Below are 57,671 nucleotides of genomic sequence, written 5' to 3' on the forward strand. Positions count from 1 at the left end.
ACCACGTAATTTGAGTGCAGTTTCTTTGAGTATGGAAATAAAAAGGGCGCTTAATGCGCCCTTAAAAATGTCTTAGAAACTAGTTCTTGTAGATACACAGCATGTTGAGATAGCTATCGACTAACTTATACACTGCTTCCTGTTCGCCCAAGCGATTTACTTGTAGGAAGATAGAGTAGAAGATGCCGTGGAACAGGCTCGCCATATTGTCTACATCGTGTTTCTCACACAATTCACCACGCTCCATCGCTTTGATGAACATGTTTTTGATCAGTAACTGGTTGGTGCGGTTGGTCGAAACAAACAACGGCCAAACTTCATCACGAGTCGAAGCACTCCATTCAAACCATACTTTTAGCCAATGGCAGTCAGTCATGGCGAGTTTCACCATTTCTTTGCACAGTGTTTGTAGGTTGCTTTTAGCTTCTAAATCTAGATCGATGTGATCAGTGAGGAAGTTGGAATACTGACGAACCACAAAGTTCAGTACGTCGTCGACCAGATCTTCACGAGTTGGGAAGTAGTTAAATACTGTCGCTACTGAAACTTGCGCAATTTCAGCGATGTCGGCATGACCGCCGCGGCCAATGCCGCGAGTTGCAAACACTTCTAATGCGATTTCCATCAGTTGTAGTTTACGTTTTTGTGGAGATAGCCGAGTCCGAGGGCGTTTTTCGATTGATGCGTCCATAGGTAAATATCCTTGCCAATTTGAGTTGTTTGAGCATTTTGCTCTAATGATTATTTTGTTATTTGCTCTTTAAAGCCCTATGAGTGTAATGGTGCATATGAGTGAGGTCAATCTTTGTTGGGTGAAAATTGTGCAATTATGTTAATTATTTGTCGTTTCAAATCTTTTTATTGAGTGAGCTCATAACAGAGCTTGGTTGCGCAGGGAAACGATTAACAGGGTCTGAGTGAGGTGGTACTATACGCGCCACCAAAGTCAGCGATGCTGAAATCGCCCAACACAACGAGAATGGTATGAAACACACAGTTGAAGTCATGATTTCTGAGCAGGAAGTCGCCAAGCGAATTCGCGAATTAGGTCAACAGATCACCGAACATTATCAAGGTAGTGATGATTTAGTTCTGGTTGGATTGTTGCGTGGCTCTTTCGTTTTTATGGCTGATCTCGCTCGTCAAATCCATCTGACTCATCAAGTCGATTTTATGACTGCTTCTAGTTATGGAAACAGTATGGAAAGCTCACGCGATGTGCGCATCCTGAAAGATCTGGACGATGACATCAAAGGTAAAGATGTGTTGCTGGTTGAAGACATTATTGATACGGGCAACACCCTCAATAAAGTAAAAGAGATTTTGGCCCTGCGCGAACCTAAATCAATTCGTATCTGTACTTTGCTTGATAAGCCGACTCGCCGTGAAGTTGAAGTTGAGGTGAATTGGGTTGGTTTTGAAATTCCTGATGAGTTTGTGGTTGGTGTGGGTATCGACTACGCGCAGAAATATCGCCACTTACCTTATATTGGTAAAGTCGTGCCTCTTGGTGAGTAAGTTCTAGAGTTACGGCTGACATCCGAATCATCTATTAAAACGCCCACTGAATTAGTGGGCGTTATTATTTGGCGGCTTAGATGTGGCAAGAAATTATCGACACAGTAAGCGATGTTCTGGATTGAGAATCATCTCTAACGCTTTGTGGTAGTTATCTTCAACGGCACTTCGTGAAGCGCAGCGTACACCGAGGTATTCCAATCGGCCATCACCAATACCATACACGAAACCGTGTACTTCAACGGACTGTCCACGCTCCCATGCGTTTTGTAGTACCGTCGAATTCGCTAAGTTGTACACTTGCTCGGCAACGTTGATTTCGGCCAGTTTGTCGGAGCGATCTTCAGCAGGCATTTGCTCCAAGTAGTCGCGATGCTTGAGATAGTAATCACGAATATGCAGCAACCAGTTATTGATCAAGCCTAACTGTGGATTATCGATCGCTGCGGTAACGCCACCACATCCATAATGACCACAGACAATAATGTGTTTGACTTGCAGCACATCAACCGCGTACTGAACAACTGATAAACAGTTGAGGTCGGTATGGATCACCTGATTGGCCACATTCCGGTGAACAAACAGTTCGCCGGAATAGAGGCCAGTTAGTCGCTCCGCAGGGACTCGACTGTCAGCACATCCAATCCATAAAAAATCCGGATTTTGCCCTTTAGCTAGTTTGGCAAAGTACTCCGGACTCTCTGCTTTGATCGACTCAGACCATTTTGAGTTGTTCTCAAAAAGTTGTTTAATTTCTGGCATCTTACTTCCCTTAATTAATTGCCAACAATATACACAATGTTACAAATTCAAGCTCATCTAATTTACTTTCTGATCAACTCATCTGACGTGTTTTTACAACATTCATCATAAACTATGGAGCATTTGATGACACCTTGAGGAACTGTGCGTGTTTCAGGCTCGATTTGCGGATCTTAATTTACGTGGTGACCTGTTTGGTGGGGTAACCACAGCGATTATCTCACTGCCATTGGCGTTGGCATTTGGTGTGGCTTCTGGTGCGGGAGCCGAAGCTGGCTTATGGGGCGCGATACTTGTTGGTTTATTTGCGGCCTTGTTTGGTGGCTCTTCAACGCTGATTTCAGAGCCTACTGGACCAATGACAGTGATTATGACGGCGATACTGACCACTATGGTGTCACGTTATCCTGAATCTGGTGCGGCCATTGCGTTTACAGTTGTCATGATGGCGGGGGCGTTTCAGATTCTGCTCGGTACGCTCAAACTCGGAAAATACATCACGCTCATGCCTTACAGTGTGGTATCAGGCTTTATGTCTGGTATTGGGGTGATACTGATTATTCTGCAACTTTCTCCACTGCTTGGTCATCCCTCTCCCGGTGGTGGTGTGCTGGGTACTTTATCAGCACTGCCGGAGTTGCTCGCCAACCTAAAATTCAGTGAGCTGTTCTTGGGGCTACTGACACTGGCAATTTTGTTTTTTTTACCACAAAAATATCGCAAGCAAGTGCCAGCACAGTTGGTGGCATTGGTGGCGGTAACGCTGTTTTCAGTCATTTTCTTTGATACTGACGATATTCGTCGTATTGGTGAGATTCCTGCTGGCCTGCCAAGTATAGTGGTTCCCACGTTTAACAGTGAAATTTTCGTCACTATGGTGATTGATGCCTTGGTGCTGGGTACTTTGGGCTGTATTGATACGCTGTTAACCGCGGTAATCGGCGATTCGTTAACTCGTAAAGAGCATGATTCCGATCGCGAACTGCAAGGGCAGGGAATTGCCAACATGCTGGCTGGGCTTTTTGGCGCTTTACCCGGTGCAGGGGCAACTATGGGCACAGTGACTAACATTCAGGTTGGTGCGCGCTCACCACTCTCTGGAGTGACACGAGCCTTAGTATTAGCACTGGTGGTTTTGGTTGCTGGCGGTTTAACCGAGCCTATCCCAATGGCGGTGTTGGCTGGCATCGCAGTGTATGTCGGGGTGAACATTCTCGACTGGGCGTTTATCCAACGTGCTCACAAAATCAGCATACAAGGCATGGCCATCATGTACGGTGTGATGCTGTTGACCGTGTTTGTTGATTTGATTGTGGCTGTGGGGCTGGGAGTATTTATCTCCAATATTTTGGTGATTGAACGTTTAAGCCGAGAGCAAGCTCGTCAAGTGAAGGCGATCAGTGATGCGGATGACGATGATGTGCCGTTGAATGAAAGTGAGCGCAAGCTGCTTGATAAAGCTAATGGTAAGGTGCTGTTTTTCTACCTGTCGGGACCGATGATTTTCAGTGTTTCGAAAGCCATTACGCGTCAACACAGCAGTGTAGATAAGTATCAGGCGATGATCCTCGATTTAACCGATGTACCTATGATTGATGTGACAGTAGGCTTAGCGTTAGAAAACGCCATTCGTGATGCACAGGAAGCGAATTGTGAAGTCTATTTACTCTGCCCTAATGAGAAAACGCGCTCTGAATTAGAAAAGTTTCATGTCATTGATTTGGTTCCGGATCAGAACATGTTCACTTTCCGCTATGAAGCGCTGAATGCGGCGGTAAAACAGGTCACGGCTAGTGAGTGAAAAATAGAAATTGCCTATAAATCGCCAAGTAAAGTGCCGCAGTGATGCGGCATTTTTATGTGTAAAAATCATGAAATGGAAAACTATATTAGCTATTTCTGTATTAATGATTGCCCTTAGCTAATAAGGGGTTGAAAAAGCGCCATAAAAGCGCAACATCGTGGTTGTTATTGATAACAAGGTTTCTGCCATGTACGCACTGGAAATAGAACAACTTAAAAAAACTTACGCAGGTGGCTTTGAAGCGCTCAAAGGTATTAGTCTGCAAGTCAAAAAAGGCGATTTTTACGCTTTGCTGGGGCCAAACGGGGCAGGTAAATCGACCACGATTGGTATCATTTCATCACTGGTCAACAAAACATCCGGCAAGGTGACCGTGTTTGGTTACGATCTCGATTCACAGCTTGAACTCGCCAAACAGCAGCTCGGCTTAGTGCCGCAAGAGTTTAACTTTAACCCGTTTGAAACGGTCGAGCAGATCGTACTTCAGCAAGCGGGTTACTACGGTGTGCCTAAAGTGTTAGCCAAAGAGCGTGCGAAAAAATACCTGACTCAACTCGATTTGTGGGAAAAACGCAGCGAACGAGCAAGAAACCTCTCCGGTGGTATGAAACGCCGTTTGATGATTGCGCGCGCTTTAATGCATGAACCGCAATTGCTAATCCTTGATGAACCGACGGCGGGAGTTGATATTGAATTGCGCCGTTCGATGTGGGAGTTCCTCAAGCAGATTAACGCACAAGGGGTGACGATTATTCTCACCACCCACTATCTCGAAGAAGCGGAAATGCTCTGTCGCCACATTGGCATCATTCAACGCGGCGAGCTGATAGAAAACACCACCATGAAATCTCTGCTTGGTAAGCTGCATGTTGAAACCTTCGTTTTGGATGTCGATGGCACCGAAACTATTGCTCCACTGCAAGATGTGGTGAAACAGCAGATGGTGGAAGGTTCGCTGGAGATCGAATTAGAAAAAAGCCAAGGGATCAACCATGTGTTTACTCAACTCACCGAGCAAGGGGTGAAGGTGCTTTCTATGCGCAATAAAGTAAATCGTTTGGAAGAGCTGTTTGTCAGCATAGTGAATAGTGGTAAGCGAGGTTAATCAGCATGTATCAAATTTATTGGACGGCATTTTGCAGTCTGCTGGGTAAAGAAATTAATCGTTTTACCCGTATTTGGGTGCAAACTTTGGTTCCACCAGCCATCACTATGACGCTTTACTTCATCATTTTTGGTAACTTGATCGGCTCTCGAATCGGTGAAATGAACGGTTTCAGTTACATGGAATACATAGTGCCCGGCCTCATCATGATGTCGGTAATCACCAACTCCTATTCCAATGTGGCTTCGTCTTTCTTTAGCTCTAAATTTCAAAAGAACATTGAAGAACTGTTGGTCGCTCCAGTGCCAAACTATGTGATCATTGCTGGCTACGTAATGGGTGGTGTGGCGCGTGGCTTACTAGTTGGGGCTATGGTAACGGCGGTTTCGCTGCTGTTTGTCGATCTCAATGTTGATCATTGGGGCATCATTATCGCGACCGTATTTTTAACTTCCGTGGTCTTTTCACTCGGCGGCTTGATTAACGCGGTGTTTGCCAAAACTTTCGATGACATCTCGATTGTCCCGACCTTTGTCCTCACGCCGCTGACTTACCTCGGTGGAGTATTCTATTCGATAAGTTTGCTGCCTGAATTTTGGCAGGGTGTCTCGAAGATCAATCCCATCGTCTACATGGTCAATGCCTTCCGCTACGGTTTTCTAGGTGTGTCGGATGTGGATATCACGACTTCGTTTACAGTGTTAATGGCCTTTGTGGTGGCGCTGTACTGTGTGGCGCATTATTTGGTGACCAAAGGCAAAGGGCTACGCAGCTAGTTGAGTCAATAGATATAAAAAAGGTCAACCGAGGTTGACCTTTTTTGATCCAGAAGAGAGAGAAATTATTCTTCTTCGTTGCCAGATTTGCTTTCTGATTGTAAGTCGAGGACTTGGTTATCAATCAAGCGTACCTTACCTAAGAAGGCTGACATCAGAATTACCGCTTGCTTACTTTCACTGCTGATTGGCAATAGAGTACGTGCATCACGGATAAAGATTTCATCTGGTTCCAGATCGGCTGCGCGCAGCTGATCCACGGCATCTTCAATGATCGATGGATAATCATCACGACCACCACGGATCGCACTGTTAATCCAGCGCATGGTGCGAGCCAATACTGGTGCGCGTTGGCGCTCATCGAGCGTCAGTAAATTATTACGTGAACTCATTGCAAGACCATCCAATTCACGAACGGTAGCAACGCCGACAATTTCGATATCCATGCACAGATCTTCCACCATTTGACGGATCACCGCCAATTGTTGGAAATCTTTTTCGCCAAAGCAGGCCACATCTGGCTGCACAATGTTAAACAGCTTAGTGACGATCGTTGCTACACCACGGAAATGACCTGGGCGAGAAGCGCCTTCCAGCATGAAGGAAAGTCCCGGTACTTCAACAAAGGTTTGTTTATCCAAACCTTGTGGGTACATGGTTTCCGGGGTCGGCGTTAATACGAGATCAACCCCTTCACCATTGAGTTTACTCAAATCGTCTTCTAGGGTGCGTGGGTAGTTTTTCAAATCTTCCGCGCGGTCAAATTGCATCGGGTTGACGAAAATACTCACGACTACCACATCGGCAAGTTCACGAGCTTTACGAACCAGAGTTAAATGGCCTTCATGTAAATTACCCATGGTCGGCACAAAAGCGACTCGGCGGCCCTCACGCTTGATCTGTTTGATTTGCTCGCGAAGAACGGCAATGTCAGCAAAAACTTGCATGAATGACTCCTTAGGCAATGGTATGAGCGAGATCTGGGAAAGCGCCACTCTCGACATCTTCGATATACTTGGCAACGGCTTGGCGAATGTCGCCCGTCTCAGCCAAGAAATTTTTCGAGAATTTTGGCATGTAGTTCGCCGAAATTCCAAACATATCGTGCATTACGAGGATTTGACCATCTGTGCCGTTGCCAGCACCAATACCAATCACAGGGACATCAAGAAGTTGAGTGATGCGGTTTGCCAATTCGGCAGGAACGCATTCCAGCAGGACAATTTGTGCTCCCGCTTCTTGCAGAGCTAACGCATCACGTACCATGCGATCCGCTTTATCTTGCTCGCGGCCTTGTACTTTGTAGCCACCAAAAATATTGACCGACTGCGGCGTTAAACCGAGGTGAGCACACACTGGCACTGCACGTTCAGTCAACATTTTTACGGTGTCGACTAACCAATCGCCACCTTCAATTTTCACCATGTTCGCACCGGCGCGAACCAGTTTGGCAGCGTTTTCACACGCTTGTTCTGGCGTGGCGTAGCTCATGAAAGGCATATCCGCCATGAGCAAACAATTTGGGCTGCCTTTACGTACACAACGGGTGTGGTAGGCAATCTCATCCACCGTCACGGGTAAGGTGTCGGCTTCTCCTTGTAACACCATGCCAAGTGAATCACCGACCAACAGGACCGGCATTTCTTGGCTCTCAAATAACTGAGCAAAACTCGCATCATAAGCGGTTGATGTAGCAAATTTGCGACCTTCCTGCTTCCATTTCATCAGGTCGTTTATGGTAATTTTTTTCATTGTTAGTCCTTACTCGACGTTGGCGAATGCCAAATGCTGAGCCATTGAGCGGTACTTGTTGCAATAGCGCTTGGATTTCAGTCCCGTCAGGGAGAGTTAAATTTGGTGCGATTTCCGCGAGCGGATACAGTACGAATTCACGTACTTTCATTCCATAGTGAGGAATGGTGAGACGCTCGGTCTCTATCACCTCATTGCCGTAAAGCACAATATCGAGATCGAGTGTTCTCGGTCCCCATCGTTCGTCTTTACGGACACGCCCCTGTTCCAGTTCAATGCGTTGTGTGCAATCGAGCAGTTCCAGTGGCGTTAATTCGGTTTCAATGGCCGCTACCGCATTAATGTAATCCGGCTGATTTTGCGGTCCCATTGGTGTGCTGCTATAGAGCGATGAAGCCGCGATAAGGCGCGACTTCGGTAATTGAGTAAGCTGTTGTATGGCTTGTTGGGCTTGAGCGACAGGGTCGCCCAAGTTACTGCCAATCGCAATGTAGGCAAGCATCATTCGCTCGATTTACTCTTATGCTTATTACGTGATGGTTTACGACGGCGTGAGCTAGGTTTACCCGTGCCAGTAGCGTTCCCCATGTCACCGACCATCGCCTGACGCATATTGCGCCCCGCGTTTTGGAAAGTGGCCCACCATTCAGCTAATTGCTTGGTTTCTCCACCTTCAATTTCGCCACGCATTTCGAGGAAATCAAAGCCTGCGCGGAACTTGCTCAGTTCCAACAAACGGAAGGCACGTTTGCCACTGCGACGTGGTAAGCGTTGTTGTAACTGCCAAATATCACGAATGGTCGTGGTGTGACGACGCGGGATCGCAATGCGTTTGACTACTTCATCTAAGATGCGGTTACTGGCTTCCGTCATGGCATCAAATTCGTGGAGGCTGAGTGACTCCATCAGTTGGTCGGCCAGACTGATCATCGGATACCACAGCATGGCTGCAAACATAAAGGCCGGGTTGATACGTAAATCTTCTTCGACACGAATATCGGTTGCATCCAGCACTAAATCCAACATCTGCTCGGTTTGTGAGCTGTGATCAGCGGTGAAATGTTCTGCAATGGTTGGGAAAAGCTGCTGGAACAGATTGTATTGACGCATCAAGTGGTAGGTTTCTAAACCATGACCCGCTTGCAGCATTTTGAGCGACTCTTCATAAAGACGAGCAGCGGGAATATCACGCAGCAGCGGCGCAAGGTGCTCAATCGGCTCGGCCGTGTCTTCCTCAATATCAAAATCGAGTTTGACCGCAAAACGCACCGCACGCAGCATACGCACCGGATCCTCGCGATAACGTGTTTCCGGATCGCCAATCAGACGCACTAGGCGATCTTCAAGATCTTCCATGCCACCGGCATAGTCGTGAATGCTGTAGTCCGCAATGTTGTAATACATCGCATTGATGGTGAAGTCGCGGCGCTCGGCATCTTCATCAATCGTGCCGTATACGTTGTCGCGTAGCAGCATGCCAGCTTCCGATTGCGCAGCAATATTTTGGCTTTGGCTCGTCTCTTGATGATGGCCACGGAAAGTGGCGACTTCGACGATGTCGCGTCCAAACATAATGTGTGCTAGACGAAAACGGCGACCAATCAGACGACAGTTACGAAACAGTTGGCGCAGCTGCTCTGGTGTAGCGTTGGTGGCCACATCAAAGTCTTTTGGCTTGCCGCCAAGGAGTAAGTCACGCACACCACCACCGACGAGGAAGGCTTCAAACCCTGCGCCATGCAAGCGATAGAGCACTTTCAGTGCATTTTCGCTGATCTGCTGACGCGAGATAGGGTGTTCCTGACGCGGAATAATAGTCAAAGCTAAGTCTGGATATGTGCGAGTGTTGCTCGGTTCAAAATCGTTATTATTCATGTGCTTCTGACAATGATTGCTGTTGCCGCTGTAAGCGCTACGCTGCTTAATTTGACGCTCAAACGGACGGAATTTGGCGCTAATAATAGCTTAAGCAGGACCATTTGAGAATCTTGGTGTGATCTCGATCGCTTCCGGTAGTTGGCTCACCTGCCAATTTTGGCATCCCCAAGCCAGCATTTGCTCGGTATCCGCATCGGAAAAATCCGCGGGTAATGCAAAGCCTAAAAACTGCATGGCATGCAAAATCGTCTGTCTAGGATCTGATGGCTCAATCGCCGGAGCGTGATTCTGTTTCGAGAGTTTATTCCCGTTACCATCCATCGCCAAAGGCAAATGTAAGTAGCTGACCGGCTTTTGTTTTAAAGTGTGATACAGGCTGATTTGCCGTCCGGTGGGTTCAATCAGATCCGCACCGCGCACCACTTGGGTAACACCTTGGTCAATATCATCAAGCACCACCGCGAGGTTATAAGCAAACAACCCATCACGACGTTTGATGATGAAATCCTCTTCTGCTAATGCCTTTGGTATGGTGATTGAGCCGTGTTTCAAATCAATGAAATTTTGTACCGGGTTATCCATACGCAGCCGAATCGAGCAGTCTTGATGCTGAGCTGGCGGATGGCTTTTGCAGTGGCCGTTATAAAACCCACCCATGGCTTTGATTTCTTTTCGGGTGCACTGGCAGTAGTAGGCTTGTCCTGTGGCGAGCCATTCATTGATTTGGTCTTGGTACAAGGCGTGACGTTGGCTTTGGTAAACCACTGAGTCATCCCAGTGTAGGTCATACGTTTCTAGTGTACGTAGAATGTGTGCTGCGGCTCCCGGCATTTCGCGGGGCGGGTCAAGATCTTCAATGCGTACCAACCACTTTCCTTGATTGGCTTTGGCTTGGAAATAGCTCCCCAAGGCAGCAATCAACGAACCAAAATGTAAGGGGCCGGAAGGAGAAGGGGCGAAACGACCAATATAATTCATAGGGCGATTTACCTTTCAAATGCAAAGAAACAAGAAAAGGGAGCCTGTGCTCCCTTTTCCTTGCTATTTCATCTTAGCCAAGCATTTGCTTTTCTTTGATTTCAGCGAGTGTTTTGCAATCGATACACAGATCAGCAGTTGGGCGCGCTTCTAGACGGCGAATTCCGATTTCCACACCACATGATTCACAGAAACCGAAATCCTCTTCTTTAATCTTGTCGAGAGTCTTTTCGATTTTCTTGATCAGTCGGCGCTCACGGTCACGGTTACGCAGTTCTAAGCTGAACTCTTCTTCTTGAGAAGCACGGTCAACAGGGTCTGGGAAGTTGGCTGCTTCATCCTGCATGTGGTGAACGGTACGGTCCACTTCTTCTCTCAGTTGGTTGCGCCACGCTTCCAAAATTTTTGTAAAATGTGTGATTTGCGCAGGTGACATATACTCTTCACCCGGCTTTTCCTGATATGGCTCAACACCAGCAATGGCTAGGATGCCTAGCGTTTTCTTTTTAGACTCTGTCATACAGATCTCCTACTAACCCTAGTCAACTGCGAGAGCAGTTAAATTTAAGGCGGGTATCTATAGCAAAAAGAAGTGGGGGAGGCAAACAATCCAACGTAAAGTTATCGTCAATGTGAAGACACCATCAATTTTTTGGCACTTGATGGGCAAATTTGACCTCAGATACTATTTGAATTTCGTGCTCGGAAAGTGATGCCTTGTAGCACAACACTTCCACCCCTGCTTCCTGTGCCGCTTTTAGCAACTGTGAATAGTTCGCGTCTATATGGAGAGCGGGAGAGACTTTTTCAATCCCCGAATGCAAAACAGCAAACAAAAGTACCGACCTGCTTCCATCTTTGGCCATTTCTGCCAGCTCACGCAGATGTTTTTGCCCGCGTGTTGTGACTGCATCAGGGAAGTAACCTTGTCCTTTATCGCCTTGAATCTCATCCAAAAGAGTGACGCTTTTCACTTCTATAAAGCAGTTTGGTTGAGAATCTGACTTTAGCAAGATGTCGATACGGCTATTTTCATGGCCGTACTTCACTTCTGTGCTGAGCTCATCATAACCCTGCAACTGGGGAATACGCCCTGCCAAGATGGCTTCCACGACTAACGTGTTGGCACGTGCGGTGTTCACGCAAATCCAGTGACCCTCTTTTGTCTCCGTTAGCTCCCAACTGTGGGCGTATTTACGTTTGGGATTATCAGATGTAGAGAACCAAACGGTACTGCCCGGTTCGGCACATCCGGTCATTGCTCCGGTATTTGCACAGTGCATGGTGATCACCGAACCATCATCTAGTGCCACGTCGGCCAAAAAGCGTTTGTAACGTTTGAGCAGGGTTCCTTTTTGCAGTGACGGGGAAAAGTGCATGTCTCTATTCTTCTCTTTTTTTATGTACAATGGCGCGGCCATTTAATCATACAGGAACCGCCCTTGTCACAACTGCCCATTATTGAGGTGATGCCTAAGCTGTTGGCTGGTATTGCTCAATCTCCGCAACTTATCCTTAAAGCCGCGCCGGGTGCTGGTAAGTCTACCTACTTTCCGTTGCAGTTGCTGCAAGCGGGATTGTTCAACGGCAAAATCATCATGCTGGAGCCAAGGCGTTTGGCTGCGCGCAACATTGCCCGTTATTTGGCGCAGCAATTAGGTGAAGAGGTGGGGCAGCGAGTGGGTTATCGGGTGCGTGGTGAAAACCGAGTTAGCCGTGCAACGCAGTTGGAGATTGTCACCGAAGGCATTATGACCCGCATGCTACAAAACGACCCTGAACTGAACGGGGTCGATGTGCTGATTTTCGATGAGTTTCATGAGCGCAGCATTCACGCGGATACGGCTTTGGCATTAGCGCTCGAAGTGCAATCCGCACTGCGTGAAGATTTAAAAATCGTGGTGATGTCGGCAACGCTAGAGCAACAAGCTCTGCAAAACCTATTGCCACAGGCTGATTATGTCGAATCACAAGGGCGCGGTTTTCCGATTGATATCCGCTATCAACCTCTACGCGTCGATGAGCCTTTGGTTCCGGCGATGCAACGACAAATTCGCCATCTGTTGCAACATGAAACTGGCTCACTGCTGGCGTTTTTGCCGGGTGCGGCGAGCATTAACCAGTTAACTGAACAACTGAGCGATTTGGCCAACGAGATTGAAATCTGCCCACTGTATGGACAGATGGAGTTCGCCGCGCAGCAGCGTGCGATTGCACCAACTGCGCCGGGGCGGCGCAAAGTGGTATTGGCGACTAATATTGCCGAAACCTCGCTCACTATCGAAGGCATTCGAATAGTGCTTGATAGTGGACTCGAACGTAGTGCGCGTTTTGATCTTAAAACGGGCATTACTCGTCTTGAACAAGTGCGCATTGCGCAGTCTTCTGCCGAGCAACGGGCAGGGCGTGCAGGGCGTTTAGAACCAGGTATTTGCGTGCGTTTGTACAGCGAAGTGCAGCTCAAACAGCAACCTTGGGTGCCAGAGCCTGAAATTTTACACAGCGATTTAGCGCCGCTGGCGTTAGAGCTTGCGCAATGGGGCGCGCAACCCGCGGACTTAGCGTGGTTGAATTTGCCGCCGAGCAGCGCTTTTGCGCAGGCACAGCAACTGTTGCAACGTCTTGGCCTTTTGGATGAACGCGCGCAATTGACTGCGTCGGGCAAAGAAGCACACCGACTCGGTGTTGAGCCGCGTATTGCCGCTATGCTGCTCAATGCGGATCATTTGGGTGAATCCGCACTTCAAAGCGCATTGGCTTTGGCGGTGTTATTGGAAGAGCCTGAACGACAGGTTGTTGATGTGCAGCACAGCTTGCACCGCTGGCAGCAAGGCCGCCATCCGAAACAAAAACTGCTGATACAGCGCGCACAGGTTTTGGCGCATAAGTTGGATACCGCATTTTCATTATCCGCGGTCGATTCGGTATGGCTTCCGTTAGTGGCGTGTTTGGCATTTCCAGATCGAATTGCTCAGCAGCGCGGCCAACAAATGGGGCAGTTTTTGCTGGCCAATGGTCATGGTGCTTGGCTAGCAGTGGAAGAGCGTTTGTCAGCGGCGGAATATCTGGTCGCCTTGGATTTGATGCGTGGCCAAGCCCAAGCTAGTCAAGTTTTCAGTGCGCTTGAGCTAGACATCAACGCGCTTGAACGCTTATTGCCGCAACTCATCAGCCGCGTTGAGCAAGTGGATTGGGATGAAAAAGCAGGCAGATTGAGTGCTGAAGCGCAGTGGCGCATTGATCAATTGGTGGTGCGTCGTGAAAGATTGCCTGAGCCAGATAAACAAAAAATGACACAAGCTTTGCTGAGCTATGTACGGCGCAAAGGCTTAACAGTGTTACAGTGGCGCGAAGAAGCGATCGAATGGCTAGCCCGTGCGCGTTGTGCAGCCGAATGGCTACCGGAAGAAGCGTGGCCAGCGTTGGATGATGACGCACTGCTGAAGCACTTAGAACTGTGGTTAGAGCCTTATTTAGCGGGCGTGACCTCAGTAAAAGGTTTGCAGAATGTCTCCGTATTGGAAGCACTCAAGCATTATCTTGGGTGGTCGCTCAGTCAGCAGCTTGACGAGTGGCTGCCGACGCATCATTTGTTGCCAACGGGGAATCACAAAAAAATCCGTTATCAGTCGGGGATGGAGCCAACGTTGTCAGTGCGCATGCAGGAAGTGTTTGGTGAGCAAACCTCTCCTAGAGTCGCCAAAGGTACTCGTGCAGTGGTGATGGAATTGCTTTCTCCAGCACAACGCCCTTTGCAAGTGACACGCGATCTCGCCAGTTTCTGGGCGGGCGCTTATAAAGAAGTTCAAAAAGAGATGAAAGGCCGCTACCCAAAACATGTGTGGCCGGATGATCCTGCCAACCATGTGGCAACCAGTAAAACCAAACGACAATTTAACGCATGACAAGAAAAAGCAGCAGTAATAAGCCGCGCAGTCGCAAAGCGCGCAGTGGTAACGCCATTTCCTCCTCAAAGCCGCGAATTTGGCTAAAAAGGATTTGGAGTTTGGCTTGGAAAGTGGCGCTCGCAGTCACAGCCGTGCTGGTATTTATCGGCATTTATCTTGATTCAATGATTAAGCAGCGCTTTGAAGGGCAACTGTTTGATTTGCCGACCGTGGTGTATGCACGAATTTTGACGCTTGAGCCGGGCAGTGGTTTGAGCTTGCAAGAACTGCGTAATGAGCTGGATGTTCTTAACTACCGTAAAGTAGCGCAGCCACGTTTTCCCGGTGAATACTCTTCTTCTTCAACGCGTATTGAGCTGATCCGTCGTCCTTTTGAATTTGCGGATGGCCCTGAGCCGGATCGTCGCGTCATGCTCACTTTTGATAGCAATGGTTTGAGTAAAATTGAATCGTTAGAGCAAAAACGCGAACTGGGTTATCTGCGTTTAGAGCCTAAGCTAATGGGGATGCTGGAAAAAGATTCGCCAGAACAGCGACTTTTCTTACGCCGTGAGCAGTTCCCTGAAGTGCTGGTGGATGCTTTGCTCGTGACTGAAGATCGCGATTTCTATCAACACGATGGTGTTTCTCCAACGGCGATTGGCCGTGCCATGGTGGTGAACCTCAAAGCGGGTCGCACGGTACAAGGTGGCAGTACACTCACTCAGCAGCTTGCCAAAAATATTTTCCTCTCGAGTGACCGTACTTTGTGGCGTAAGTTGCGTGAAGCGTATATGGCGTTGATCATTGATTATCGCTACAGCAAAGATCGTATTCTTGAAGCCTATCTCAATGAAGTCTATTTAGGGCAAAGTGGGGCAGATGCCGTACATGGCTTTGGCTTGGCATCGCGACTTTATTTTGGCCAGCCCTTGCAAGAGTTGCGCATTGATCAATTAGCGTTGTTGGTGGGCATGGTCAAAGGGCCTTCTTATTACAATCCAATGCGCTTTGCGGAACGGGCGCGTGAACGCCGCGATTTAGTGCTCAAGCTGATGATGGAACACGATATTCTGACTGCAAAAGAGTATCAACAAGCGGTCACTCGTCCACTGGATGTACAGAAAACGGCGCAAATCTCAGGCCGCCAGCCAGCATATTTCCAACAAGTGTCGATCGAGCTTAAAGAGAAGTTGGGCGACAAATTTAAAGCCGATTCTGGTCTGCGTGTGTTTACCTCGCTGGATCCTGTATCACAGGCCAAGTTAGAAAAAGCGATTCATGATCAGATCCCACAACTGGCCAAAACTGCAGGTAAGGATCTGGAAGCTGCGGCGATCGCTGTTGATCGGCATAGTGGTGAAATTCGCGCTATGGTGGGTGGTAAACGCACGGGTTACGACGGCTTTAACCGAGTATTGAATGCGAGTCGGCAGATCGGTTCTCTGGTGAAGCCTGCGGTGTACCTCACTGCGTTAACGCATCCTGACCAGTACAATTTAGCCACTACGCTGGAAGATAAACCGATCACCTTAAAAGGCAGTGAAGGTTCAGCATGGACACCGAGAAACTACGATCGTAAATACCGTGGTGAAGTGCCGCTCTATCTGGCTCTAGCACAATCACTCAATGTGCCTACGGTGAGATTGGGTATGCAATTAGGGATTGATCAAGTTTCGGCGACGCTAGGTAAACTAGGGGTTAACCGTGATGAGGTTCGCCCTGTGCCATCCATGTTGCTTGGTTCGTTTTCACTCACGCCTTATCAAGTGGCACAGATGTATCAAACGCTGACTAACTCCGGTAAAAAAGCACCTCTTTCGGCGTTGCGTTCCGTGCTCGATATTGAAGGTAATGTGCTGTATGAATCACTGCCGAAAGTTTCGCAAGCCGTGGATCAACAGGCTGCTTGGTTGACGACTTATGCGATGAAACAAGGCGTACAAGAAGGAACGGGACGTTATCTCAATGCACAATTCAGTAGCGCGGCATTGGCGGGTAAAACCGGAACCACCAATGATAACCGTGATAGTTGGTTTGTTGGGATAGACGGCCGGGAAGTAACGACCATTTGGCTTGGCCGTGATGACAACCAACCGACCAAGCTCACAGGAGCAAGTGGTGCGTTGCGCGTATATGCACAGTATTTGAAATACCGTATCCCAGAGCGATTACAGTTGCCGTGGCCGGAAGGGATCACTACCTTCGGGTTTGCCAAACAGACCCAAGGCGGCTTAAAGCTCGATTGTGACAACACCTTTAAACTGCCAATCTGGGATACCCAGCAGCAGTTAAAACAGCAGTGTGAAAACCGCCCAACGGAGTGGCTTAAAAAACTCTTTCAATGGTAGGCCTTTTCAGCTTGCAGCTTGGTGAAAAACCGCTCCAAACAAATTTATCATTTGCTGGTGAGTTGGCGAAAACTTCAAGTTGTTCGGCTTAATATAGGTGTTTATAGTGGTTTGATTCTTAAGGATTTCGAGGATAACTAACGTGATGAAGTGGGCAGTATCATTCAGCGTAATGGTAGGGGTGTTGTTTACCCCATTGGCGTTGGCACTAGAAGCTAATGCTCAGGCCGTTAAGCGACCTAAAATCGCGTTAGTCCTTGCTGGAGGCGGAGCCAAAGGCGCAGCGCATATGGGGGTGCTGCGGGCTATGGAAGAAATGCATGTCCCAGTGGATATCATCACCGGAACCAGCATGGGCGCTTATGTGGGCGGTTTGTACGCGAGCGGGATGAGCGCGGAAGAAATCGAAGCGCTGATCTATAGCGTGGATTGGAACCGTGGGTATCGTGATCGCGTTGATCGCAGCCAACGTCGCGTGCGTGATAAAGAGTATGAAGATCGCTACCAAATTACCACTGACCTTGGTTTGCATTGGGGAGAAGTTCGCGCACCCAAAGGCGTAGTGCAAGGGCAAAACATGCTGCGCATGTTGCGTGAAACCACAGGAAACCTTCCGGCTTTTGACTCCTTTGACCAACTGGTGATTCCATACCGTGCGGTGGCGACAGACATCATTCATCTGCAAGAAGTCGTGTTAGATAAAGGCTTTCTAGTTGATGCCATGATGGCCAGTATGTCAGTTCCTGGTGCATTACCTCCTTATGAGATTGACGGTTTGTGGCTGGTGGATGGTGGTGTTACCAACAATATGCCTGTGGATGTTGCACGTGCGATGGGCGCGGATATCATCATCGCAGTCGACATCAGTACCGACTACAAAACCCAAGAAGATTTTACTAACTTGCTCACGGTTGCCGATCAGCTCTCCAACTATTTGGTGCGCCGCAGTACGGAAACGCAAAGTGATAACTTAACCGAACGTGATCTACTTCTGCGTCCACAAGTGGGTAAAATGGAGACCACGGAATTTAACAAAATGCCCGATGCCTTTGCGATGGGCTATCAAGTCGCGATGGACAATCAGGCATTTTTTAAGAAAATCGCACTGAGTTCAGCCCAGTACCAAAACTACATTGATGAGAAAGAAGAACGACGTAAAACATTGCGCTATGGCGATGATGTTAATGTTGACGAGATCGTGCTTCGTAATCACACCCACTACAGCGATCGACTGTTAATGAATCAACTCAATCTAGATTCAGGCCAAAAACTCAAATCTGAAGAGATCGAAGAAAGTGTTGAGAATTTATATGCATTAGATCGTTTTGAATTGGTTCGTTATCAATATGAGCAACAAGAGAATACCAATCAGTTGGTACTTGATGTTCGTGAGAAATCATGGGGACCCAACTACGTTAACTTTCGTTTCTTTCTTGAAGATGATTTCACAACCGATAGTCAGTATGCCTTAGGGGTTTCAACTAACTTTACCGACATTAACGCCCACGGTGCTGAGTTAGCGCTCAATATGGAAATGGGTACGGATAAACTAATAGAAGCAGAGCTGTATTCTCCTTTTCTCTCGGGACAGAAAACATTTACTACTGCATCGATTCTTTACAGCAACGAAACTCGCAATGCTCCTTTGAGCGGATTTGATGATACTTCGTTGAGCGCAGCTGAAAATTACTTGCCAATAACTTATTCGGAATGGATTGCTGAAGTGGCATTGGGGTATCAGGTCGAGTTATGGCGAGAAGTAAAACTCGGTGCTCGTTACAGCAATGGTAATGGAGAAGCCTCTTCCTTACCTGTGTTTGGCGATTTTTCTTTTGAACGTCGCGGAGTGTTTGTCGATTACCGCCATGACACTTTGGATGATTTTAGCCTGCCACAGCAGGGGGTTTATTTCGATCTGGAATATCTGCTTTCCAAAGATAGTTTTGATGGCAGTAATCCTGTATCGGATGAAACCAACAGCTCAGATACGGTGTCTGAATTTTCTGGAAAATTAATCGCAGCACACACCATTTCGCGCCATACTTTAGTCGCAAATCTTGATATGGGTGTTGTAAAAAGTAAGCACTCATCAACCCCAATTGATCCGAAAAGTATCGGTGGTTTTCTCAATTTATCGGGAATTCCCCGCAATAGTCTGATTGGTCAGAACAAGGTCTACGGTAATCTCGTTTATCGCTACCGTTGGTTTGACAATGACTTTGGGATGTTCACTTCTCCCGTTTATCTAGGGGCATCCATTGAGTATGGTGGTGTGTGGTCCGATCCAGATATCCGCTTACAAGACGCACCGCTCTATGGTGCAGGCTCAATCTTTGCTGGGGTGAATTCTCCAATTGGGCCAATCATGTTTGGTTATGGGCGTACCGAACAAAATTACGATTCTATCTACTTCATTATTGGTACCACATTTAAATAGCCACACTTTGAGATGAGTGGAGGGCTGATTGCTTTTCACTCAGTGAGAAAGCTAAAACTTTAGTCTCAAGTTGCTATGTTGGTCAAAATGATGAGATTTTAATTTATCGTTAAACTTGCTATTCTGACGCCCACAGTTTGGCCTCTATGGCGCTGTTTCTCAGTCAATTTGAGTGAAAACAAGGGCTAGGGAGAGCCAAGTTTCCAAGGATGTTCGCTCGTATTTTTATAATCAACTGAGTGAACCGCAATGAGAGGAAAAAGTCGTGCTTGAAGCCTACCGTAAACACGTCGCAGAGCGTGCCGCTGAAGGAGTTGTACCTAAACCCCTAGATGCAGAGCAAGTCGCAGGACTTGTAGAACTTCTGAAAAATCCCCCACAAGGTGAAGAAGCTTTTATTCTTGACCTACTTGAAAATCGAATTCCTCCAGGTGTCGATGAAGCGGCTTATGTGAAAGCGGGTTTCTTGACTGCCGTAACCAAAGGACAAGTTGCTTCTCCTTTGGTGAGTCGTGAGAAAGCGGCTGAGCTGCTGGGTACGATGCAAGGCGGTTACAACATCGAACCTTTGATTGATTTGCTTGACGATAGCGCGTTGGCACCAATCGCTGCGAAAGCGCTGTCTCATACGCTATTGATGTTTGATAACTTCTACGATGTAGAAGAGAAAGCCAAAGCGGGTAACTCATTCGCCAAGCAAGTGCTGCAATCTTGGGCTGATGCAGAATGGTTCTTGTCTAAGCCAGCACTGGCTGAGAAAGTAACCTTAACTGTGTTTAAAGTGACAGGTGAGACTAACACGGACGATCTTTCTCCTGCTCCTGATGCATGGTCACGTCCTGATATTCCTGTGCATGCGTTAGCCATGCTCAAAAACGCTCGTGATGGCATTGAACCGGATGTACCGGGCAAAGTTGGCCCGATCAAACAGATCGAAGCACTCAAAACCAAAGGTCACCAACTGGTTTATGTGGGTGACGTTGTGGGTACTGGTTCATCACGTAAATCGGCAACTAACTCAGTGCTGTGGTTTATGGGTGATGACATTCCTAACGTGCCAAATAAACGCACAGGTGGTTATGTTCTGGGCGGTAAAATTGCCCCGATCTTCTTCAATACGATGGAAGATGCTGGTGCGCTGCCAATCGAAGTGGATGTTTCCAAGCTCAATATGGGCGATGTGATCGACGTTTACCCATTTGAAGGCAAAGTGTGTAACCACGAGACTGGTGAAGTACTTGCGACTTTCAAACTGAAAACTGATGTGCTGTACGATGAAGTACGTGCAGGTGGCCGTATTCCACTGATCGTTGGACGCGGTTTAACCGATAAAGCGCGTCACGCGTTAGGTTTGGAAGCCTCAAAAGAATTCCGTCGCCCAGTTGCAGTTGCGGATAACGGTAAAGGCTACACGCTTGCGCAAAAGATGGTGGGTAAAGCGTGTGGCGTGCAAGGCATTCGTCCGGGCACTTACTGTGAACCTAAAATGACCACTGTGGGTTCGCAAGATACCACTGGCCCAATGACGCGTGATGAACTGAAAGATTTGGCGTGTCTTGGCTTCTCTGCTGACTTAGTGATGCAGTCTTTCTGTCACACATCTGCTTATCCAAAACCGGTTGACGTACAAACTCACCACACCCTGCCTGATTTCATCATGAACCGCGGTGGTGTATCGCTGCGTCCGGGTGATGGTGTTATCCACTCATGGCTAAACCGCATGCTGCTCCCTGATACTGTTGGTACTGGTGGTGACTCGCATACTCGTTTCCCATTGGGTATTTCTTTCCCTGCGGGTTCTGGTCTGGTGGCGTTTGCGGCAGCGACTGGCGTGATGCCACTGGATATGCCGGAATCTATTCTGGTTCGCTTCAAAGGCAAAATGCAGCCGGGAATCACTCTGCGTGATCTGGTGCATGCCATCCCTTACTACGGCATCAAACAAGGTCTGCTCACGGTAGAAAAAGCCGGCAAGATCAACGAGTTCTCTGGTCGTATTCTGGAGATAGAAGGGGTTGAACACCTGACGGTTGAGCAAGCATTCGAACTTTCAGATGCTTCTGCAGAACGTTCTGCGGCAGGTTGTACCGTGAAGCTTTCACAAGCGTCGATTGAAGAGTATCTCAACTCGAACATCGTGATGCTGAAGTGGATGATTGCTGAAGGTTATGGCGATCGCCGTACTATTGAGCGTCGTATCAAGGCGATGGAAGCTTGGCTGGCAACGCCAGCATTGATGGAAGCGGACAAAGATGCGGAATACGCGCATGTGATTGAAATTGATCTTGCAGACATCAAAGAGCCTATATTGTGTGCACCAAACGATCCGGATGATGCACGTCTGCTCTCTGAGTGCGCGGGTGAAACGATCAATGAAGTCTTCATTGGATCTTGTATGACCAACATTGGTCACTTCCGTGCAGCCGGTAAACTGCTTGATAAATTCAACGGCCAGTTGAACACGCGCCTGTGGGTGGCTCCGCCAACCAAGATGGATCGTGACCAACTAACTGAAGAAGGCTACTACGGTATTTTTGGTCGCGCAGGGGTGCGTATTGAAACTCCGGGATGTTCACTGTGTATGGGTAACCAAGCGCGCGTAGCTGACAAAGCGACGGTGATGTCAACTTCAACGCGTAACTTCCCGAACCGTTTGGGTACTGGTGCTAACGTTTACCTTTCTTCTGCTGAATTAGCGGCAGTTGGGGCGATTCTGGGCCGCATCCCAAGCGTGGCTGAGTATATGGAATATGCGAAGCAGATTGATGCTGCGGCAGCAGATACTTACCGCTACCTCAACTTCCATCGTATGGGTCAATACACCAGCAAAGCAGATTCAGTGATCTTCCAAGAACCTGCATAAGCAAAGTCATTTGTTTATCTAATAAAGCCGCGCTTGTCGCGGCTTTATTTTTTATGCTCACTTTTAGTGCGTCGCCGCTATTTTTTATCAAATAGTGGTAGGTAATTCTATTTCATGGGGAAATGAAAGGGGATATCACTTGTCTAAGTATCGCGAAGCAGTTTGAGATATACTCGCCATATTGATCATCTATGGAGATATAACCATGGAGTTTGAATTTATTAAAAATACCCTGTTGGGTGAACATTCGGTCAAATGCAGCATGGAGCATCAGATCGTCGGACGCTGGCTACAAGAAGAGATTGGCCAAGATCAGGCTAAAATCAATCAAGTTTTAGCGCTTATCGAGCAAGCGGTAAAATCGCCAGCACAAGAGTTTCTATGGACTGGTCGTGAAATCTCTCTCATGGTGCAAGGTGATGAAGTCCAAGTGCAAGATAATGCGCTGGCGTATGACGCCGAACATGAGTTAGAGAGTGATTTCTTTCTGTATGACAGTGAAAGTGTTGCTGCCTGTGGGCGAGAAGATTTCATTGCTTTGCTGACTCAGTGGCAAAACTTTGTACAAGGGAAATAATCAGTGCAATAGGCATTGTTGTTAAAATTTGTGCGTTATTGTTGGGAAAAGGCTGCACCGAAGAGGTGCGGCCTTTTGTTTTTTATTAAACCAGACACTGCTTTTTCATTTTAAATCATAGCGTTAATAAGTTGGCACATACCTTGGATAGTGAAGAGTAAATGGACGACTGCTTCAGAGAGGAAGAGATGAAACTGATTAACGCAATAATTAAACCATTCAAGTTGGATGATGTTCGTGAAGCGCTTGCGGATGTAGGTATCGAGGGAATGACGGTTTCTGAGGTGAAGGGCTTCGGGCGTCAGAAAGGACACACTGAGCTATACCGCGGCGCGGAATACCAAGTCGACTTTCTACCCAAAGTAAAAATTGAAATCGCTACGCAAAGCGACAATGTGGATCGTGTGGTGGAAGCGATCATCAAGGCCGCACACACCGGAAAAATTGGTGACGGCAAAATCTTTGTCTATGACCTTAGCCAAGCGGTGCGTATCCGTACTGGCGAAATGGATTCAGAAGCCCTTTAAATTTAAGGATGGGAGAGTTGATTATGGAACTATCAGTCACTGTTACCGAGCTGCGTTACGCACTCGACACCTTTTTCTTCCTGATTTCAGGAGCTCTAGTCATGTGGATGGCAGCAGGGTTTGCCATGCTGGAAGCGGGTTTGGTTCGCTCAAAGAACACCACAGAAATTTTGACGAAAAACTTTGTTCTGTACGCGATTGCTTGTACCACTTATTTAATCGTTGGCTACAACATCATGTATGTCGATAACACTGAAGGTGGCTGGTTGCCTTCACTTGGTGCGCTGATTGGCTCACAAGCGGATGGTGCCGATCACTCTCTGGAATCAGATTTCTTCTTCCAAGTTGTGTTTGTTGCAACGGCGATGTCGGTAGTTTCTGGTGCGGTGGCTGAGCGCATGAAACTCTGGGCCTTCTTGATTTTCTCTGCCATCTTGACCGCTTTCATCTACCCAATGGAAGGCTATTGGACTTGGGGTGGTGGTTTCCTTTCTGCGGCAGGCTTTAGCGATTTTGCTGGCTCAGGCATCGTACACTTAGCAGGAGCTTCTGCAGCGTTAGCGGGCGTGCTGCTGTTGGGGGCTCGCAAAGGTAAATACGGCAAAAACGGCGAAATTTACCCAATCCCAGGTTCAAACATGCCATTAGCAACCTTAGGTACTTTTATCTTGTGGTTCGGCTGGTTTGGTTTTAACGGCGGATCACAACTGATGGTATCGGATTTTGAAAATGCCACTTCAGTGGGCAAGATTTTCCTCAATACCAATGCAGCTGCGGCTGCGGGGGCTATCGCTGCGCTACTAGTGTGTAAAACCACTTGGGGTAAAGCGGATCTCACCATGGTACTCAATGGTGCATTAGCCGGTTTGGTGGCGATTACCGCGGATCCTCTATCGCCTTCACCACTTTACGCGGTGGCGATTGGTGTGGTTGCGGGGGCACTGGTAGTGTTTAGCATCATCGCTCTCGATAAACTGAGAATTGATGATCCTGTAGGGGCAATCTCAGTACATGGTGTGTGTGGTTTCTTCGGTCTGATGGTTGTGCCACTCAGCAATGCCGACGCAACCTTTGGTGCGCAATTGCTGGGAGCTGCGGTGATCTTTGCATGGGTGTTTGGTGCAAGCCTGCTGGTTTGGGGTGTACTCCAAGCGACTATGGGGATTCGTGTCTCTGAAGAAGAAGAGATGGAAGGGATGGACATGCACGATTGTGGTGTCGGTGCTTACCCTGAATTCGTTACCGTTAAGTAACATTTAGCTACGGATTTTTATTGTGGACCTGCCCCATGGGCAGGTTTTTTTATCTCTTCTGATTGTTTTCTTAATAATCATTCTTATAATGTAGTGAAACTGATAAACGTTATCATTAGTAGTTATAAAGGATTTTAGGATGAAAAAGCTGCTCACGCTGTCTGCGATTGCTTGTGGTGTACTCGCTCCTTCTGCAATGGCCGCTGAAGAAGTGAATGTCTACTCTTACCGCCAACCATTTTTGATTGAACCTATGTTCCAAGAGTTCACCAAAGAAACTGGCATCAAAGTTAACGTGAAATTTGCTAAAGAAGGGATTGCAGAGAAACTCGCGCAAGAGGGCGAATACAGCCCAGCCGATGTGATCTTAACTGCTGAATTCAGCCGTTTGTTTGAACTGACCGAAAAAGGCCTGACTCAGCCACTGGATAGCAAAGTGATTGAAGAGAACATTCCTGCTCAATACCGTGACAGTGGTGATGAGTGGTTTGCACTGACGCAACGTACTCGTAGTGTGTATTCTTCACGCGACCGCGTAGGTAAGCTGGGTGATGATTTCGATTATATGGATCTCGCTAAGCCAGAGTTCAAAGGCAAAATTTGTACTCGTAGCGGTAAGCACCCGTACAACATCGCGCTTGTGGCTTCTATCATCGCTAACCACGGTGAAGCCGAAGCAAAAACTTGGCTGGAAGGCGTAAAAGCGAATCTGGCTCGTAAACCACAAGGCAATGACCGTGACCAAGTTCGCGCGATCAAAGAAGGCCTGTGTGATGTGTCGCTAGGTAACAGCTACTACCTAGGTGCAATGGTGAATGACGAGAAACAAAAATCTTGGGCTGAAGCTGTATACATCAACTTCCCAGGTCAAAATGCGCAAGGCACTCATGTGAACGTGAGTGGTATGGCAATGGCGAAATACTCACCAAACCGTGACAACGCGGTTAAGCTGATGGAGTTTTTGACTGGCGCAACCGCACAACAAATGTATGCAGAAGTGAACTACGAATACCCAGTTAAAGAGGGTGTGAAACGTTCAGCTCTCGTGGAGTCTTGGGGCGCGTTTAAAGCCGATAGTCTGCCACTAGAAAAAATTGCAGATAATAATGCCGCAGCGATCAAGTTGATCGATGAAGTCAAATTTGACCTGTAAGTAAAATCAGGGGTATAACGTACCCCTATTTTATTTGAGGGATGCAGCGCTTTGAGCGTTGTTCAAGCCTTGTACTGTTAGGCGATGAAAGAAAAATATTTTGCATGGAAAACCAGCAGCGTTGTGTTAACCACTCTGCTGGTTTTACCGATCTTAGCGATCTTCTACACCGCATTCGGCAACAGTGATGAGGTTTTTGCTCATCTGCTGGCGACTGTGATGCCCACCTATATTTTCAATACCTTAGTATTGACGGTTTCCGTACTACTATTGGCTTTGCTGTTTGGTGTGCCTTCAGCTTGGCTGATTGCGATGTGCAAATTACCCGGTGAGCGTTGGTTGCAGTGGGCGCTCGTCCTGCCATTAGCGATGCCAGCCTATATTATTGGTTATCTGTTTACTCATTGGTTTGATTTCGCAGGCCCCATTCAAATCGCTTTGCGTGATTGGACGGGCTGGCAAGCGGGCCGCTACTGGTTTCCGGACATTCGAAGTTTAGGCGGTGCCAGTGTCGTACTTGCTCTGGTGCTTTATCCCTACGTGTATCTACTGTGCCGTGCGGCCTTTATGGAACAGAACGTCACTTTGCTTCAATCTGCTCGTTTGCTGAGATGCACACCGTGGCAGAGCTTTTGGCGCATCTCTTTGCCATTAGCGCGCCCTGCGATTGCGGTTGGCTTGTCTTTGGTGGCAATGGAAACGATTGGAGATTTCGGCACCGTAAGCCTGTTTTCGGTCAATACCTTAACCACAGCGGTTTACGACACTTGGCTCGGCTATTCAAACCTCAATGCGGCTGCGAAAATCTCAGCGATTATGTTGGTGATTGTGCTATTGCTGCTCAGTAGCGAACGCTATAGCCGACGTCGGCAAAAACTCTACCAAAACCATTTTAATAGCCATGAAGAGTACCGTTATACCTTAAAAGGTTGGCGCCTATGGGCAGCTTTAGTCTGGTGTTGGGGATTGGTGGCGGTGGCGTTCATTTTGCCACTGTTGCAATTAATCAGTTACGCATGGACTTACTTTGCACAAAGCTGGACAGCGCAGTTTAGAGAGTACGCGCTGAATAGTTTTACGGTCTCGATCAGTGCGGCTGTCATTGCTGTGCTGGTGGCTTTGATCGCCAATTTCTATGCCCGTCTACAAAACAATCGTACCAGTGTTGCGCTGATGCGCCTTTCTTCCATGGGTTATGCGGTGCCAGGAACGGTGCTGGCTATTGGTATTTTGGTACCTGTGTTGGCACTGGATCATCTGGTCAACGACATAGCTAAAATGATGGAATGGGGACGCCCGGGGTTAATCTTCTCCGGAAGTGTGTTCGCGATTGTGTTTGCGCTCGTGGTACGTTTCTCAGCGGTGGCGATTGGCAGTATTGAAAGTAGCTTAAGTAAAGTTTCACCTTCGTTGGATATGGCTGCGCGTACCATGGGATGTCATGCCAACCAAATGCTTAAGCGCGTACACCTGCCGCTGATCCGCCGTGGTGCGTTAATTGCAGGATTGTTGGTGTTTATTGAATCGATGAAGGAGTTAAACGCGGCGATTTTATTGCGTCCATTTAACTTTGAAACGCTCGCCACTTACGTCTATAACTACGCTTCAGATGAGCGTTTAGAATTGGCTGCATTGCCTGCCATTTTACTCGTGTTGGTTGGGCTTATCCCACTTGTTATCGTTAACCGTTCTTTGGAGCAAAAGCACTGATGAGCTGCGCACTGCTGATTGAAAATCTTACTTGCCAATACGATTCACAAACCGTATTGAAATCGTTGTCACTGCAAGTCAATCCGGGCGAAATCGTCTGTCTGTTGGGTGCCAGCGGTTGTGGTAAAACCACCTTGCTTAAAGCGATTGCCGGTCTGCTACCTTTAGCTTCAGGGCAACTTAGTCTCAACTGTGTGACATTAGATGATGGTGAACGCTGGCTGCCGCCTGAGCAGCGTAACATTGGGATGATTTTCCAAGACTATGCTCTGTTTCCCCATTTAACCGTAGCGCAGAATGTCGGCTTCGGTCTGGATGCGATGCCCGCAGCACAAAAACAGGCCAAGATTACCGAGATGCTCTCTTTGGTTCATCTTGATGCTTTTGCAGAGCGTTATCCGCATCAACTCTCGGGTGGTCAGCAGCAACGCGTTGCCATCGCACGTGCCTTAGCTTATAAGCCAGATCTGCTGCTGCTTGATGAGCCGTTTTCGAATATCGACACGCAAGTACGCCATGAGCTAATCATTGAGATTCGTAAGATCTTTAAACAACAGGGCGTGACGGCGATTTTCGTCACTCACTCACGAGAAGAAGCGTTTGCCTTCGCCGATAAAATGGCGGTGATGAATCGTGGTGTGATTGAACAGTACGGAACTGCAGCAGAGCTTTACTACCAACCGTCGAGTCAGTTCGTGGCCGATTTTCTGGGCGGTGGCAGTTATTTGAATGCCACGCGTATCAGCGAAACCCAATACCAAACCGCCCTTGGGGTTGTGGAAGCTATTGCTCGCCAACCTATTGCTTTAGAAGGGAATTGTAAGTTATTGCTGCGTCCGCAGCAGGTGCAGATCCGTGCAGAAGAAGACAGCAGTGTGACGGTGACTGAGCAGCAGTTTATGGGTGACCATTGCCGTTATCTTATTGATGCTTATGGTACTCAGCTTATCGCTACCTCTTCACAACCGCTGGAGTTAGGGCAGGCGGTGTCAGTCAATATTGATACGCAAGGGGTATTGGCTTTCGCCTAATCGATCTCGCCGCTGAGCTTTTTCATTCCAAGCACATTTTACCCGCAATAAAAAAGCCCGACGTCGAGCGTCGGGCAAATGTTCTTCTCCGCTGAGGGGACTTAACCTCAGGGGATGATTACAACGCCAAGAAGGCTTTCATCTGTTGAAGAACACGCTCCGCAGTATCTTTGTCGGCCATTTCGGCAAAAATACGTAATAGAGGCTCAGTACCGGAGAAGCGGGCAATCACCCAGCCCCCGTTCTTGAAGTAGACCTTAGCGCCATCTTCATAGCTGACTTTTTCGATCTCGAATTCAAACTCAGGCAGTTTTTTCTCAATGTAGACTTTGTTGTAGATCTCATCTCGTTGGGCCGGTTTAAATTTGCAATCACCTTCCGCAGTGTAGGCATAACCGTAACGATCATAGATCTCGGTTAATAGCTCAGAGAGTTTCTTGCCAGTCACGCTGATCATTTCCACCAATAGGCTAGAGGCGAACACGCCATCTTTACCCTTGATGTGACCACGAATCGTCAAACCACCAGAGCTTTCACCACCAATCAGAGAATCGTCAGCTTCCATTTGTGAAGAGATGTGTTTGAAGCCCACAGGCACTTCAAAGCATTGCTCACCATGATCGGTTGCGATCTTATCCAACAAGTGAGTGGTTGCGATGTTACGTACCACAGAACCTTTCCAGCCTTTGTACTCCAGTAGGTAGTAGTAAAGCAGGATCAGCACCTCGTTAGGATGAATAAAGTTACCTTTTTCATCAATGATGCCAAGGCGGTCAGCATCGCCATCGGTACCGATACCGATGTCATAACCTTCGTGTTTAACGAGATGCTTCAAGCGATACAAGGTAGCAGCGCTAGGCGAAGGCATCAAACCACCGAAGTCAGGGTTTTTGCCATCGTTGATCACGTCCACGTCGCAGCGGCCATTGATCAGTACCGTTTGCAGTGCGTTTTTCGCTACCCCGAACATAGGGTCGATCAACACACGCAGATTGGCTTTCTTGATCGCTTCAATATCGATGAAGTTGATGATGCTATCGACAAACTCGTTCATCGGGTTGATGATCTTGATCAGTTTGTCATTGACGGCTTGATCGAAATCGATCGATTTCACGTCTTGCGTGGTCAGTGTGGCGATTTGCTGCTCGATCTTCTGAGTGATCACTTCATCAGCGTCACGACCGCCACGGATAAACACTTTAATACCGTTGTAGTCGGCCGGGTTGTGCGAAGCGGTAATACAAGCTGAGTAAGCACAATCCATCTCTTTAGCTTTAAACATCACCACAGGTGTTGGCACAAACTTGTCGATAAAGCTCACCACAACGCCATTCGCTGCTAAAACTTCGGCAAACCAGCAACCTGCTTTGTCAGATAGAAAGCGGCGGTCATAACCAATCACGAAGCCTTTTGCGGCGGCTTGTTCATGATTGATGATGTTTGCTAAGGCTTGAGCAACCAAACGTACGTTATCTTTAGTGAACTCTTCACCAATAAAAGCACGCCAGCCGCCAGTACCAAATTTAATCATTTTCTCCCCCTATCCTTTCCCACTTGACGTTGCAGGGGTGTTGGCTGCATTCATTCACCCCAATCACATAGTTTATCTATGCTCATAGGGATTCATTCATTTGCCGCCTACCTGTAACGACAAGTGGTTTGGGCATATAAAACGCTTAGGTATTAGAAAACGGGCACTCAGTGAGTGCCCGAAAATGGGTTAACCCAGTACAACAACCACTTGGTTGACGCTGCCTGCTGCTTGAACCGGGACTGCGCCTTCAATCGCTTGGCCATTCAGGGTGATGGATTTCACGCCTTTTGAAACGCCTTGTGGGTTTTCAACTTTGATCTGGTAAGTCGCGTCACGCCACTCACGAGTGACTTCAAAACCCGGCCATGAAGTTGGGATACAAGGATCGATCTCTAGTGCATCGAAGCCTGCTTTGATACCCAAGATATAGTTGGTAGTAGCGTGATATGCCCAGCCAGAAGTACCGGTTAACCATGGGTGGTTAGCTCGGCCGTGATCTTGGTGGTCACGACCCATGATGAACTGTACGTAAGAGTAAGGTTCAGCAATACGGGTTTCGATGATGTCGTTTTGGTTGTATGGGTTGAGTGCGTCATACAATTCCATCGCACGATCACCACGGCCCAGTTTCGCTTCCGCTACCCATGCCCATGGGTTTGGATGCGAGAAGATCGCACCGTTTTCTTTCACGCCTTGGTAAACGCGTGTCACGAAGCCAATATCATCATTTGGAGTCGCAAATGATGGAGCGTTCAGGTGTAGGCCGTATTTGGAGAACAGGTATTTGTAGACCGCATCCATTGCTTTGATGCCGCGCTCATGGCTTACAGTGCCTGACAGAACGGCCAGTGAGTTAGACTCTAAGTGAACTTTGCCTTCAACTTGATCGAAGGTACCGATCTTGTCGCCATTTTTGGTCAGGCCACGGATGTACCATTCGCCTTGTTCATCCCACAAGTGAGTTTCACACGCTTCGCGTACGCCATCAGCCATAGCTTGGTACTTGTCTGTTGCCGCTTCATCATTGCGGTAGCGTGACAGCTCAAGGAAAGATTCCAACGCCCAGAAGTGTAGGAAAGACACCATAGATGACTCGCCGCCACCGAGGTTCAAACAGTCGTTCCAGTCTGCACGCAGACCTTTACAGATACCGGTTTGACCCACGTATTCTGCAGAGAAATCCAACGCTGCCATCATGTGCTCGTACACAGTTGCGTTGCCGCCATCCGCATAAGGGATCACTTCGTCGATAAAGGCGAAGTCACCGGTCTCTTTCACATAGCTAAGGATGGTTGGCACAATCCACAGGTGATCGTCAGAACAGGTATCTTTAATGCCGTGGATCTTGTCTTCATCCGATGGTGTTGGTACTACTGTTGGTGATTTAGACGGTTTAACATCCGCTTTTTCTGGATCGAACCAGTCAGGATCAAACAGGTGCAGACCGTAACCTGCTTTCACTTGACCACGCAGTAGGTCAACCAGACGCTTACGAGTCATTGCTGGGTTAGTGTGCGGTACCGAGATCGCGTCTTGCGCAGTATCACGATAGCCCAGACCTGTACGGCCGCCGACTTCAATGAAAGAAGCGAAACGAGACCAAACCACACAAGTTTCCGCTTGGTACAGAGTCCAAGCGTTGATCATGGTGTTCAGACCTTCGTTTGGCGATTTCACTTGGAACTTCGCACAACGCTCATCCCAATGTGCTTTGATACCTGCAAAGGCTGCATCTACTTCGCTCAGATCTTGGTATTTTTCACGCAGTTTTGCGCCGTTGCCTTTACCTACACCTAAGATAACTGCGAAGCGAACTTTTTCGCCCGGTTGCAGAACGAATTGCTTATGCAGTGCACCACAGTGGTTGTAACAGGTTTGCGCGCTGTTAGAGCACTTACCTTGCGCCACTGCGATTGGGTTTGCTTCATCACGGTACATGCCAAGGAATTGGTCACGTTGGCCGTCGTAGCTGTCTGCATCGAAGGTCGCGGTCAGGTAGTAGAAGCCTAAGAAATCGTCTGTGTTGTAGTACAGGTCATACTCAATAACGCCATCTTTGAACGCAGTACCTGCTGAGTAGAGCGACATCTGATGGTTTTGGTTGTCTGACTTGATGTGGCTGAAAGAAAACTCAACGTAGTTGAACGCACTGATAGTACGCACTTCGTTGGAGGTGTTTTCGATCACTACATCCCAAACTTCTGCATCTTCACCCTTAGGAACAAATAGCGTTTTGGTAGCGTGAATGCCGTTGTACTCACACTTAAATTTTGAGTAAGACAAACCGTGGCGAACTTCGTATTTCGCTTGTTCAAGGCTTTTCGCAACAGGTTGCCAAGAGATAGACCAGAAATCACCAGTCGCATCATCGCGCAGGTAAACGTAGTGCCCTGGACGATCTTGGGTAAAGTTTGGACGGAACTTGGTGACGCGGTTGTACTCTGGTGAGTGGTAGAACGAGTAACCACCTGCGTTGTGAGAAATCACAGTACAGAACTTTTCAGTACCGAGATAGTTAGTCCAAGGTGCGGGTACGTCAGGACGAGTGATGACGTATTCGCGATTATCATTATCGAAATAGCCGTATTTCATTGTGCTTTCCTTTTAAACCAGCTGCCTGCTGGCAGCTAAAACCTATGCTAGTGAAAACTTGCGCGAGAGCTCTCGCGCTGTCGTTGTTATTTCTACGGATTGTTATTTCCAAGGTGCGCGATAAGGGATGTTCTGCTTATCCAGCAGTGACAAGTGCCCTTTCAAACGTGCCAAATAGTCCAACCAGTTACGCTGGGATTTCTTTGTCCAACCACCTTCCGCTAACGCGGTTAAGCGTGGGTAGAGCATGTATTCCATGCGTTCTGGGTTATTGATCAGTTCACACCACAATGCACACTGAACACCTAAAATGCGCTTGCGCAGTGGGTCGTCAGCGGGAACATCTGCTAACGGTTCATAACCGTAGGCTCGTTCTAGCGGTGTGACGCCCGCCCAATCCACTCCCGGCTCTTCCGGTGCGTAGTCTTGAACGATATCGAGGTAGGTAAATTGCCCCGGCTGCAAGACCACATCAAAGCCTTGTTTGGCACACTCCAGCGCCGCTTTTTCCGACAACCAAGAGTAAATGACAGTGTCTTTACTCACTTTGTCGCCGTGATGTGCTTCTTCCCAGCCCACCATGCGCTTACCTAAGCTCTTGAGTTTTTTCTCTGCGTAGCGCAGCAAATGGCCTTGCAGCTCTTTCGGATCGGTATAGCCATTCTCTTGCATTAAGGCTTGGCATTTCGGGCTGTCTACCCAAACACCGCTCGGAACTTCATCGGCACCAATATGGATAAATTGGCTTGGGAACAGTTCTGCAACCTCTTCCAATACGATATCAAGGAATTGGTAAGTGCCCGGTAAAGCAGGGGAGAGTACGTTATCGTTGTAGTACTGAATGCTGCGGTACTGCGAGCGATCTTCTTCGTCCACTAACCATTCAGGCAGCGCTTTAATAGCTGCGCGGCTGTGTCCCGGAACGTCAATTTCTGGGATGACGGTGATGCCACGATCACTGGCGTATTTAATCACCGAACGGATCTCATCTTGGGTATAGAAACCGCCATGACGTTCAGTCAGTAAGCTGTATTGAGGTTCGAGAACTTCATCCATACCGCGCCACGCGCCAATGTCGGTTAGCTGCGGTAGGCGCTTGATCTCAATACGCCAGCCCTCATCATCCGTGAGGTGCCAGTGGAACACGTTGAACTTATAGTGCGCCAATTGGTTGATCACACGTTTGACTTGCTCAAGAGAGTGAAAGTGGCGTGCGCAGTCGAGCATCATGCCGCGATACTTAAAGCGTGGAGCATCGGCAATTTTTACCAATGGGAAGCTCAATGTGCCTTTTTGTGATTGTGCCAGCTGTAACAACGTGGCACTGGCATGCATAAAGCCGCTGTGGCTGCCTGCTTCAATTTTGATCCCTTTGGCATCAATGTTGAGCTGGTAATGCCCCTCATCCAGAGTTGGGTTGCTGCGATAAACAATATCGCTATGACCAACGGCATTGAGAGTGAAGCCATGCAAGGTATGCAATTCTTGATCTAGCCAGTGTGCAGCTCGCTCCGCTAAGTCGGATTGCAAAGAAATCTGGCTTGCATTGCTCACTACAAACTCGCCGCTAAAACGTTGTAGCGAATTTGGTTTAGGGATCACGCACAGCTCAGCTGCTTCCACAGCAGGGATCTGGCTACGCTCACGAAATGGCGAAGCCAGAACAACAGGATTGACGACCACATTGAAACGTTCAACTGGTTGTTTGTCATTGAGCTGAACGAAGGCGTGTTTTACACCATCGGTATAGAAATGATAAGGCGCAGTTTTGATGATGAATTCACAATAAAAGTGACCATTAGCGGGTAACACTTTTTCAGTCGGAACAATCGCACATAAGCTGCCCACTTGAGTTAACTGACCATTGGTCACACTCGTTGGTTGAATGTAGCGATCGATAACAAAAGACAGCGACCAGTCTTGCAGATCTTGGTCACTCAAGTTGTGTAATGTTAAGCCAAAACGGCAATCCGGTTTTTGTTCCGAGAGCACCGCAAATTCAATTCGATAACTCATAAATCATCCTTAATACAGGTTGTGCTCGGATTTACCGGCAAACATTAATGCCCCTTCGATAGCATCTGATTGAGGTTTGACGACCCATTTCTGCACTGGAGGTGACAGCCAATCATGGATACGTTCAGCAATACTGCCCATCAAGCAAATTCGTTCTGCGCCTTTATGATGCAAAGCGATGAGGAACATCTCGATATCTGCTGCTGTTTGCTTAAGTAGTTCGATAGCTAATACGTCACCTGAGTACGCATGGCTAAAAATCTGGGGTGAAAACTGACCATAATCTCGAGGTAGGGCAGTTTTAGACCAAGAGACAATTGCATCAATGTCGTGTTTAAAATGGCTCATTACTACCTCACACAGTGGGGTATGAGCACGAATACCATCTTGAGCGAGCAACACTTGTTGAATAAGGCGTAAGCCCATCACCGCGCCGCTACCTTGATCAGAGATGGGAAATTCACGGCCGCCGACGACGTGCTGTTTTCCTGCTTTGAGTAAAATGCCGCAAGAACCCGTTCCAGCGATCATGATCGCACCGTCTTCACCAAGGTGTGCGCCAAGGCAAGCGCCATAAGCATCAGTGTTGAGCGTTATTGATGCGAAAGGATGAGGCTGTTGCATAAAAGCGTGCCACGCCTCTTTTTGCTCCGCTCCCGCTAACGCAAGCCCTACATGCATGTGGGCAAAATCGTTTTGGGTTAGCCCGCCTTGCTGAGCTGCTTGAGTGATGGCATCAATCACCGATTTCAGTGCAACGTCAACGCCAAGCATAATGTTGGCGCTGCCACTTTTGGCTTCACCAATCCATTCGCCTTGGGAATTACGAATGCGTGCACGGCAAGAAGTGCCGCCCCCATCAATACCTACGTAGTAATCCATTAGTTTTCCTCCCCGTGTGCGGTAAAGTGATCAAATTGGCTGATGATTGCCAACAGATACCAAGCACCATGAGGGATCCATTGCTCACCCCAGCGCCAGTTTTGCAACATGTCATCTTTTTGCCCATCAGGGTTAAAAGCGATGTCATGGGCATCATCAAATCCTGCGGTTATGCCGTTACAAACACCGCCTTTGGCATTGAAAAAGCCCAAATGAGGGAGGTAGTCTGGGTTGTTATGGCCATGGCCATCTAACATACACATGTCGTAAGGGTTGAGTCCGACAATCCAGTTCAGAGCATTTTGTGCCCAATGTTGTAGCTGTTCGGCTGTCTCGGTGCTCAAATGAGGTTGAGCGAGATAAGCCATACTGGCGAGTGAAGCTAAGCGAGCATTTTCACCTTGCCACCAGTAACCACTTTCGTTGTCTTGTGCGATAAAGAAGCTGGTACGTTTTACGCTTTCCACTCCTTTGACATATTGGCGTGGGTAGCCAAATGGATTGGTCACTTGCTGAGTAATCTTTAACTCAAATTGACAGGCTTGCTCGACCACTCTTTGTAACTTGGCGTAATACGCGGTATCGGTTTCGATATTGAGATATTCACAGAGTGCGATAGTGGGCAAGCCAGCTTCCGCAGCATGGTAGTAAGGACGCTCACCTTCGTTGGTGGCAGACCAGTAGTGAGCCACTTGCTCATCGCTTTGTTGGCGGCGAGATAAACGCTCCGACCATTCACGTGCTTGAGTAAGATATTGTGCATTTTCAGTGCTGCGATAAAGTTCGCAACTGGCCACGAGCGCGCAATATTCATCAATGATGTTTTCTACACCATCATCAAGATATTGAGTGTTGTATTCTTTGAGGTGCCAGTAGCCTTTTTCGGCCGCTTGCAAATACTCAGATTGGGTAAATTCCCCGTGAGTATCTAAACGTGCTGCTGCGGCAAGTGCCGCGATCGCCATGCCGCCACCTTGACGAAAACCAGCTTGATAATTTGCTGATTTATGTCCCTTTTGGGTCGCGTAGGCGCAAATCTCCCGTTGCTTGGTGTCTTTGCTCCATTTGTCAAAGACGGTCATATAAAAAAATCCCTCGGAGTTTTGCATACGACGAAGAAAATCAGCACCAAACAACGCTTCATCCTTGAGGCGAGTGCGGGAAAAAGGCGCAAAACCCGAGTGATGTTGTAAAACCGCTAACCCTTTGAGCATGTTCCAGACCACCATAGGTGTTTGTTGTGGGTTCAAATAGTTAGCGTAAGAAAGGTGACTGAGATATTTACTAACGTCACCTGAAGCGTCGTACCAACCGCCGTGCACATCGGCAGTGGTTGATGTGCCCAGCAGTGGTACTTGCTTATCTTGTTGATCAAACTGCCCAGAGCAGCGCTGTGACTTGAAGTAGTGCAGCACATCAGAAAATGTGCGTTGCATTAATACGCCTTGCGCAATGGAAAAAGTAGCAGATTGAGTGTGCTCCAGACGCAGATAATAGTCGCCCGGAGTTGTAAATTTGGAAAAATCAATACGATGAAACTGCCCTTGATGCCAGTTGTCCACGCTGCCGTGCCACTCAATAGGGAGTGTGGCGACAGTTTGGTGACTACGAGCGCAAACCAAAAGTACACAATCATCCATTAATTGTGCTTGCCCACAGAGCAAAATTGCTTGTTTTGGTCCTTGGATTTCATAGCCAATGTGGTTGGTCAGTAACTGCATTCATTCTCTCCGCAATAGGGATTGAGTTAGCTCCCTGCAGGGCAGGGAGCTGCTTGGGTTTTATTTTTCAAACAGATAACAACGAACAAAGTGATTGTCGGAAAGCTGAGTCACTTGTGGCAGCGCTTCACGGCACTTCGCTGTTGCGTGCAAGCAGCGACCTGCAAATGGACAACCCACAGAATCAGGCGTCCACAACGGGATTTCCCCTTTGTTGCCTTCTAATTTTTCATGGATCGATTTTTTAGGATCCGGTACCGCAGATACCAACAGCTTGGTGTATGGGTGCTGTGGATCGTGAATGATCTCGTCGGTATCGCCCCATTCCACCATGTGTCCCACGTACATAACTGCTAGGTCTTCAGCGATGTAGCGAGCGGTCGCGATATCGTGCGTGATGTACAGCAGTGACATTTGACGCTCAAACTTCATCTCTTCCATTAGGTTGAGTACGCCAGCACGGATCGACACGTCCAGCATTGAAGTGGGTTCGTCAGCCAGAACAACCTCTGCACCTACTGCAATGTTACGTGCCAAGTTAACGCGTTGGCGCTGACCACCAGAGAGCTGATGTGGGTACTTAGCAGCAGTGGCTTTGGGGGGGATCAAGCCTACTTGCTCAAGCAGTTCGTAAACACGCTCTTCCAGCTCTTTCTTATTGCCCGGAGTGACCTTTTTGTGGATCAACAGTGGGCGAGCAATATGGTGGAAAATGGTATGGGTTGGGTTGAGAGAACCAAACGGGTCTTGCCATACCATCTGTACGCCTTCTCGGTAGTGCATCAGGTCATCACGTGAGGTGATCTCTTGGATATCACGACCTTTGTACTCGATCACGCCTGAGGTTGGGGCGTACATTTTGGCGATCATCTTGGCGGTGGTGGATTTGCCTGAGCCAGACTCACCCACCACAGATAAACCGCGGCTTTTGTACATTTTGAATGACACGTCATTAATCGCACGCATCATTGGTTGTTTGAGTGCGTTACTGTTGATTGCAAAATCCTTAACCAGATTTTTTCCCTCAACCAGTAATTCGCCAAGTGGTTTGCTCATAATTGTCTCCAGAAATTCTTTGCTACTGCTTTGCCATGCGCCTTAGCGTTTTATTGTGGCGCTAGGTTGCCCGTAGAGATGGCAGTTAGAAAAACGGCCATGCTCGATTTGGCGCAGTACGGTCGGTACCTTAGTGCAAGCTTCATGAACTCGGTCGCAGCGAGCTTGGAAACGGCAACCTTGTGGAATTTCCAGCAGGTTGAGCGGGTTTCCTGGGATCCCTGTGAGCTTAGTTTTTGGCCCGGTTAGTGGTGGGAAAGAGCTACCCAATCCTTTGGTGTAAGGATGGTAAGGGCTTTCCAGAATCTGTTTTGAAGGTGCAACTTCAATCAATTCACCGGAGTACATGATGCCGATACGGTCAGAGAACTCGACCATCAGTGACAAGTCATGAGTAATGAACAGAATAGAGAAACCAAACTCTTCTTTTAGCGCGTAAATCTTTTGAAGAATTTCACGCTGTACCACAACATCCAGAGCGGTAGTCGGTTCATCCATAATGATCATTTTTGGATTGAGCGCGAGTGCAATCGCAATCACCAAGCGTTGACGCATACCACCAGAGAACTGGTGTGGGTAATCGTTCAGTCGGCTTGGGTGAATATCAACGATTTCTAGCAGCCCTTCAGCACGACGTTTTGCTTGCTCACGCGTCATATTGGTGTGGCGCATGATCACATCGCAAAATTGCTCTTCCATGGTTAGAACAGGGTTCAATGCGTTCATCGCACTTTGGAACACCATCGACATTTCTTTCCAGCGGAAGGACTGCATACGTTCGTCGCTGTATTTCAGGATATCTTCACCATTGAAGATTACCTCACCACCAGTGATGAACGCGGGCGGCTTATGAAGACGCATCAAGGAGAAGGCAACGGTTGATTTACCACAACCAGATTCACCAGCCAGACCGAATACTTCACCTGGGGCTAAATCAAAGCTCACATTGTTACAGGCACGGACATCACCGGCATCGGTAATGTAGTCCACGCATAAGTTGCGGATTGAGATTAATGGTGCAGTCATGATTATTTATCTCCGCTCCAAAGTGCATTTTGTGGTGGTAAGTTTGGCTCACGCGCTTTTTGGTCTTGCTTGGCAAGGTTTTTCCAGCGCTTCATACCTTTGTGTGAACGCAATTGTGGGTTGGCAATTTCATCAACGGCAAAGTTCAGTAGAGCAAGGCCCGTTACTAGGAGAGTCAAAGAAATACAAGGTGCCAGCAGTTCCCACCAAGCGCCGATCAGCATAGAAGATGAAGTTTGTACGTTGTACAGCATGATGCCCCAACTGATGGTGTTTGGATCGCCCAGTCCCAAGAAGGAAATAGTGGCTTCCATCATGATGGCGTACATAACTGAACCGATAAAACTTGCACCCACAATTGAAATTAGGTTTGGCAGAATTTCAACGAAGATGATGCGCCATGAAGATTCACCTAGTACTTCAGCGGCTTTAACGAACTCTTTCTCACGCAGTGCCATGGTTTGCGAGCGAACAACCCGCGCGCCCCAAGCCCAGGAGGTACAGCCGATAATCAAGGCTATGGTCAAAGGCCCCGCTTCGCCGATAAAGGCGGCTAACACGAACAACAGTGGATATTGAGGAATAACCAGCATGATGTTCATTGCGGCAGTCAGGAAGTCATCAATTCGACCGCCAAAGTAACCAGCAGAAACACCAATAACAGTCGCCAAGAAACAAACGGTAATACCTGCACCGAAGCCTACTGCTAGTGATACACGAGCACCGTAGACAACTTGTGACCAAACATCACGACCCATACGGGTTGTACCTAGAACGTGGTCAGCCTTTTTAGAGAGAGCTAAAGTACGGCGATCTGTGGCTAAATTCTCTGCAACCCAACCGTCAGGACTCGCTTTCGCTGCTTTAACCACAAAAGCTGGGTATTCATGTGGATTACCCGTGCGCTTATCTGGTGCATGAGAGGTAAGAAGTGGTGCTGCTATCGCGACAAAAAAGAACATGGCTAAGATAGTTACGCCGAGCATGGCCATGCGGTTGCCGCGTAAGAGTTTCCAAAGTGCTTTCATGATTATTTACCTCCCTTGCGTAAGCGAGGGTCTAGAACAACGTATAACATGTCCGCCAGCAGGTTAAAGAACAGCATGAACAGAGTCATGATTAGGAGCTGGCCTTGCAGAACTTGGTAGTCACGCGCTGTGATAGCGTTAAATAACACAGTGCCTAAACCTGGGTAGTTGAAGATGATTTCAATAATCAACTGACCGCCAATAGCCATACCCAGTGACATAGAAAGTGCCGTTACACTAGGAAGTAAGGCGTTACGTGCAGCGTAGTTAAAGACCACACGGTTTTCACTCAAGCCTTTGCCTTTCGCCATGGTGATGTAGTCTTCAGCGAGCAGGTTAATCATGTTGTTACGCATGTTGACCAAGAAACCACCGATTTGAACAATCGAAGCACAGAACAGTGGGAGCACTGCGTGGTAACCAACGTCGCGAATAAATTCCCAACTTGTCCAATCTGGGATTGTGCCCGCGGTGTAAGCATAGCCGGTAGGGAACCAACGTAGACCGATAGCAAAGGTGAACATGGCTAGCATAGCGATAACCACTTGAGGTACCGCTTGAATCACTAGCATACCCGGTGTGATAAAGGTGTCGTAACGGCTGCCACGTTTCCATGCTGCAAAAATACCGAGCACAGAACCGATAGAGAACGAGATAATAACCGCTGTACCCGCAAGGAACAGCGACCAACCGAAAGCGCCGCCAAGCAGTTCATTCACACTTAAAGGATAAAATTTGATTGAAGTGCCGAGTTCCCAAGTCAGGATGCTTTTTATGTATGTCACATACTGAACATACCAAGGTCCATCCACAAAGCCGAGAAGCTGTTTCATTGCTTCGATACGCTCTGGAGTAACTTGTGCTGTTGCGTTAGCAAACATCATGGTGACTGGATCACCAGGCATGGCACGCGGAATAATAAAGTTTAATGTTGCTGCGACCAGCAACGCGGCAAAATAGAACGACAAACGTCTTAAAAAGTAACCCATAACTTACACCTTACTCACCCAGTTTTGTCCTGTCTCTGGTTTCAGGTCTCGCCCCTAGCGAATTTGAGAGCGAGAAATCCCCTGACGACGAGCGCCATATGTTTGCTTAACAACATGAGGGGATTTAGATAGGCGGCGCACAGCGTGCGCCGCAAGAAATGAACGTGTATTACTTAACTGGTTTCAGATCCAGTACGTGTAGTAGACGCTCTGGGATACCAGCCCAAACGCTTGGACGGCCCTGTGGATTTTCTTCATTCCACCAGCCAGTAAAGCGAGTGGTGTTGTACTGATACATCCATGCACCAGACATAACAGGGATAGTCACTTGGTTTTCAGCAATGATCTTCTGAATACCGTGAGCGATCGCTAGCTGCTCGTTTTTGTCTGCTGTTTTGTAGAAGCTGTCCAGCAGGCCATCTAGCTTTTGATCCTTGAAGAAGTGCATCGCGAAGCGTGGCATACCGTCACCAGATTGCAGTGCTGAGTTGTAGCCACTGTTCCAGTAAGTGTATGGGTCAGCACCGTGGAAGTAGTTGGTGTACGCAACATCGTAAGTACCTTCCAGCATAGCTTGGTTATAAACCGCGAACTCTGGAGTACGTGCACGAGCTTTGATACCTACTTCTTGTAGCTGCTCAACTGCAAGTTGAACTGTATTGTTGAAGTCAGTCCAGCCGTTTGGTGATTGGATCAGCAGTTCAAATGTTTTTCCTGATGGAGTTTCTACGAAACCGTCACCGTTAACATCTTTGAAGCCAGCTTTAGCCAATAGTTTCTTAGAACCTTCAACGTCATACGTGTTGAAGCCTTTGTACTTTTTGTGTGTCGCTTCATCAGACCATGCTTCGAATGCGTAGCCTAGACCTGATGCGAAGTCGTTCACTGTACCGCTACCGTAGAATGCGATGTCAATGATGGTTTGACGATCTAGAGCCATAGAGAATGCACGACGGAATTCAACGTTATCCAATGCTTCTTTTTTCGCTGCATCTGGGTTCTTGAAGTTTACTACGAACGCTTGAGTACCAGCTGCTGGGTACCAGTAGTGGTGGTTAGGGTTCGCTGCTGCGTAAGTGCGGTCGATATCTGGAACGAATGAAGAAGTCCAGTCGAGTTCAGAGTTAACGATTTTGCCCAATAGTTGGTCGTTGTTTGCGATTTGTGGAACACGCAGACAGTCAACTTCTAGGTTTGCTGCATCCCAGTAGTTCGGGTTACGACACTGGATGTACAGTTGTGGGGTGAAAGTATCGATCACTGTAAAAGGACCAGTACCTACTGGGTTTTCGTTAGTGAAAGTTGTTGGATCTTTTACTTCTTTCCATACGTGCTCAGCAACGATTGGAATCAGAGAAATTTCATAAGGTACGTTAGAGTTTGCTTCAGATAAACGGAAACGAACTTTGTACTCGTCTACTTTCTCAACGCTAGTTACCCACTTGTTGATACCACGTTGGTCAAGTTCAGGTTTCGCTTTCAGCAGATCGAAAGAGTAAACCACGTCGTCAGCTGTAAATGCTTCACCATCAGACCACTTAACGCCTTTGCGGATATCGAAAGTTACGCTCATCAGGTCGTCAGCCATTTTGTAGCTTTCAGCCAGACGGAATACAGGCGTGTTACCTTTCATTTCATTGAATACAACCAGAGGTTCGTAGATAAAGTCAGTGGTTGTACGCAGGTTAGTTGCTAGGTACGGGTTAAAGTTACGTACCATTGTAGGGTAGAAGTCTGGCACGATTGTGAGCTCACTACGTGCAAACGCTGGAGCTGAAACACTTGTTGCTGCTGCGATTACTGCTGCGGCTAGTGCTGTCTTTTTAATATTGGCAAGCATAGCTGTTCCTTACTAGTTGCTTTCATTTCACTAATGGATGGAATGTCATCAATTGATAAACACTCTCCAAGGCCTACCTCATAGTTTTTCACCCGTCGGAGGGAGGGGATAAATGAGTGGCCTGTAGGCCTTTGGCAGGAGTAAGAAAACACCTTGCCAAGAAATTTATCAATTCCAATTCCCGTTAAAAACGTCAAAACGCTTAACCCTCACGTCATTAACGTCAAAATGGCTTTTAATGTGTGATTTTTGTACAAAAAAGGCGAAGTGATGTAACTCGCAAAAGTCCGCTATTCGATCGCTGTTTGTTAGTGTTTACTAACTTTAAAATCCTTTATTGGTAACGTTTTTATAGGGTTTTTATATTAACGAGATCTCGCTCACTAGCCTGATTTTACGTTAATTTAATCGATTAAATTAAATCTGGCGAATTGTTGTGACCCCCTTCGCAATCTGAAACAAATGCTCAACGGTTAGAGGCGATTTAGCATTTTATGACCGCTTTCTGCCTCTTTTTATGGGTTAACGCAGGTATAGAATTTGCGCTTTTTTAATTACGTAAATCAAGTTTGAGTGATGAGATAAGACTGAGATAAATCGAAGAGCAGAAAGAGATATAAATGGGTTTTTAAGCCAATAAAAAACCCACCTGATGGTGGGTTTAGCTATTCAGAGTAGATTCACTCACTGGTCAGTAGCTTTTGCAGTTTATCGCGTTGCATTTCGATATGAGTACGATCTGGTCCTGGCTCTTTACAGTGCTCAAGAATGTAATCAAGCGAGTTTAGAACCGTTCTCCAGCGCGGTGTTTTAGGCAGTGTCTCAATCCGTAAATACTTGTCTAAGGTGCGAGTTTGTAAGGTGCTACGGTCTAAATAAACGCGCCACAGGCCACTTTGTTCTGCAAACGTGAACTTGCTTTGCCCTGAAACATTTTCCCAATAATTGAGGGCGCTGGTCATGGCTTCCACCAATACAGCACGCATCAAATCTTGTTTGGATTGATATTCTCCTGATGCTTTATCAGCTATGCGAGTAAACTCGCCACCGAGTTCTTTGAGCTTCTGCAGTTTATCTTTGTCACCCTCGAAAGCGTAACTAGAGAGCGCCTCTACAGCGGTTTCAAGATTGAAAATGCGCGCTGCGTTAATGCTGCCACCCACATTGAAAATGTACATGGCCTGTAATCCAGAGCCTTCCGGTAAACGCAGTACATCTGCCGACAGATGCTGTCGTACATCATCCACGTAAACGTCGATGTTGCCACAGTAATGTTCTTGCTCAATATTCAGGTATTTAGGTGCAATCAACTCTTCAGCATTCGAGCGTTTGAGCTGTTCTGGTGTGCGTCTAAATAAACGGGCGGCTGCTTCGTTAGCAAAGCGTACTTTGTTGCCTTCTTTGACGCATAGAATCGCTTCTGGTGCCGATTCTAATTGCTCTAACAAGCGTCCTTGCGTTTCGAGTAAGCTGGCCTCTACCATGGCACGATGCTTCAGCTCTTTTTGGAGCTGAGCATTTTCAATGCGCCGTAGTTCAGCTTTGCTGGCAGTGAGGTGGGCAACGATACGCGCAGCCAATTCCTGCTTATTAAAAGGCTTGGACAAATAGTCATTCGCCCCAGCTTCAAATCCACGTACTCGGTCATCAGATTGGTTAAGAGCGGTCAACATGATGATAGGGAGTTCTGCATGATCGTAAGTCTGTCTTAGTTTTTCACAGACTTGATAGCCACTCATGCCCGGCATCATTATGTCCAGTAACAAGAGCTCCGGTTTCTCACGCTGAATGGCTTCAAGCACTTCATGGCCATCTTGAGCAGTATGAACGCGATAACCTTCGAGACGTAAAAAACTGTCCAAGACTCTGAGGTTTACTGGCTCATCATCGGCGACAAGCAGAAGTGGGCCATGCTCATTTTCAGGCAGTGTACTTTGCTCTGGCAGCTCGGTATCTAAAATTTCCGGTGCTTGGAAATGAGGTAACTCAGTCAAACGAGCTTGGTCAATTTCCTCTTGTGTGGCCAGCGGCAGAGTAAAGCTGAATGTCGTACCAACCATAGGCTGGCTACTCACATAAAGAGTGCCGTTCATTAGCTCAATTAACTGACGACTAATGGAGAGCCCGAGTCCCGCACCTTGACGATAGCGGCTGGCATCGCGCCCTGCTTGGATTAAAGGTTCAAAGATCTGTTCAAGCTGCTCAGCAGGAATACCTTGTCCTGTATCCACGACTTGTACCCTGACTTTATCGTCAATATAGGTTGCTGAGATAACAATCTTACCTTCGGAGGTGTACTTGATCGCGTTACCGATCAGGTTATACAGAACTTGTTCTAAGCGTTGTGGATCGGCCGATACCCAGACAGGTTGCTCTGAGACTTGATTAATGATGCGCAGCGTTTTCTTGCCAAGCAAATGATTTGAAAGCTCAAGCACTAAACGGGTTGCACTCGATAAATCGACGGCACCTTTTTGGATATCCAACGCACCATAGCGCATTTTGTGGTAGTCCAGCAGGTCATCAACCAAGGTGGCTAAGCGTTGTCCACTACTGATGATGATGTCGAGCTGATACTTATGAGCGGCGGTCAATGGGCCATTGGCACCAGAGACTAACGCTTCAGCAATCCCGATCATACCATGCAGGGGAGTGCGTAACTCGTGCGATGTTGTCGCGAGGAATTCATCTTTGAGTTTGTTCGCGAGCTGCAATTCATCGTTTTGTTTACGAATGATCAGGAGATTGTTTTCTAGCTCTTTGTTTTGCGATTTGATCAGCGATATTTTTTCGCGTATGGAGCGCTGCATACGTTCAAAACTGACCGCTAATCGGCCAATTTCATCTTTACGCTCGGTATTGATCATAGCTTCATCAAGATCGCCTGCCGAGACTCGTTCTGCTGCCCAAGTTAGTTTCAACAGTGGGGAAGTAATGAAGTTGGATAGGTAATGGGAAGCAATGACCACTAAGACAATCGCCGTAAGCATCGCGAAAACAAAGAGCTTTTCTAACTGACGTACGCGAGCAAAGGCCTCTTTTTCTGGTAATTCTACTACTAACGCCCAATGAATACTTTTCAGATTAATTGGGGCGTACGCAGCAATGATCTCTTCATCATCGGTATTGGTGTAAGTGCCGACAGAACGTTTTCCAGATAAGGCTAAATCGACCACTTCTTTGCTTTTTTCAACTGCAACTTCAGCGGAAGTTAAGGTTCTTGAACGATGATCTTGGCCAACCAAAATGGTTTGCATCGATGGATTGCTACTGCCATCCGCGATCAGCTTAGTGATCGCATTACTTGGCAGGCGGAACATAGCGTAACTGTGCAAATACCCTTGTTGAATGATGGGTGCACCGAGCCAAGCGTATTGTTTTCCATCTTCTTGCACAAAGTCAGAGATAACCACAGGTGTGAAATCTTCGTTAGTCTTGCGCTGTTCATTAACGGTTTGCTCGAGGCGTTTAAAGGTACTCCCCAGACTGGAATCTTTATATTTTCCCGTTAATAAGTTGGTTCCGAAGTTGTCATATTTATAGATGGAGTAAACAACGTTGCCTTCAATGTCTACCAGCAATATGTCGTCAAAGTCCGAACGTTTCAGCAGTTCTAAATAAGCCCAATGATAACGTTTGTGCAGGAGCCGATAGCGTTCACTGCCCACATAGCTACTTGATTGCGGCAGTACTGAGGTTTTTATTTGATCACCTGAGCCCGGTATATAGCGCTGTTGGGCATGCTCGCGTGCCGCTTCAATGCTGACATCTAAGCGCTGGAAGGCGTTTACTAAGCCATAAAAGCGACCACCACTGGCATAAGCGAGTTCGGAACGGACAAAACCCATCACTTCCGACTCTTTGGCCATCATATAATCGATCACTTGCTGCTGTTTGGTATCACGCACTGAGACAAGGTAAGAGGTGCTTTGCTCTTCCAAATCTTTACTGTGTGAATGGAGGAAAAACAGCGCTGTGATGGTTAATGGAATAATACTGAGTGCCAGAAATGCCGCCATTAGCGTATTTTGCAGGCGCTTGAATTTTTGTTTTCGATAGAACCTAAACATAATTAAGGCATTACTTTTGGTGAAACTCTGTGGCGATCGCCAAGCATGAGTGGGTGATTGACAAGAAAAACCTAAAGTAACGAAATTAACGAGTTTTTTTACTTTGACAAGTAAGTCCAAGCTAAAGCGTGGGCATAGACGCAAAAAACGCGAGGAGAATGCCGCTTTCAGCGATGATTTACGTTAAAAGCGGCAAAATGTAATGAGTTATTTTTTTGCGTGATAGATAGCGAATTTACTGGTTTTCGCTGCAATATCGCAGTGGCCAAACGCTTGCTCAATGATGGGCGGATATTTCAAAAAGCTATTCGCTACCACCCAGATGGAGCCAATTTGGGTGAGGTGATTAACGGATTCTTCCAATAAGCGTTCTGTGGCGCTGTAGCTGGTATCCAATCCTGAGTGGAATGGTGGATTGGTAACAATATAGTCGTACTTGTGCTTGGTGTCTGAAAACATATCCGATGGGTAAACCGTGCCACGCAACTGGTTAGCGAGTAAGGTTTCTTGGCTAGAACGGATCGCCAGTGCGCTGATGTCAGTCATCTCTAATTCAATATTAGGATTGAGTTTCGCCATGACACAGCCAAGTACACCTGCACCACAGCCGATATCGATGACTTTGCCACTGAGCGTAGGCAAAGTATCAAGTAGCAGCCGACTACCTAGGTCAAATTCACCGTGGCTAAAGACGCCGGGTAAACTACGAATGGTGAGATCATGGCCTTGATAGCTTACTGAATAGGACTTAAACCATTGCTCAATATCAAAAGCCGCAGGCGAGTTAACACATTGTCCCCAATAGAATGAGCAGCGGCGCGCTGAGTCATATTTGTGGATTGGCCCATAAGGTGCGAACATCTTTTCAATGCTTTTTACGCCAGAGCGATTTTCGCCAACGACAACAATTTCTGTCCCTGTACCGAGCTTTGCAAGCAGCATGGCGAGCAGGTATTCCGCTTCTTGTTTGGCTTTTGGCCAGTAGAGCAGGATCAAATCAGCGTTGATTTCATCAGCGAGTTGTTCGCCGAAGTAACAGTTAATCTCAGAATATTGTTTGAGCTGAGAATAGTAGCCGTAGTGAGTGGTAAACACGGAAACAGAGGCGCAATGTTGACGGAGTTCGACCGGAAAACGATCTTCTGCTTCGCCCGCAACCAAAACATGCTTATCAGCAAAATAGTCGAGTTGGCGAAGGGCGATTTCAGTCGGGGCGGTATAGTGTTGCATGGCGCGCTCTACTCAAGAAAAGGGGGCAGATTTTCGCACACTCTGCCCCTTGAATGAAGCCTTTTACTGATCTTCAGCTTTTATCTTGTTGGTCTAAAAATCCACGAAACTCTTCTTCGTAGATATTAAAGAGCACCATTGTGATAGCAAAAATCAGCGGGCCGTAAATTAAGCCAATCAAGCCAAACAACTGAATACCACCAAGTAGTGAGAAGAAAATCATCAGCGTGTTCATGCCTGCACTGCCTTGCATCAAAAATGGGCGCAGCAGGTTATCAATCGACCCCACCACCGCAATGCTCCAGATGGCGAGGAAGATGGCCCATGTGGTTTCGCCAGTTAAAAACAGATAGAGCGTTGCTGGAATCCAAATCAAAGCAGTACCAACAACTGGGATGAATGAAGCAAATCCCATCATGGTTCCCCAAAATAGCCCAGGGAATCCGGCTAACCACATACCAATCCCACCCGCTAAGCCTTGAGCTATCGCAGTTAAGAACGAACCCATGACCGCTGATTTAGAGACGTTTTCAATTTCACTGAGCAAACGGTCTTCTTGGCTGCGCGATAGGGGCAAAATATGGCGGATAGCACTGATGATCTTGTCGTGATCACGCAGTAAGAAGAACAGCACAAACAGCATCAGGAAAAAATTCATCACAAAACTGGTCGCATCGCCGAGAATTTTTGCGCTAATACTGACTAAATTACTGCCGAAAGTGGTAGCAAACTGGCCGATGCGCTGCGCGATCTGTTGTGGGCTAATTTCTTCAAATGGCAGATAGTGGTTAGCTAAACTGAGCCCTTTTACGATCCAAGGGTGGCTAAACAACTCTTGAATTCCACCGTGTGTCACCCAAGCATATAGGTTTTGAGAGAACTTCGAACCTTGCTGAACAATAGCGCCGAAGATAAATAGTAACGGGATTACTATGATGACGGTGAGCACTACACAGGATAAAAAGGCGGCGAAGTTATCGTGTGAAGGGAGTTTTTTTTCAAACCACTCGTGGATCGGGAACATCAATAAAGAAATGATGAAAGCCATCACAATCGAGTTGATATAAGGCTCGACTAACCAATAACAAGCGAGTGCAGAAGCCAGCAAGGCCACGACTAACACGCGATGACTGGAGGCTAATTTGATTTTTTCTGACACGGGAGTTGTCCACCTGAAGGAAATTGTAGAGTTATAATGACGCCAATTCAGTCGCTTAGCAATGCGGAGGTCGATATGGGTTGCTGTGATAAAAATGAATGCTGCGACAAGAAAGCTAAACGTAAGCCGATCCCATGGTTTTCGTTAGTGATTGTAGTTTTAGTGCTAGTGACTATTTATTACTGGCAATAAAAAAGGCAGCGTGTGCTGCCTCTATCATTAAGCGTTTGGTCAAAACTAAGCTTTTGCTTCGGCTGCCAAAATTGCAAAGCTACGGTCAGCGGCTTCCAGCGTGGCTTCAATCTCTTTTGAGCCGTGGGCTAGAGAAGTAAAGCTCGCTTCAAATGCGGATGGTGCTAAGTAAACACCGTGCTGTAGCATCAAATGGAAGAAACGCTTGAAACGTTCAACATCGCAACGTGCAACATCTTCATAGCAGGTAACGCGCTCTTGCTCAGTAAAGAAGAAGCCGAACATGCCACCCACTTGGTGTACAAGCAGTGGGATGCCGTGTTGATCAGCGAGTGATTTGAAACCATCAGCCAACTGTTTGGTTTTCGCTGCTAAGCGTTTTTCGTTGCCTTCTTGACGTAGCAAGTTCAAGCACGCATAACCTGCCGCCATAGCAATTGGGTTACCAGACAAAGTACCTGCTTGGTAAACAGGACCCGTAGGTGCGATGTATTGCATGATTTCACGACGGCCACCGAAAGCACCCACTGGCATACCGCCACCAATCACTTTACCTAGCGTAGTTAAGTCAGGCTTAATGTTGTAGTGTGCTTGAGCGCCGCCTAGAGCAACACGGAAACCTGTCATCACTTCATCAAAAATCAGCAGTGCGCCTTCTTGGTCACAGATTTCGCGCAGCCCTTCGTGGAAGCCTTCTACTGGTGGGATACAGTTCATGTTGCCCGCTACAGGTTCAACGATAATACACGCGATTTCGCCTTTATTAGCGGCAAATAGCTCGCGTACTGAGTCTAAATCGTTAAAACGTGCAGTTAAGGTATGTTTAGCAAAATCTGCTGGTACACCAGGTGAGCTTGGTTGGCCAAGCGTTAGAGCGCCAGAGCCAGCTTTAACTAGCAAGCTGTCAGCGTGACCATGGTAACAGCCTTCAAATTTGATGATTTTATCGCGGCCTGTGTAACCACGAGCTAGGCGGATTGCACTCATGGTCGCTTCAGTACCTGAGTTCACCATGCGCAGTTGTTCCATTGACGGAACTAGCTCAGAAACCAATTCGGCCATGGTGATTTCCATTTCAGTAGGTGCACCGAAACTTAGACCACGTTGTGCAGCTTGAATGACAGCCTCACGGATTACCGCATGGTTATGGCCAAGAATCATTGGTCCCCATGACCCTACATAATCAATGTACGCTTTACCATCGGCATCAAAAATCAGCGCACCATCGGCACGATCAATGAAAATCGGTGAACCACCAACCCCGTTAAATGCACGAACAGGGGAGTTCACACCACCAGGAATGGTGGTTTGCGCCTTTTGATACAACTCGGCTGATTTGGTCATGCTAGTTTCCTCTTATGATGAATCGGACCAATTTTGGGGCGCATTGTACGCCTATGCTCCATAGGGTGAAATGTTTTCGCTACATTTTGATCGATTTTCCCTGCCCGCAACCCAAAAATATCGAGAAAGAAAGCGAATTTATCCGGCAAAATCGTTCGTATTAAGGCTAATACTTGAACGGCCAACTCAGGTATTAGATAATCGCTGCCATTATCACTATTAGATGTGTAGCGCATCACTCTGATGAATGTCGCTGCATTTTCCACGAATGAGAGAGGTCATCGTGAGCGAAGTTAATGTTCCATTATCCTTTTCTGATGCAGCAGCAAAGCGCGTTAAAGCGTTGATCGCTGAAGAAGAAAATCCATCTTTAATGCTGCGTGTTTACATTACCGGTGGTGGTTGTAGCGGTTTTCAATACGGTTTTACCTTTGATGAAACAGTCAATGAAGGCGATACCAAAATTGAAAATAGTGGGGTAGTTCTGGTTGTTGACCCGATGAGTTTGCAATACTTGATTGGTGGTGTGGTCGACTATACAGAAGGTCTTGAAGGTTCAAGATTCTTTGTTAATAACCCAAATGCAACGACGACTTGTGGTTGCGGCGCATCATTTAGCGTCTAATCCTGATATACATCGGGAAGAATAAGGCCAGTCGAGGAACTCGATTGGCCAATACTACGTATTAGGATGTTGCGTAGTTATTACAATAAGGAATGTTTATGTTTCCGGTAAAAACATCTGCACGTCAAGTTCGCGATTATGTTTTCCATCAACCTTGGTTGATTTCTCTCTTCTTTATTATTGTGTTGGTGATATGGCTTGGTTTAGGCCGTCCCCATGCACAAGAAACTCAAACCGCAGCAGAAATACAGGTACCACTGGCTAAAGTGGGGTATCAGACTTTTACTGCATCTCAAACCGATAAAGTTATTGAGCTGTACGGGCGAACGGCACCGGATCGTCAAGCCAAAATTGGTGCAGAAATTGCGGGTCGAATTATCGATATCAAGATCGTTAAAGGCCAAGCAGTCAATAAAGATCAGATCATTGCTTTGATTGATAAAGGCGATCTGGATGCTCAATTAGAGCGAGCTAAAGCCCAACTGAAGGTTCGTCAGCAAGAATTTAATGCTGCCAGTGCGCTGAAAAATAAAGGCTTACAAGGCGAAGTGGCGTTTACCAATGCGGCCGCTGCACTGACCGATGCTCAATCGTCGCTGAGTACAGTTCAACGCTTATTAGCCAATACCCAAGTGCGCGCCCCGTTTGATGGGTTAGTCGAGACATTGCCTATTGAGAAGGGCGATTTTGTGGGTATTGGTGATCCTGTGGCTTCCATCATCGATTTGCATAAATTGGTGATCGAAGCGGATGTGAGTGAGCGACATATCCAACACGTCCAACTGGGGCAATCGGCACGAATTCGTTTTATTGATGGAAGCGATACACAAGGCAAAGTGCGTTATATCTCAAGGCTTTCTTCTCCAGCCACAAATACTTTTGCGATTGAAGTGGAAGTGGATAACCCGCAGCAAGCCATTCCTGCTGGCGTTAGTGCCGAGGTAGAACTTAGTTTAATGACTCAAGCGGCCATCAAAATTACTCCTGCGATGCTAGCTCTTGATGAAGTAGGCAATCTTGGTGTCAAAACCTTGCAGGGTGATCGAGTACGGTTTGTTCCCATTCAACTGGTTAAAGCAGAACAAGATGGGGTTTGGTTAACCGGGCTTGGCGAGCAAGTAGACATTATTACTCGTGGACAAGGTTTTGTACGCGATGGTGATACTGTACTACCGACCAAACTGACAAAAAACTAGGAGTCGCACCATGTTTACTGTGATTGATGCGGCGCTGTCTCGTACGCGCACCATGTTGACCTTATTGGTGTTTATTCTGGTGGCTGGGGTAGCTACCTATCTGACGATTCCGAAAGAATCGAGTCCCGATGTTACGATTCCAATCATTTATGTTTCTGTTAGCCATCAAGGTATTTCTCCCGGAGATGCTGAGCGGTTGATTGTTCGCCCTTTGGAGCAAGAAATGCGCTCTATCGAAGGGTGAAAGAGATGACGGCGACGGCTTCTGAAGGTCATGCCTCTGTCGTTTTGGAGTTCAATGTCGGTGTCGATTTGGCTAAAGCTATGGCGGATGTGCGTGATGCCGTCGATCTCGCAAAACCGAAATTGCCTACAGACAGTGATGAGCCCATTGTTAACGAAGTAACATTAGCGGCTGAGCAGCCTGTTTTATCTGTCGTGCTTTACGGTACGGTTCCGGAACGAACAACGGTTCAAATTGCACGCCAGCTACGTGACAAGTTGGAGAGTTATCGTCAGATCCTAGAAGTGGATATCGCGGGTGATCGCGACGAGATAGTCGAAATTGTGGTGGATCCATTATTGATGGAAAGCTACGGGCTTGATCAAAGTGACATCTATAACCTGATTGCTCTCAATAACCGAGTGGTTGCGGCAGGTTTTGTTGATACGGGATATGGCCGTTTTTCCGTTAAAGTGCCTTCGGTTTTTGATTCCTTGAAAGATGTGTTGGAGCTGCCAATTAAGGTTGATGGCAAGCAAGTGATCACGTTTGGTGATGTGGCAACTGTTCGTCAATCCTTCAGGGATCCAGAAAGTTACGCCCGCTTGGATGGCAAACCTGCGATTGTGCTCGATATTAAAAAGCGCTCAGGTGAGAACATTATTGAAACCGTAGAGCTGGTTAAGGCGGTTTTAACGGAAGCACAAGCTCGTGAAGGTTGGCCGAATAACCTGCTGGTAAAAACGATTTGGGATGAGTCAGAAGATGTCAAACTCATGCTCAACGATCTGCAAAACAACATACTTTCCGCAATTATCCTCGTGGTGATTGTGATTATCGCTATCTTAGGTGGACGCACTTCACTGCTGGTTGGAGTTTCCATTCCCGGCTCATTTTTGACTGGCTTATTGGTTTTGGCTGTATTTGGCCTGACAGTAAATATTGTTGTGCTGTTTGCTCTGATCATGGCCGTCGGCATGTTGGTGGATGGTGCCATCGTAGTGACTGAATTTGCTGATCGGCGAATGCAAGAAGGTGTGCATCGCAGTGAAGCTTATCGTGATGCCGCAAAACGCATGGCATGGCCGATCACCGCATCAACCGCTACTACGTTAGCCGCGTTTGCTCCGTTATTGTTTTGGCCAGATGTGACTGGCGAGTTTATGAAATACCTGCCACTGACTTTGATGGCGACCCTCACTGCTTCTCTAGTGATGGCATTGTTGTTTGTCCCGGTCTTAGGCAGTTTGTTTGGTCGCCCACAAAAAGTAACCCAAACCAATCAAACTCGAATGGTTGCCCTGCATAACGGGGATTTTTCGCAAGCGACAGGTATCACTAAGGCCTACTACCTCACCTTGGCGATTGCGATACGCCATCCCATCAAGATTTTATGTGCTGCATTATTGATGTCGGCAGCGATAGCTTTTACTTACGCGAAAGCAGGTTTAGGCGCTGAATTCTTCCCGGAAGTTGATCCTCCGTTTTTCTCCGTCAAAGTACGCTCGTATGGCGACTTGTCGCTAGATGAAAAAGATCGAATCATGCGGGATATTGAGCAAGTGATGCTTGGGCACAGTGAATTTGAAAGCGTTTATACCCGTACGGGTGGGGATGATGAGATCGGGGTGAGTGCAGATCACTCCGGTTGATTGGCAGTATCGTCGCACGGTAAAAACCATCATTGAAGAACTTAAACAGGTTACTGACACTTTTCCTGGTGTCGAAATCGAATATAAGTTCCTGATGCGGGACCTCCGGTTGAACACGATCTCGAGATTGAGCTTTCCGCTCGATTACCAGGAGCCTTGGATAAAGCCACGAAACAGGTCAGAGCGTGGGCTGAGGCCAATCCAGCATTGACCAATTTGAGTGATAAAGGCAGCAAGCCGGGTATTGATTGGAAAATCGATATTCGACGTGATGATGCTTCGCGCTTTGCGGCAGATGCCACTTTGGTCGGCAATACCGTTCAATTCGTAACGAATGGCCTCAAAATTGGCGATTATCTTCCCGATGATAGCGATGAAGAAGTGGATATTTTAGTGCGTTATCCAAGTGAGTATCGGGATATCGGACGTTTTGACCAGTTGCGAGTGAAAACAGCGCAAGGTTTAGTACCACTCACCAATTTTGCTCAAATCACTCCAGAGCCGAAGCAAGATACGATTCATCGTGTTGATGGGCGAAGAGTGATCAGTGTGATGGCTGATCTTAAAGAAGGTTACAATTTAGCACTGGAGTTGCCTGCCATTGAACAAGCGTTGCGAGAGTTAAATTTGCCTAGTGGTGTGGAGTTTCGAATTCGCGGTCAAAATGAAGAGCAAGAGCACTCAGCCGCGTTTCTAGAAAAAGCCTTTATGGTTGCGCTGGCAGCGATGGCGATCATATTGATCACTCAATTTAACAGCTTCTACCAAGCTTTCTTAATTCTCACTGCGGTAATTTTCTCGACTGTGGGAGTGTTTGCTGGACTACTGATATTCCAAAAGCCGTTTGGGATCATCATGTCAGGGATTGGGGTTATTGCGTTGGCAGGCATTGTGGTCAATAACAACATCGTGTTGATTGATACCTATAACCAATTACTAAAGCGTGGTTTGAGCCGTGAAGAAGCGATATTACGGACTGGGGTTCAACGTCTGCGTCCAGTACTACTGACAACCGTCACCACTATTTTGGGTTTGATGCCTATGGTGCTTGAGATGAATATCGACATCATCAACCAGAAAATAGAGTTTGGTGCTCCGAGTACACAATGGTGGTCACAGCTTGCTACTGCCGTTGCGGGAGGGCTGGCCTTCGCTACTGTGCTCACTCTTGTGTTGACGCCTTGTTTGTTGATGTTAGGGCGTCAGAAAGCGTTAAAGCGTGAAGAGGTAAAAGTTAGCGATTAGTTTTTTCGAGAAATCCAACTCAATATCTACAATAAAGGCCAGCATTGAATGCTGGCCTTTATCATGAGAGAAACAGAGATCTTACTGATTAGCGTAAAGCAACTGACTGTAACGCTCCAGTTTGGCCATTCGTTGTTTGGCGTTAGCAATAAAGGTTTCTTTTGCTTTACCACTCAGTGATTGTGCTTGTGGCAACTCAACAGTACGAGGGTTTTTGTGTACACCGTTCACCAAAAACTCGTAGTGCAAATGTGGCCCAGTAACACGTCCTGTCCCCCCTAATGTACCAATGCTCTGTCCTTGCTTCACTCGCTGTCCTGTTTTTACCAATCGGCGCTGTAAGTGTAGGTACTTGGTAATGTAAGTATTACTGTGGCGAATATAGACGTAATTACCGTTGAATTGGTTGTAGCTTGATTTCTCAACTACACCGTCACCTGCTGCCCAAATAGGAGTGCCAACAGGGGCAACATAATCGGTACCTCGGTGTGCTTTAACCTGCCCGGTAACAGGGTGCAAGCGGCGAGGATTAAAGTTAGATGAAACGCGACGGAAATCGAGTGGTGAGCGCAAAAAGGCTTTTTTCATCGCTCTGCCATTTTCATCGTAATAGTTACCAGTGTTGTCATCTAAAATTGCGGTAAAAGTGGAGCCTTGGTTGGTAAAGGTTGCAGCAATAATATTACCTCGGCCAATCACAGTGCCTTCCACGATTTTTTCTTGGTAAAGCAATTTGAACTGATCGCCTTCACGAATATCGAGTGCAAAGTCGATATCCCAACCAAATAAACCCGCCAATTCCATAATTTGGTTTGCACTCAGACCCGCCGCCATCCCGGCATTCCAGAAGCTGGAGGTGATTTTTGCTTCTGCGTAATTGAATTGATAGAAAACTTCTTTCTTATCAAACTCGGAAGTAAAACCGGAATCAGAACGAGTAACAACAAAGGTTTCGTAGGGGCTAATGGTACGCTTAAGCTGAACTAACTGATTGTTTTCATCAAAACCAAATTTCAACTCGTCTTTCGGCATCAATTTGGATAACTGGCTGTTGATGTCACTGTTACTTGAGGTCAACTCATAAAGAACTCGAGAAGAGAGACCTGCTCGCTGAAACAGCACCGCAGCACTTTCACCATTCCGTACTTGATATGTTTCCCAGCGTAACAAAGCGGTTGGTGCTTGTGGGTCATCATTAGTGGAAAAAAGCTCGTTATCTAGAGTGATAGGGTAATGACGGCCGATTTCTAATTGGGAGTTGGGGTTGCGTAAACTTTCGGCATTGGGAAGAAAAAAAACGGCAAAAACAATAATGGCGCTAAAAGCGGTGATTAACACGCGGTGCAGCCAAGGGAGACGAGTGAAAAGTGAAAGCATATTCAGTTCAAATTCATTTAATTACTAACAAAATCGCTGTGGAATAGTCTAACTGGTTTCAAAATGCATCGCTATTCAAGTAATATGTCCCACTATCATATTTTTGCCAAATCTGTGGGAGTGAACAAGAATGGCGAGTATTGAAGCCGCTTTAGCTGAGATTAAACGTGGTGTTGAAGAGCTGATTCCAGAAGAAGAGTTAATCGCTAAGCTCAAAGAAAATCGTCCGTTGAGAATTAAGTTGGGTGCAGATCCAACGGCTCCGGATATCCATTTAGGCCACACAGTAATCCTCAATAAGCTTCGTACTTT

40 protein-coding genes and 2 pseudogenes (1 of these 42 cut by a window edge) are annotated in these 57,671 nt (G+C 47.3%); 18 read left to right on the forward strand and 24 right to left on the reverse strand.

Annotation, left to right across the window (positions count from 1 at the left end):
* Positions 1-79 precede the first annotated feature (79 nt).
* Complete coding sequence (hapR, locus tag D908_RS02960; RefSeq protein WP_000340102.1) at positions 80-691, reverse strand: quorum-sensing master transcriptional regulator HapR; 612 nt, start codon at positions 689-691, stop codon at positions 80-82.
* 293 nt (positions 692-984) lie between these two features.
* On the opposite strand from hapR, the gene hpt reads away from it, so the two are divergent.
* Complete coding sequence (gene hpt, locus D908_RS02955; protein ID WP_005526853.1) at positions 985-1,518, forward strand: hypoxanthine phosphoribosyltransferase; 534 nt, start codon at positions 985-987, stop codon at positions 1,516-1,518.
* Between the two features lie 93 nt (positions 1,519-1,611).
* Here hpt and can read toward each other — a convergent pair whose 3' ends face one another.
* Positions 1,612-2,280, reverse strand: a complete 669-nt coding sequence (gene can, locus D908_RS02950; RefSeq protein ID WP_001114113.1) for a carbonate dehydratase — start codon at positions 2,278-2,280, stop codon at positions 1,612-1,614.
* Positions 2,281-2,428: 148 nt separating this feature from the next.
* Between can and D908_RS02945 the strand changes: the two genes are divergently transcribed.
* The 3 genes from D908_RS02945 (at position 2,429) to D908_RS02935 (ending at position 5,965) form a co-directional block, all read left to right on the forward strand.
* On the forward strand, positions 2,429-4,081 hold the full coding sequence (locus D908_RS02945) for a SulP family inorganic anion transporter (RefSeq protein WP_005526855.1): 1,653 nt from the start codon (positions 2,429-2,431) through the stop codon (positions 4,079-4,081).
* 190 nt (positions 4,082-4,271) lie between these two features.
* Positions 4,272-5,189 (forward strand): ABC transporter ATP-binding protein, encoded by a 918-nt coding sequence (locus D908_RS02940; protein WP_005526857.1) that lies wholly within the window; start codon positions 4,272-4,274, stop codon positions 5,187-5,189.
* A 5-nt stretch (positions 5,190-5,194) separates the two neighbouring features.
* Positions 5,195-5,965 carry an ABC transporter permease gene (locus tag D908_RS02935; protein WP_005526859.1) on the forward strand — a complete coding sequence of 257 codons (771 nt, stop codon included), beginning with the start codon at positions 5,195-5,197 and terminating at the stop codon, positions 5,963-5,965.
* Between the two features lie 65 nt (positions 5,966-6,030).
* On the opposite strand, the gene panC is transcribed toward D908_RS02935, so the two are convergent.
* The 7 genes and pseudogenes from panC to sfsA form a co-directional block, all read right to left on the reverse strand.
* On the reverse strand, positions 6,031-6,912 hold the full coding sequence (gene panC, locus D908_RS02930) for a pantoate--beta-alanine ligase (RefSeq protein ID WP_001195741.1): 882 nt from the start codon (positions 6,910-6,912) through the stop codon (positions 6,031-6,033).
* Between the two features lie 10 nt (positions 6,913-6,922).
* Positions 6,923-7,717 carry a 3-methyl-2-oxobutanoate hydroxymethyltransferase gene (panB, locus tag D908_RS02925; RefSeq protein ID WP_000724410.1) on the reverse strand — a complete coding sequence of 265 codons (795 nt, stop codon included), beginning with the start codon at positions 7,715-7,717 and terminating at the stop codon, positions 6,923-6,925.
* Positions 7,718-7,719: 2 nt separating this feature from the next.
* A pseudogene (gene folK, locus D908_RS02920) lies at positions 7,720-8,222 on the reverse strand (2-amino-4-hydroxy-6-hydroxymethyldihydropteridine diphosphokinase).
* Positions 8,219-9,592: a polynucleotide adenylyltransferase PcnB gene (gene pcnB, locus D908_RS02915; RefSeq protein WP_001062043.1), complete on the reverse strand. Its 1,374-nt coding sequence runs from the start codon at positions 9,590-9,592 to the stop codon at positions 8,219-8,221. Before pcnB ends, folK begins: the two are co-directional and overlap by 4 nt.
* A gap of 90 nt (positions 9,593-9,682) precedes the next feature.
* Positions 9,683-10,573 carry a tRNA glutamyl-Q(34) synthetase GluQRS gene (gluQRS, locus tag D908_RS02910; RefSeq protein ID WP_005526864.1) on the reverse strand — a complete coding sequence of 297 codons (891 nt, stop codon included), beginning with the start codon at positions 10,571-10,573 and terminating at the stop codon, positions 9,683-9,685.
* Between the two features lie 73 nt (positions 10,574-10,646).
* On the reverse strand, positions 10,647-11,093 hold the full coding sequence (dksA, locus tag D908_RS02905) for an RNA polymerase-binding protein DksA (protein ID WP_000140364.1): 447 nt from the start codon (positions 11,091-11,093) through the stop codon (positions 10,647-10,649).
* A gap of 124 nt (positions 11,094-11,217) precedes the next feature.
* The gene (gene sfsA, locus D908_RS02900) at positions 11,218-11,952 is read right to left on the reverse strand and encodes a DNA/RNA nuclease SfsA (RefSeq protein ID WP_000545817.1); all 735 of its coding nucleotides are present in this window, start codon (positions 11,950-11,952) and stop codon (positions 11,218-11,220) included.
* A 63-nt stretch (positions 11,953-12,015) separates the two neighbouring features.
* Here sfsA and hrpB point away from each other — a divergent pair, with 63 nt between their 5' ends.
* The 10 genes from hrpB to D908_RS02850 all read left to right on the forward strand — a co-directional run bounded on the left by hrpB (position 12,016) and on the right by D908_RS02850 (position 28,362).
* Positions 12,016-14,478, forward strand: coding sequence for an ATP-dependent helicase HrpB (gene hrpB / locus D908_RS02895; protein ID WP_005526867.1), 2,463 nt, complete (start codon positions 12,016-12,018; stop codon positions 14,476-14,478).
* The gene (mrcB, locus tag D908_RS02890; protein WP_032467720.1) at positions 14,475-16,811 is read left to right on the forward strand and encodes a penicillin-binding protein 1B; all 2,337 of its coding nucleotides are present in this window, start codon (positions 14,475-14,477) and stop codon (positions 16,809-16,811) included. The genes hrpB and mrcB overlap by 4 nt, the downstream gene beginning before the upstream one ends.
* A gap of 145 nt (positions 16,812-16,956) precedes the next feature.
* Positions 16,957-19,248 carry a patatin-like phospholipase family protein gene (locus D908_RS02885; protein ID WP_005526870.1) on the forward strand — a complete coding sequence of 764 codons (2,292 nt, stop codon included), beginning with the start codon at positions 16,957-16,959 and terminating at the stop codon, positions 19,246-19,248.
* Positions 19,249-19,513: 265 nt separating this feature from the next.
* The gene (gene acnB, locus D908_RS02880; protein ID WP_005526872.1) at positions 19,514-22,111 is read left to right on the forward strand and encodes a bifunctional aconitate hydratase 2/2-methylisocitrate dehydratase; all 2,598 of its coding nucleotides are present in this window, start codon (positions 19,514-19,516) and stop codon (positions 22,109-22,111) included.
* Positions 22,112-22,316: 205 nt separating this feature from the next.
* Positions 22,317-22,688 (forward strand): YacL family protein, encoded by a 372-nt coding sequence (locus tag D908_RS02875; protein ID WP_000393909.1) that lies wholly within the window; start codon positions 22,317-22,319, stop codon positions 22,686-22,688.
* Between the two features lie 188 nt (positions 22,689-22,876).
* The gene (glnK, locus tag D908_RS02870) at positions 22,877-23,215 is read left to right on the forward strand and encodes a P-II family nitrogen regulator (RefSeq protein ID WP_000767166.1); all 339 of its coding nucleotides are present in this window, start codon (positions 22,877-22,879) and stop codon (positions 23,213-23,215) included.
* Positions 23,216-23,238: 23 nt separating this feature from the next.
* On the forward strand, positions 23,239-24,468 hold the full coding sequence (locus tag D908_RS02865) for an ammonium transporter (RefSeq protein WP_005526875.1): 1,230 nt from the start codon (positions 23,239-23,241) through the stop codon (positions 24,466-24,468).
* A gap of 139 nt (positions 24,469-24,607) precedes the next feature.
* Positions 24,608-25,621: a Fe(3+) ABC transporter substrate-binding protein gene (locus D908_RS02860; RefSeq protein WP_000735574.1), complete on the forward strand. Its 1,014-nt coding sequence runs from the start codon at positions 24,608-24,610 to the stop codon at positions 25,619-25,621.
* 84 nt (positions 25,622-25,705) lie between these two features.
* Positions 25,706-27,331, forward strand: coding sequence for an ABC transporter permease (locus D908_RS02855; protein ID WP_005526877.1), 1,626 nt, complete (start codon positions 25,706-25,708; stop codon positions 27,329-27,331).
* Positions 27,331-28,362, forward strand: a complete 1,032-nt coding sequence (locus tag D908_RS02850) for an ABC transporter ATP-binding protein (protein WP_005526879.1) — start codon at positions 27,331-27,333, stop codon at positions 28,360-28,362. The genes D908_RS02855 and D908_RS02850 overlap by 1 nt, the downstream gene beginning before the upstream one ends.
* Positions 28,363-28,480: 118 nt before the next feature.
* Here D908_RS02850 and D908_RS02845 read toward each other — a convergent pair whose 3' ends face one another.
* The 14 genes from D908_RS02845 to hemL form a co-directional block, all read right to left on the reverse strand.
* Complete coding sequence (locus D908_RS02845) at positions 28,481-29,893, reverse strand: phosphoglucomutase/phosphomannomutase family protein (protein WP_005526880.1); 1,413 nt, start codon at positions 29,891-29,893, stop codon at positions 28,481-28,483.
* Positions 29,894-30,082: 189 nt separating this feature from the next.
* On the reverse strand, positions 30,083-32,488 hold the full coding sequence (locus D908_RS02840) for a glycoside hydrolase family 94 protein (protein ID WP_005526882.1): 2,406 nt from the start codon (positions 32,486-32,488) through the stop codon (positions 30,083-30,085).
* 102 nt (positions 32,489-32,590) lie between these two features.
* Positions 32,591-34,504: a beta-N-acetylhexosaminidase gene (locus D908_RS02835; protein WP_005526884.1), complete on the reverse strand. Its 1,914-nt coding sequence runs from the start codon at positions 34,502-34,504 to the stop codon at positions 32,591-32,593.
* A gap of 9 nt (positions 34,505-34,513) precedes the next feature.
* Entirely contained in the window at positions 34,514-35,386 is an 873-nt protein-coding gene (locus tag D908_RS02830; protein ID WP_005526886.1) for a glucosamine kinase nucleotide-binding domain-containing protein, read from the reverse strand.
* A complete protein-coding gene (locus tag D908_RS02825) occupies positions 35,386-37,107 on the reverse strand; it encodes a glycoside hydrolase family 9 protein (protein ID WP_005526888.1) in 1,722 nt (573 codons plus the stop codon). The genes D908_RS02830 and D908_RS02825 overlap by 1 nt, the downstream gene beginning before the upstream one ends.
* 60 nt (positions 37,108-37,167) lie before the next feature.
* On the reverse strand, positions 37,168-38,163 hold the full coding sequence (locus D908_RS02820; protein ID WP_005526890.1) for an ABC transporter ATP-binding protein: 996 nt from the start codon (positions 38,161-38,163) through the stop codon (positions 37,168-37,170).
* A 42-nt stretch (positions 38,164-38,205) separates the two neighbouring features.
* Positions 38,206-39,189: an ABC transporter ATP-binding protein gene (locus tag D908_RS02815; protein ID WP_005526892.1), complete on the reverse strand. Its 984-nt coding sequence runs from the start codon at positions 39,187-39,189 to the stop codon at positions 38,206-38,208.
* 2 nt (positions 39,190-39,191) lie between these two features.
* Complete coding sequence (locus tag D908_RS02810; protein ID WP_000646277.1) at positions 39,192-40,217, reverse strand: ABC transporter permease; 1,026 nt, start codon at positions 40,215-40,217, stop codon at positions 39,192-39,194.
* Positions 40,218-40,219: 2 nt separating this feature from the next.
* A complete protein-coding gene (locus D908_RS02805) occupies positions 40,220-41,206 on the reverse strand; it encodes an ABC transporter permease (protein WP_000540341.1) in 987 nt (328 codons plus the stop codon).
* A 169-nt stretch (positions 41,207-41,375) separates the two neighbouring features.
* A complete protein-coding gene (locus D908_RS02800; RefSeq protein ID WP_000880696.1) occupies positions 41,376-43,046 on the reverse strand; it encodes an ABC transporter substrate-binding protein in 1,671 nt (556 codons plus the stop codon).
* Positions 43,047-43,726: 680 nt separating this feature from the next.
* On the reverse strand, positions 43,727-47,260 hold the full coding sequence (gene chiS / locus D908_RS02795) for a two-component system sensor histidine kinase ChiS (protein WP_172462040.1): 3,534 nt from the start codon (positions 47,258-47,260) through the stop codon (positions 43,727-43,729).
* 63 nt (positions 47,261-47,323) lie between these two features.
* A complete protein-coding gene (gene rsmC / locus D908_RS02790; RefSeq protein ID WP_005526896.1) occupies positions 47,324-48,346 on the reverse strand; it encodes a 16S rRNA (guanine(1207)-N(2))-methyltransferase RsmC in 1,023 nt (340 codons plus the stop codon).
* 73 nt (positions 48,347-48,419) lie between these two features.
* On the reverse strand, positions 48,420-49,505 hold the full coding sequence (locus D908_RS02785) for an AI-2E family transporter (protein WP_005526898.1): 1,086 nt from the start codon (positions 49,503-49,505) through the stop codon (positions 48,420-48,422).
* Positions 49,506-49,742: 237 nt separating this feature from the next.
* Positions 49,743-51,041 (reverse strand): glutamate-1-semialdehyde 2,1-aminomutase, encoded by a 1,299-nt coding sequence (gene hemL / locus D908_RS02780; RefSeq protein WP_000167253.1) that lies wholly within the window; start codon positions 51,039-51,041, stop codon positions 49,743-49,745.
* Between the two features lie 283 nt (positions 51,042-51,324).
* Between hemL and erpA the strand changes: the two genes are divergently transcribed.
* From erpA to vexF, 3 genes and pseudogenes are all read left to right on the forward strand, one after another.
* A complete protein-coding gene (gene erpA / locus D908_RS02775) occupies positions 51,325-51,666 on the forward strand; it encodes an iron-sulfur cluster insertion protein ErpA (RefSeq protein ID WP_000005742.1) in 342 nt (113 codons plus the stop codon).
* Positions 51,667-51,764: 98 nt separating this feature from the next.
* On the forward strand, positions 51,765-52,862 hold the full coding sequence (locus D908_RS02770) for an efflux RND transporter periplasmic adaptor subunit (RefSeq protein WP_005526903.1): 1,098 nt from the start codon (positions 51,765-51,767) through the stop codon (positions 52,860-52,862).
* A 10-nt stretch (positions 52,863-52,872) separates the two neighbouring features.
* A pseudogene (gene vexF / locus D908_RS0119920) lies at positions 52,873-55,982 on the forward strand (multidrug efflux RND transporter permease subunit VexF).
* 81 nt (positions 55,983-56,063) lie between these two features.
* On the opposite strand, the gene D908_RS02765 reads toward vexF, so the two are convergent.
* Positions 56,064-57,359: a peptidoglycan DD-metalloendopeptidase family protein gene (locus D908_RS02765; RefSeq protein WP_000949656.1), complete on the reverse strand. Its 1,296-nt coding sequence runs from the start codon at positions 57,357-57,359 to the stop codon at positions 56,064-56,066.
* Between the two features lie 130 nt (positions 57,360-57,489).
* Between D908_RS02765 and tyrS the strand changes: the two genes are divergently transcribed.
* Positions 57,490-57,671, forward strand: the beginning of a protein-coding gene (gene tyrS / locus D908_RS02760; protein ID WP_005526905.1) for a tyrosine--tRNA ligase. 1,006 nt of this gene lie beyond the right edge of the window; only the first 182 of its 1,188 coding nucleotides appear in the window; the start codon lies at positions 57,490-57,492; its stop codon lies beyond the right edge, outside the window.

The organism is Vibrio mimicus CAIM 602 (assembly GCF_000338875.1).
Lineage (GTDB): Bacteria > Pseudomonadota > Gammaproteobacteria > Enterobacterales > Vibrionaceae > Vibrio > Vibrio mimicus.

What these genes read in the sequence shown, in the direction of transcription:
- D908_RS02835 (WP_005526884.1), bottom strand. Translation starts at nt 34,504, where the DNA reads ATGAGTTATCGAATTGAATTTGCGGTGCTCTCGGAACAAAAACCGGAT.
- D908_RS02885 (WP_005526870.1), top strand. Translation starts at nt 16,957, where the DNA reads ATGAAGTGGGCAGTATCATTCAGCGTAATGGTAGGGGTGTTGTTTACC.
- D908_RS02840 (WP_005526882.1), bottom strand. Translation starts at nt 32,488, where the DNA reads ATGAAATACGGCTATTTCGATAATGATAATCGCGAATACGTCATCACT.
- D908_RS02845 (WP_005526880.1), bottom strand. Translation starts at nt 29,893, where the DNA reads ATGATTAAATTTGGTACTGGCGGCTGGCGTGCTTTTATTGGTGAAGAG.
- glnK (WP_000767166.1), top strand. Translation starts at nt 22,877, where the DNA reads ATGAAACTGATTAACGCAATAATTAAACCATTCAAGTTGGATGATGTT.
- D908_RS02855 (WP_005526877.1), top strand. Translation starts at nt 25,706, where the DNA reads ATGAAAGAAAAATATTTTGCATGGAAAACCAGCAGCGTTGTGTTAACC.
- D908_RS02800 (WP_000880696.1), bottom strand. Translation starts at nt 43,046, where the DNA reads ATGCTTGCCAATATTAAAAAGACAGCACTAGCCGCAGCAGTAATCGCA.
- D908_RS02805 (WP_000540341.1), bottom strand. Translation starts at nt 41,206, where the DNA reads ATGGGTTACTTTTTAAGACGTTTGTCGTTCTATTTTGCCGCGTTGCTG.
- mrcB (WP_032467720.1), top strand. Translation starts at nt 14,475, where the DNA reads ATGACAAGAAAAAGCAGCAGTAATAAGCCGCGCAGTCGCAAAGCGCGC.
- D908_RS02865 (WP_005526875.1), top strand. Translation starts at nt 23,239, where the DNA reads ATGGAACTATCAGTCACTGTTACCGAGCTGCGTTACGCACTCGACACC.
- D908_RS02825 (WP_005526888.1), bottom strand. Translation starts at nt 37,107, where the DNA reads ATGCAGTTACTGACCAACCACATTGGCTATGAAATCCAAGGACCAAAA.
- D908_RS02820 (WP_005526890.1), bottom strand. Translation starts at nt 38,163, where the DNA reads ATGAGCAAACCACTTGGCGAATTACTGGTTGAGGGAAAAAATCTGGTT.
- panC (WP_001195741.1), bottom strand. Translation starts at nt 6,912, where the DNA reads ATGCAAGTTTTTGCTGACATTGCCGTTCTTCGCGAGCAAATCAAACAG.
- gluQRS (WP_005526864.1), bottom strand. Translation starts at nt 10,573, where the DNA reads ATGAATTATATTGGTCGTTTCGCCCCTTCTCCTTCCGGCCCCTTACAT.
- pcnB (WP_001062043.1), bottom strand. Translation starts at nt 9,592, where the DNA reads ATGAATAATAACGATTTTGAACCGAGCAACACTCGCACATATCCAGAC.
- D908_RS02765 (WP_000949656.1), bottom strand. Translation starts at nt 57,359, where the DNA reads ATGCTTTCACTTTTCACTCGTCTCCCTTGGCTGCACCGCGTGTTAATC.
- D908_RS02770 (WP_005526903.1), top strand. Translation starts at nt 51,765, where the DNA reads ATGTTTCCGGTAAAAACATCTGCACGTCAAGTTCGCGATTATGTTTTC.
- D908_RS02830 (WP_005526886.1), bottom strand. Translation starts at nt 35,386, where the DNA reads ATGGATTACTACGTAGGTATTGATGGGGGCGGCACTTCTTGCCGTGCA.
- D908_RS02860 (WP_000735574.1), top strand. Translation starts at nt 24,608, where the DNA reads ATGAAAAAGCTGCTCACGCTGTCTGCGATTGCTTGTGGTGTACTCGCT.
- panB (WP_000724410.1), bottom strand. Translation starts at nt 7,717, where the DNA reads ATGAAAAAAATTACCATAAACGACCTGATGAAATGGAAGCAGGAAGGT.
- hemL (WP_000167253.1), bottom strand. Translation starts at nt 51,041, where the DNA reads ATGACCAAATCAGCCGAGTTGTATCAAAAGGCGCAAACCACCATTCCT.
- D908_RS02875 (WP_000393909.1), top strand. Translation starts at nt 22,317, where the DNA reads ATGGAGTTTGAATTTATTAAAAATACCCTGTTGGGTGAACATTCGGTC.
- hpt (WP_005526853.1), top strand. Translation starts at nt 985, where the DNA reads ATGAAACACACAGTTGAAGTCATGATTTCTGAGCAGGAAGTCGCCAAG.
- sfsA (WP_000545817.1), bottom strand. Translation starts at nt 11,952, where the DNA reads ATGCACTTTTCCCCGTCACTGCAAAAAGGAACCCTGCTCAAACGTTAC.
- can (WP_001114113.1), bottom strand. Translation starts at nt 2,280, where the DNA reads ATGCCAGAAATTAAACAACTTTTTGAGAACAACTCAAAATGGTCTGAG.
- D908_RS02935 (WP_005526859.1), top strand. Translation starts at nt 5,195, where the DNA reads ATGTATCAAATTTATTGGACGGCATTTTGCAGTCTGCTGGGTAAAGAA.
- rsmC (WP_005526896.1), bottom strand. Translation starts at nt 48,346, where the DNA reads ATGCAACACTATACCGCCCCGACTGAAATCGCCCTTCGCCAACTCGAC.
- D908_RS02810 (WP_000646277.1), bottom strand. Translation starts at nt 40,217, where the DNA reads ATGAAAGCACTTTGGAAACTCTTACGCGGCAACCGCATGGCCATGCTC.
- D908_RS02815 (WP_005526892.1), bottom strand. Translation starts at nt 39,189, where the DNA reads ATGACTGCACCATTAATCTCAATCCGCAACTTATGCGTGGACTACATT.
- dksA (WP_000140364.1), bottom strand. Translation starts at nt 11,093, where the DNA reads ATGACAGAGTCTAAAAAGAAAACGCTAGGCATCCTAGCCATTGCTGGT.
- hapR (WP_000340102.1), bottom strand. Translation starts at nt 691, where the DNA reads ATGGACGCATCAATCGAAAAACGCCCTCGGACTCGGCTATCTCCACAA.
- D908_RS02940 (WP_005526857.1), top strand. Translation starts at nt 4,272, where the DNA reads ATGTACGCACTGGAAATAGAACAACTTAAAAAAACTTACGCAGGTGGC.
- D908_RS02850 (WP_005526879.1), top strand. Translation starts at nt 27,331, where the DNA reads ATGAGCTGCGCACTGCTGATTGAAAATCTTACTTGCCAATACGATTCA.